The organism is Arthrobacter sp. C9C5 (genome assembly GCF_013359735.1).
Taxonomy (GTDB): domain Bacteria; phylum Actinomycetota; class Actinomycetes; order Actinomycetales; family Micrococcaceae; genus Arthrobacter.
On record NZ_JABFMX010000008.1, the window covers coordinates 113,678 to 166,258 of the forward strand.

56 protein-coding genes and 1 pseudogene (1 of these 57 running past the window's edge) are annotated in these 52,581 nt (G+C 67.1%); 26 read left to right on the top strand and 31 right to left on the bottom strand.

All coding sequences use genetic code 11. From position 1 onward, the window contains the following. Positions 1-601: the 3' portion of an ABC transporter permease gene (locus tag HNO80_RS08280; protein WP_175322366.1), read on the top strand. Its footprint begins 326 nt before the window's first position; the window shows 601 of its 927 coding nt (coding positions 327-927); the start codon falls outside the window, past its left edge; the stop codon is at positions 599-601. A gap of 24 nt (positions 602-625) precedes the next feature. Continuing rightward, entirely contained in the window at positions 626-1,453 is an 828-nt protein-coding gene (locus HNO80_RS08285; protein ID WP_175322367.1) for an ABC transporter permease, read from the top strand. Here HNO80_RS08285 and HNO80_RS08290 read toward each other — a convergent pair. After that, positions 1,450-2,061, bottom strand: a complete 612-nt coding sequence (locus tag HNO80_RS08290) for a HutD/Ves family protein (protein WP_175322368.1) — start codon at positions 2,059-2,061, stop codon at positions 1,450-1,452. The two genes, HNO80_RS08285 and HNO80_RS08290, sit on opposite strands and share 4 nt — an antisense overlap. A gap of 131 nt (positions 2,062-2,192) precedes the next feature. On the opposite strand from HNO80_RS08290, the gene HNO80_RS08295 reads away from it, so the two are divergent. The 4 genes from HNO80_RS08295 (at position 2,193) to HNO80_RS08310 (ending at position 4,500) form a co-directional block, all read left to right on the top strand. Next, positions 2,193-2,792 carry a phosphoribosylanthranilate isomerase gene (locus HNO80_RS08295; RefSeq protein WP_175322369.1) on the top strand — a complete coding sequence of 200 codons (600 nt, stop codon included), beginning with the start codon at positions 2,193-2,195 and terminating at the stop codon, positions 2,790-2,792. 144 nt (positions 2,793-2,936) lie between these two features. Continuing rightward, positions 2,937-3,488, top strand: a complete 552-nt coding sequence (locus HNO80_RS08300; RefSeq protein WP_175322370.1) for a YceI family protein — start codon at positions 2,937-2,939, stop codon at positions 3,486-3,488. 76 nt (positions 3,489-3,564) lie between these two features. Beyond that, positions 3,565-3,966, top strand: a complete 402-nt coding sequence (locus HNO80_RS08305) for a YccF domain-containing protein (RefSeq protein WP_175322371.1) — start codon at positions 3,565-3,567, stop codon at positions 3,964-3,966. A gap of 45 nt (positions 3,967-4,011) precedes the next feature. Further along, positions 4,012-4,500: an SRPBCC family protein gene (locus HNO80_RS08310; RefSeq protein WP_175322372.1), complete on the top strand. Its 489-nt coding sequence runs from the start codon at positions 4,012-4,014 to the stop codon at positions 4,498-4,500. 27 nt (positions 4,501-4,527) lie between these two features. Here the strand turns inward: HNO80_RS08310 and HNO80_RS08315 are convergent, their stop codons facing one another. Continuing rightward, entirely contained in the window at positions 4,528-5,397 is an 870-nt protein-coding gene (locus HNO80_RS08315) for a DUF4031 domain-containing protein (RefSeq protein ID WP_175322373.1), read from the bottom strand. Between the two features lie 9 nt (positions 5,398-5,406). After that, entirely contained in the window at positions 5,407-6,741 is a 1,335-nt protein-coding gene (locus HNO80_RS08320) for an FAD-binding oxidoreductase (RefSeq protein WP_175322374.1), read from the bottom strand. A 161-nt stretch (positions 6,742-6,902) separates the two neighbouring features. Here HNO80_RS08320 and HNO80_RS08325 point away from each other — a divergent pair, with 161 nt between their 5' ends. From HNO80_RS08325 to HNO80_RS08345, 5 genes are all read left to right on the top strand, one after another. Next, complete coding sequence (locus tag HNO80_RS08325; RefSeq protein WP_175322375.1) at positions 6,903-7,313, top strand: TOBE domain-containing protein; 411 nt, start codon at positions 6,903-6,905, stop codon at positions 7,311-7,313. Continuing rightward, entirely contained in the window at positions 7,310-8,080 is a 771-nt protein-coding gene (gene modA, locus HNO80_RS08330) for a molybdate ABC transporter substrate-binding protein (protein WP_175322376.1), read from the top strand. The genes HNO80_RS08325 and modA overlap by 4 nt, the downstream gene beginning before the upstream one ends. Then, entirely contained in the window at positions 8,077-8,910 is an 834-nt protein-coding gene (locus tag HNO80_RS08335) for an ABC transporter permease (RefSeq protein ID WP_175322377.1), read from the top strand. The genes modA and HNO80_RS08335 overlap by 4 nt, the downstream gene beginning before the upstream one ends. After that, positions 8,907-9,956, top strand: coding sequence for a sulfate/molybdate ABC transporter ATP-binding protein (locus HNO80_RS08340; protein WP_175322378.1), 1,050 nt, complete (start codon positions 8,907-8,909; stop codon positions 9,954-9,956). Before HNO80_RS08335 ends, HNO80_RS08340 begins: the two co-directional genes overlap by 4 nt. A 108-nt stretch (positions 9,957-10,064) precedes the next feature. Then, positions 10,065-11,147, top strand: a complete 1,083-nt coding sequence (locus HNO80_RS08345) for an SDR family oxidoreductase (protein WP_175322379.1) — start codon at positions 10,065-10,067, stop codon at positions 11,145-11,147. A gap of 69 nt (positions 11,148-11,216) precedes the next feature. On the opposite strand, the gene HNO80_RS08350 is transcribed toward HNO80_RS08345, so the two are convergent. The 6 genes from HNO80_RS08350 to HNO80_RS08375 all read right to left on the bottom strand — a co-directional run bounded on the left by HNO80_RS08350 (position 11,217) and on the right by HNO80_RS08375 (position 17,446). Then, positions 11,217-11,735, bottom strand: coding sequence for a carboxymuconolactone decarboxylase family protein (locus HNO80_RS08350; RefSeq protein WP_175322380.1), 519 nt, complete (start codon positions 11,733-11,735; stop codon positions 11,217-11,219). Between the two features lie 398 nt (positions 11,736-12,133). Continuing rightward, the gene (locus HNO80_RS08355; RefSeq protein ID WP_175322381.1) at positions 12,134-13,123 is read right to left on the bottom strand and encodes a glycerate kinase; all 990 of its coding nucleotides are present in this window, start codon (positions 13,121-13,123) and stop codon (positions 12,134-12,136) included. 4 nt (positions 13,124-13,127) lie between these two features. Beyond that, positions 13,128-14,060 carry a 3,5-dioxohexanoate:acetyl-CoA acetone transferase gene (kce, locus tag HNO80_RS08360; protein WP_175322382.1) on the bottom strand — a complete coding sequence of 311 codons (933 nt, stop codon included), beginning with the start codon at positions 14,058-14,060 and terminating at the stop codon, positions 13,128-13,130. 20 nt (positions 14,061-14,080) lie between these two features. Beyond that, positions 14,081-14,845, bottom strand: a complete 765-nt coding sequence (locus HNO80_RS08365) for an SDR family oxidoreductase (RefSeq protein ID WP_175322383.1) — start codon at positions 14,843-14,845, stop codon at positions 14,081-14,083. 104 nt (positions 14,846-14,949) lie between these two features. Next, on the bottom strand, positions 14,950-16,269 hold the full coding sequence (locus tag HNO80_RS08370) for an MFS transporter (RefSeq protein ID WP_249777223.1): 1,320 nt from the start codon (positions 16,267-16,269) through the stop codon (positions 14,950-14,952). A gap of 118 nt (positions 16,270-16,387) precedes the next feature. Beyond that, the gene (locus HNO80_RS08375; RefSeq protein WP_175322384.1) at positions 16,388-17,446 is read right to left on the bottom strand and encodes a LacI family DNA-binding transcriptional regulator; all 1,059 of its coding nucleotides are present in this window, start codon (positions 17,444-17,446) and stop codon (positions 16,388-16,390) included. Between the two features lie 446 nt (positions 17,447-17,892). On the opposite strand from HNO80_RS08375, the gene clpB reads away from it, so the two are divergent. Further along, positions 17,893-20,550 (top strand): ATP-dependent chaperone ClpB, encoded by a 2,658-nt coding sequence (gene clpB / locus HNO80_RS08380; RefSeq protein ID WP_175322385.1) that lies wholly within the window; start codon positions 17,893-17,895, stop codon positions 20,548-20,550. A 75-nt stretch (positions 20,551-20,625) separates the two neighbouring features. On the opposite strand, the gene HNO80_RS08385 is transcribed toward clpB, so the two are convergent. From HNO80_RS08385 to HNO80_RS18145, 4 genes are read right to left on the bottom strand one after another with little or no spacing between them, the layout of a single operon-like run. Next, complete coding sequence (locus HNO80_RS08385; protein ID WP_175322386.1) at positions 20,626-21,438, bottom strand: class I SAM-dependent methyltransferase; 813 nt, start codon at positions 21,436-21,438, stop codon at positions 20,626-20,628. Between the two features lie 9 nt (positions 21,439-21,447). Next, entirely contained in the window at positions 21,448-23,064 is a 1,617-nt protein-coding gene (locus HNO80_RS08390) for a putative bifunctional diguanylate cyclase/phosphodiesterase (RefSeq protein ID WP_349627282.1), read from the bottom strand. Next, positions 23,051-23,503 (bottom strand): DUF7793 family protein, encoded by a 453-nt coding sequence (locus tag HNO80_RS08395; RefSeq protein WP_502707831.1) that lies wholly within the window; start codon positions 23,501-23,503, stop codon positions 23,051-23,053. The genes HNO80_RS08390 and HNO80_RS08395 overlap by 14 nt, the downstream gene beginning before the upstream one ends. 42 nt (positions 23,504-23,545) lie before the next feature. After that, positions 23,546-24,607 (bottom strand): septum formation family protein, encoded by a 1,062-nt coding sequence (locus tag HNO80_RS18145; RefSeq protein ID WP_175322387.1) that lies wholly within the window; start codon positions 24,605-24,607, stop codon positions 23,546-23,548. A gap of 328 nt (positions 24,608-24,935) precedes the next feature. Here HNO80_RS18145 and HNO80_RS08405 point away from each other — a divergent pair, with 328 nt between their 5' ends. After that, entirely contained in the window at positions 24,936-25,169 is a 234-nt protein-coding gene (locus tag HNO80_RS08405) for a DUF3073 domain-containing protein (RefSeq protein WP_082492711.1), read from the top strand. Positions 25,170-25,476: 307 nt separating this feature from the next. After that, the gene (locus tag HNO80_RS08410; protein WP_175322388.1) at positions 25,477-26,253 is read left to right on the top strand and encodes a VOC family protein; all 777 of its coding nucleotides are present in this window, start codon (positions 25,477-25,479) and stop codon (positions 26,251-26,253) included. A 62-nt stretch (positions 26,254-26,315) separates the two neighbouring features. Here HNO80_RS08410 and purM read toward each other — a convergent pair whose 3' ends face one another. The 3 genes from purM to HNO80_RS08425 form a co-directional block, all read right to left on the bottom strand. Next, on the bottom strand, positions 26,316-27,485 hold the full coding sequence (purM, locus tag HNO80_RS08415) for a phosphoribosylformylglycinamidine cyclo-ligase (RefSeq protein ID WP_175322389.1): 1,170 nt from the start codon (positions 27,483-27,485) through the stop codon (positions 26,316-26,318). Then, positions 27,482-29,200, bottom strand: coding sequence for an amidophosphoribosyltransferase (gene purF, locus HNO80_RS08420; protein WP_175322390.1), 1,719 nt, complete (start codon positions 29,198-29,200; stop codon positions 27,482-27,484). The genes purM and purF overlap by 4 nt, the downstream gene beginning before the upstream one ends. A 78-nt stretch (positions 29,201-29,278) precedes the next feature. Continuing rightward, the gene (locus tag HNO80_RS08425; RefSeq protein ID WP_175322391.1) at positions 29,279-29,605 is read right to left on the bottom strand and encodes a hypothetical protein; all 327 of its coding nucleotides are present in this window, start codon (positions 29,603-29,605) and stop codon (positions 29,279-29,281) included. 196 nt (positions 29,606-29,801) lie between these two features. Here HNO80_RS08425 and HNO80_RS08430 point away from each other — a divergent pair, with 196 nt between their 5' ends. Beyond that, on the top strand, positions 29,802-30,650 hold the full coding sequence (locus tag HNO80_RS08430) for a class I SAM-dependent methyltransferase (RefSeq protein ID WP_175322392.1): 849 nt from the start codon (positions 29,802-29,804) through the stop codon (positions 30,648-30,650). Between the two features lie 102 nt (positions 30,651-30,752). Here HNO80_RS08430 and HNO80_RS08435 read toward each other — a convergent pair whose 3' ends face one another. The 4 genes from HNO80_RS08435 to HNO80_RS08450 all read right to left on the bottom strand — a co-directional run bounded on the left by HNO80_RS08435 (position 30,753) and on the right by HNO80_RS08450 (position 33,486). Next, on the bottom strand, positions 30,753-31,700 hold the full coding sequence (locus tag HNO80_RS08435) for a type IV toxin-antitoxin system AbiEi family antitoxin domain-containing protein (protein WP_175322393.1): 948 nt from the start codon (positions 31,698-31,700) through the stop codon (positions 30,753-30,755). 168 nt (positions 31,701-31,868) lie between these two features. Further along, entirely contained in the window at positions 31,869-32,348 is a 480-nt protein-coding gene (gene bcp / locus HNO80_RS08440; protein WP_175322394.1) for a thioredoxin-dependent thiol peroxidase, read from the bottom strand. A gap of 129 nt (positions 32,349-32,477) precedes the next feature. Next, positions 32,478-33,278: a hydroxypyruvate isomerase family protein gene (locus HNO80_RS08445; protein ID WP_175322395.1), complete on the bottom strand. Its 801-nt coding sequence runs from the start codon at positions 33,276-33,278 to the stop codon at positions 32,478-32,480. Between the two features lie 43 nt (positions 33,279-33,321). Next, positions 33,322-33,486 carry a glycine zipper domain-containing protein gene (locus tag HNO80_RS08450; RefSeq protein WP_175322280.1) on the bottom strand — a complete coding sequence of 55 codons (165 nt, stop codon included), beginning with the start codon at positions 33,484-33,486 and terminating at the stop codon, positions 33,322-33,324. A gap of 38 nt (positions 33,487-33,524) precedes the next feature. Between HNO80_RS08450 and HNO80_RS08455 the strand changes: the two genes are divergently transcribed. Then, a complete protein-coding gene (locus HNO80_RS08455; protein ID WP_175322396.1) occupies positions 33,525-34,508 on the top strand; it encodes an aldo/keto reductase in 984 nt (327 codons plus the stop codon). Between the two features lie 27 nt (positions 34,509-34,535). Here HNO80_RS08455 and HNO80_RS08460 read toward each other — a convergent pair whose 3' ends face one another. After that, the gene (locus HNO80_RS08460; protein ID WP_175322397.1) at positions 34,536-35,051 is read right to left on the bottom strand and encodes a DUF488 domain-containing protein; all 516 of its coding nucleotides are present in this window, start codon (positions 35,049-35,051) and stop codon (positions 34,536-34,538) included. Between the two features lie 95 nt (positions 35,052-35,146). Here HNO80_RS08460 and HNO80_RS08465 point away from each other — a divergent pair, with 95 nt between their 5' ends. Continuing rightward, complete coding sequence (locus tag HNO80_RS08465) at positions 35,147-35,797, top strand: uracil-DNA glycosylase (RefSeq protein WP_175322398.1); 651 nt, start codon at positions 35,147-35,149, stop codon at positions 35,795-35,797. A 50-nt stretch (positions 35,798-35,847) separates the two neighbouring features. Beyond that, entirely contained in the window at positions 35,848-36,123 is a 276-nt protein-coding gene (locus HNO80_RS08470; RefSeq protein WP_175322399.1) for a hypothetical protein, read from the top strand. 77 nt (positions 36,124-36,200) lie between these two features. Here the strand turns inward: HNO80_RS08470 and HNO80_RS08475 are convergent, their stop codons facing one another. Both HNO80_RS08475 and HNO80_RS08480 read right to left on the bottom strand, forming a co-directional pair. Beyond that, positions 36,201-36,674, bottom strand: a complete 474-nt coding sequence (locus HNO80_RS08475; protein ID WP_175322400.1) for a hypothetical protein — start codon at positions 36,672-36,674, stop codon at positions 36,201-36,203. A 305-nt stretch (positions 36,675-36,979) separates the two neighbouring features. Continuing rightward, positions 36,980-37,816: an alpha/beta fold hydrolase gene (locus HNO80_RS08480; RefSeq protein WP_175322401.1), complete on the bottom strand. Its 837-nt coding sequence runs from the start codon at positions 37,814-37,816 to the stop codon at positions 36,980-36,982. Positions 37,817-37,985: 169 nt separating this feature from the next. Here HNO80_RS08480 and HNO80_RS08485 point away from each other — a divergent pair, with 169 nt between their 5' ends. After that, on the top strand, positions 37,986-38,147 hold the full coding sequence (locus HNO80_RS08485) for a DUF8730 family Cys-rich protein (protein ID WP_175322402.1): 162 nt from the start codon (positions 37,986-37,988) through the stop codon (positions 38,145-38,147). Between the two features lie 122 nt (positions 38,148-38,269). Here the strand turns inward: HNO80_RS08485 and HNO80_RS08490 are convergent, their stop codons facing one another. Genes HNO80_RS08490 through HNO80_RS08500 form a run of 3 tightly spaced genes read right to left on the bottom strand, consistent with a single transcriptional unit; the run spans position 38,270 to position 41,592 of the window. Further along, on the bottom strand, positions 38,270-39,214 hold the full coding sequence (locus HNO80_RS08490; protein ID WP_175322403.1) for an acetamidase/formamidase family protein: 945 nt from the start codon (positions 39,212-39,214) through the stop codon (positions 38,270-38,272). After that, a complete protein-coding gene (locus HNO80_RS08495; protein WP_175322404.1) occupies positions 39,211-40,644 on the bottom strand; it encodes an APC family permease in 1,434 nt (477 codons plus the stop codon). Before HNO80_RS08495 ends, HNO80_RS08490 begins: the two co-directional genes overlap by 4 nt. Positions 40,645-40,680: 36 nt before the next feature. Next, positions 40,681-41,592: a proline iminopeptidase-family hydrolase gene (locus tag HNO80_RS08500; RefSeq protein ID WP_175322405.1), complete on the bottom strand. Its 912-nt coding sequence runs from the start codon at positions 41,590-41,592 to the stop codon at positions 40,681-40,683. 89 nt (positions 41,593-41,681) lie between these two features. Between HNO80_RS08500 and HNO80_RS08505 the strand changes: the two genes are divergently transcribed. Further along, on the top strand, positions 41,682-42,443 hold the full coding sequence (locus HNO80_RS08505; RefSeq protein WP_249777224.1) for a FadR/GntR family transcriptional regulator: 762 nt from the start codon (positions 41,682-41,684) through the stop codon (positions 42,441-42,443). 112 nt (positions 42,444-42,555) lie between these two features. After that, positions 42,556-43,476, top strand: coding sequence for a 2-hydroxyacid dehydrogenase (locus HNO80_RS08510; RefSeq protein WP_175322406.1), 921 nt, complete (start codon positions 42,556-42,558; stop codon positions 43,474-43,476). Positions 43,477-43,491: 15 nt separating this feature from the next. On the opposite strand, the gene HNO80_RS08515 is transcribed toward HNO80_RS08510, so the two are convergent. The 5 genes from HNO80_RS08515 to HNO80_RS08535 form a co-directional block, all read right to left on the bottom strand. Further along, on the bottom strand, positions 43,492-44,313 hold the full coding sequence (locus HNO80_RS08515) for an MBL fold metallo-hydrolase (RefSeq protein WP_175322407.1): 822 nt from the start codon (positions 44,311-44,313) through the stop codon (positions 43,492-43,494). Between the two features lie 311 nt (positions 44,314-44,624). Next, the gene (locus tag HNO80_RS08520) at positions 44,625-45,365 is read right to left on the bottom strand and encodes a hypothetical protein (RefSeq protein WP_175322408.1); all 741 of its coding nucleotides are present in this window, start codon (positions 45,363-45,365) and stop codon (positions 44,625-44,627) included. A 51-nt stretch (positions 45,366-45,416) separates the two neighbouring features. After that, positions 45,417-45,668: a DUF1272 domain-containing protein gene (locus tag HNO80_RS08525; protein ID WP_175322409.1), complete on the bottom strand. Its 252-nt coding sequence runs from the start codon at positions 45,666-45,668 to the stop codon at positions 45,417-45,419. A 91-nt stretch (positions 45,669-45,759) separates the two neighbouring features. Next, positions 45,760-46,197, bottom strand: coding sequence for a VOC family protein (locus HNO80_RS08530; RefSeq protein WP_175322410.1), 438 nt, complete (start codon positions 46,195-46,197; stop codon positions 45,760-45,762). 90 nt (positions 46,198-46,287) lie between these two features. Beyond that, positions 46,288-46,989 (bottom strand): GntR family transcriptional regulator, encoded by a 702-nt coding sequence (locus HNO80_RS08535; protein ID WP_175322411.1) that lies wholly within the window; start codon positions 46,987-46,989, stop codon positions 46,288-46,290. Positions 46,990-47,222: 233 nt separating this feature from the next. On the opposite strand from HNO80_RS08535, the gene HNO80_RS08540 reads away from it, so the two are divergent. From HNO80_RS08540 to HNO80_RS08560, 5 genes and pseudogenes are all read left to right on the top strand, one after another. Beyond that, positions 47,223-48,389 carry a mandelate racemase/muconate lactonizing enzyme family protein gene (locus HNO80_RS08540; RefSeq protein ID WP_175322412.1) on the top strand — a complete coding sequence of 389 codons (1,167 nt, stop codon included), beginning with the start codon at positions 47,223-47,225 and terminating at the stop codon, positions 48,387-48,389. Positions 48,390-48,481: 92 nt separating this feature from the next. Then, entirely contained in the window at positions 48,482-49,855 is a 1,374-nt protein-coding gene (locus HNO80_RS08545; RefSeq protein ID WP_217500710.1) for a cation:dicarboxylate symporter family transporter, read from the top strand. 116 nt (positions 49,856-49,971) lie between these two features. After that, a complete protein-coding gene (locus tag HNO80_RS08550; protein WP_175322413.1) occupies positions 49,972-50,919 on the top strand; it encodes a phosphoglycerate dehydrogenase in 948 nt (315 codons plus the stop codon). Between the two features lie 34 nt (positions 50,920-50,953). Next, a complete protein-coding gene (locus HNO80_RS08555; protein WP_175322414.1) occupies positions 50,954-52,033 on the top strand; it encodes a tartrate dehydrogenase in 1,080 nt (359 codons plus the stop codon). 325 nt (positions 52,034-52,358) lie between these two features. Next, positions 52,359-52,581, top strand: a pseudogene (locus tag HNO80_RS08560) (hypothetical protein); the annotation flags it as partial.

Consider the following 52,581-nt stretch of genomic DNA (forward strand, 5'->3'; position numbering starts at 1 on the left):
GATCGACATGGTCATCGCGCTGCCGATGGCGTTCTTCATCGCCAAGGTGGCCAGTGCCCGCTGGCAGAAGCTGCTGGTAATCGCGGTGCTGATGCCGTTGTGGGCCAGTTACCTGGTCAAGGCCTACGCCTGGCGCAATGTCCTGGCCGAGGGCGGCCTGCTCGAGTGGATGGGAGCTCCGGTCGGCCTGGCGTCGCCCGGCTACAGCGAGACCGCCGTCATTCTGACCCTGTCCTACATCTGGCTGCCGTACATGATTCTGCCCATTTACGCTGGCTTCGACCGTGTCCCGGACTCGCTCCTGGAGGCATCCGGCGACCTTGGCGCGAAACCTTTGGCGACCATGCGGCTGGTCATGCTGCCACTGCTGGTGCCCTCCATCATCGCCGGGACGATCTTCACGTTTTCGCTCTCGCTGGGCGACTACATCACGGCCCAGATTGTCGGCGGGACCACGCAGATGCTGGGCACCGTGGTGTACGCCAACGTCGGCGCCGCGAACAACCTGCCGCTGGCCGCGGCGGTGTCGCTTGTTCCGATCGTCATCATCATGGCTTACCTGTTCATCGTCCGCCGCTCGGGCGCCCTCAACAACCTTTAACGACCGCCGGAAACAAGGAGCACCGTGAGACTTTCCCGAAGCGCCAAGGCCATCCTCGGCGTCGTCACCGCACTGGTGCTGCTCTTCATTTACCTGCCGCTGCTGCTGGTGGTGGTGAACTCCTTCAACTCGGACCGGACGTTCGGCTGGCCGCCCAAGGGTTTCACCCTGGAGTGGTGGGGCCGGGCCCTTGATTCCACCGGCGTGCGGGAGGCTCTGCTGTCCTCGGTTTGGGTGGCGGTGGTGTCCACTGTCATTTCGCTGGTGCTGGGGACCCTCCTGGCGATCGCCCTGCAACGCTACAAGTTCTTCGGCCGGGACGTCATCAGCCTGCTGGTGATCCTGCCGATCGCCCTGCCCGGAATTGTCACCGGCATTGCCTTGAACAACATGTTCACCACCATCCTCGGCGTATCGCTGAGCCTTTGGACAGTGGTGATAGCGCATGCCACGTTCTGCATGGTCACCGTGTTCAACAACGTCATCGCCCGGCTTCGCCGGATGCATGGCGGCCTGGAGGAGGCCTCCGCTGACCTGGGCGCCGGGGTGTTCACCACCTTCCGGCTGGTGACTTTCCCGCAACTCCGCTCGGCGCTGCTGGCCGGTGGCCTGCTCGCCTTTGCCCTGAGCTTCGACGAGATCATCGTGACCACGTTCACCATCGGCGCCGGGGATACGACGCTGCCGATCTGGATCCTGCAGAACCTCTTCCGGCCTAACCAGGCCCCGGTGGTCAACGTCGTGGCCGTTGTGCTGATCGTTGTTTCAATCGTCCCGATCTGGCTGGCGCAGCGGCTCTCGGCCGAGTCCGTGGGGGTCGGTGCGGCCCGCGTGAAGTCAGCCGCCCGCTAACCGGCGGTGCCCTCCCCGACCGGATCGATGGACACGACGGCGAGGAAGCCGCGGCCTAGGATTTCCGGGGTGTCGCTATCGGAGCCGACGACGGCGTCGTACCGGCCGAGCGCTTGCGGCGCCGGATCCCCCGTGTCACCGACGCCGGCGGTGGCCTGGCCCTGCAGGAGGATGCCGAACTGGCCGTCAAAGACCGGGTGGGCGCGCTTCTTGGAGAGTTCGATGATGGACGTGTAGCCCTTGAAGGCACCCGTGCGCGTGATCACGTTCAGGTCGCGGATGTCGCCGGTGGGCAGGGCGCCGGCAGCGTCGGCGTCGCCGGAAAACCGGTACGGCCGGTACTTCTCGAGCGGATGCTCGGCGCCGTCCACGGTCAGGACCAGCAACTCGCCCTCGACCACCGTGAGGACCCGCTCCATCCCGGCAAAGCGGGAGAAAGCCCCGGCCCGCGCCACCTCGGCGATGCTCACGCGCCAGTCCCAGCTTCCGTCGTCCGCCGCGGGAGCCCGACCGGCGCCTGATTCCGGGAACCTGGCCACTTCGCGGGTCACCCCGCCGCCGTTGCTCCAGGGGCGGGGCTTGAGCTCGGCATACCGGATGATCTCCATCGACCCAGCCTAGCCGCCGGCCGCAGGCCCCCGGAGACTCTTCGGGCGCTGGGCCCAAGATACGTAACGTCCGCACGGCCGGGGCGGTCTTGCTAACGTCAAAGCAGCGAAGAACTGCGTAGGGAGCCGGAATGTTCGTCAAAGTGTGCGGCCTCAGTACCGCTGAATCGGTGCGGGCCGCGGTCGACGCCGGGGCCGATGCCCTCGGCTTCGTGCTGACCCGCAGCCCGCGCGAGGTGGCTCCGGACCGGGTGCGTGAGCTGCTCTCCGCGGTGCCGGCCGGGCTTCCCGCAGTGGGTGTCTTCCGGCATGAGGCTGCGGCCGTCGCCGTCGCCGTGGCCCGCGGGGCCGGGCTGGAATGGGTGCAACTGCACGGCGACCGCACCGCCGAGGACGTCGGCATGGTGCACGACGCCGGACTCAAAATCATCCGCGCCGTCACCATGTCCGCGGCTCCGGACGCGTTCGCGGACTGGGGCGAGGAACTGCTGCTCATCGATGCGGCGGTGCCCGGTTCCGGGGAGGCCTGGGACTACGCGTCGGTCCGCGGCCTGGGGCTGGAGGGCCGGGAATGGCTGCTGGCCGGCGGCCTGGATCCGGAAAACGTGGCCGGGGCGGCCGCGGCGGCCGGCGCCTGGGGAGTGGACGTCTCCTCCGGCGTCGAGCAATCCCGGGGCGTCAAGGACCTGGCGAAGATCCGCGCTTTCGTGGCGGCGGCCAAGGGGTTCTAGCGACGGCCGGGTGGCCCGGCGGCGCAAGCCTCGACCGGCCGGCGGGCGCACCTATCGCCGCGGGGGCTTCCTCGTTAGCATGCTTCTTGGGGACTTCCGAATCCCGGCGGGCCCGCCCGCCACCTATGCGAAGGAGAAACGGCGATGACCCTGCCCGCAGGATTGACCCCCGGCGTCTGGACGCTGGACATGTCCCACAGTGAGATCGGCTTCAGCGTTCGGCATGCCGGGATCAGCAAAGTCCGGGGCCGTTTCAACGAGGCCGCGGCGGAGGCGCGGGTCCGGGATTCCCTGGCCGATGCCAGCCTGCACGCCACGATCAAGACCGCCAGCTTCGATTCCGGCGACGCCAACCGCGACGGCCACGTGCGCGGTCCCGACTTTTTCGACGTCGAGAACTTCCCCGAGATGACCTTCCGCGCGACGTCCGTCCGGGGCGACGGCGAGGACTACGTGCTCACCGGCGACCTCACCATCCGCGGCGTCACCAAGCCGGTGGACCTGGAAGTCGAGTTCACCGGCGTCGCGGTGGATCCCTTCGGCGCGACCAGGGCCGGCTTCAGCGCCGAGGCGGACATCAGCCGCAAGGAGTTCGGCCTGACCTGGAATGCCGCCCTCGAGGCAGGCGGACTGCTGGTCAGCGACAAGGTCAAGATCAACGTCGAAGCGGCCATGGTCAAGCAGGCCGATGCCTAGGAACGGTCAGAAAATCAGGGGCTGACCAGGGTCAATCCCTGATCCGGATCCGCGCCTGGCGGGAGACAATGGAGCCATGAAGACACTGCTCAACATCATCTGGCTGCTTTTCGGCGGCCTCTGGCTGGCGCTCGGGTATTTCTTTGCCGGCATCGTCTGCTGCCTGCTGGTCATCACCATCCCGTGGGGGCTGGCCTCATTCCGTATCGCGTCCTACACCTTGTGGCCGTTCGGCCGCATGGTGGTGGACAAGCCCGGCGGAAACGGTGTGTTTACCCTGCTCGGGAACGTCATCTGGCTGCTGGTGGCAGGCATCTGGATCGCGATCGGGCACGTTGTCACGGCCTTCGCCATGGCCATCACGATCGTCGGCATCCCGCTGGCCATCGCCAACCTCAAGCTCATTCCGGTATCCCTGATGCCGCTGGGCAAGCAGATCGTGCCCACAGACCGGCCGTTTGCCGTTAGCTACCGCTAGGGCGCAAGCGGGGCGGACCACCCACAGGAAGCCGAGGGAAAAGCAATGCCAGAGTCAACAATCCCGGAGGCAGAGACCAGCAGCGATGAACTGATGCTGGTCATCACCCGCGAGTTCCAGGTCCCGATTTCGGCGGTATGGTCCGCCCTGACCGACCCGGAGCAGGCGCCCGCGTGGTGGGGGCCGCGCGGCTTCCATACCCCGCGGGAGAGCATCGATGCGGACTTGGAAATCGGCGGCCTGTACCGCGCCTGCATGATCCAGGACGCCACTGGTCAGCAGTACTGGTGGAGCGGAGTCCACACGGACATCGAACCGCCGAACTTGTTCGTATTCACCCATGCCTGGGACAAGACCGACGGCACGCGCGGCTTTGAGACCGAGGTGACCTTCCGGCTGGAGGAGGTCGACGGCGGCACCCGGATGACGTTCACGCAGGGGCCCTTTGACACGGCGGAGAACCGGGACGCCAACGGCACCGGCTGGCGGGAGTCCTTCGACCGTCTCGCCGAGCACCTCCGCGGGGTGGCCTGAGGACGGCTGAGTCGCCTGGCGACCGCCTCAGGTGAGTTCGCCCTGCAGGTTGCGCCGGGCCGTGTCCTGCCACAGTTCGCGGCCGCGCGCGGTATGGAAGAGCGGATCCAGCTCAAGGAGCTGGCGGACGACGGCGGCGCGTCCGGCGGCGAAATCCGCGTCGCCGATGTGGGCGAAGTCTTCGCGCACGGCCGCAAGATAGCGGGCGTAGGCGCCCGCTTCGCCGCCCAGGACGGAGAGGTCGGCATCGCTGAGCAGGGCGGCGGCCTCGTCGTCGGGATCCGGCCGATGATCCGCCGTCATCCTCACCAGCCGCGCGACCTCGTCCACCTCGTCGGCGGGAAGCCCCGCGCGCTCCAGCCGCTCCTCGGCCAGCCGGGCAGACTCCTCCTCGTCTTCGCCGGCGATGCCGCGGTAGACGGCGTCGTGGAACCAGGCCGCGAGCAGTACGGTCCGGGGCGGCCGTGCCGGCGCCGTCAGCCGGTCCAGGGCCTCCAGGACGGCGAGCAGGTGGGTGCGGCCGTGGTACTTCCGGTGCTCCTCGCCCCAGCGGTCCAGCAGGTCGAGGAAGAGCGCGTCGTGGCCGGGGAGGGCCTCGTTCCAGCGGGTCAGCAGCGGCAGTTTCAGCGATCCGTTGCGCCGCCGCGCAGGAATCCGCAGGCCGCTTTCGATCAGTTTGCGGACCAGGACCCGGCCCTCGACGGGGACTGCGCCGGCCGCGACGAGGGCGTCGTAGCGGGCCTCGGCCACGTCGTAGTGGTCGCCGTCGAACGCCCGCTCCGGGATGCCCGCGGCCCGTGCGAAAGCGTGCAGCTCATCCAGTGAGCTGTCCGAGATGAGGTGCGAGAAGTGCGTTCCGTGGGCGGGCCAGAGCGGTGGATCAAGATAGACGGCCATGCAGGAAGTCTACGAGGCGGCAGGCAGGATGTTCTGGTTGCCGCGGAAGACGTTGCCGGGATCGAACTCGCGCTTCACCTGCGCCAGCCGGGCATAATTCTCCTCTCCGAAGGCGGCCCGGACGCGGTCCGTGCCCTCGTCCCCGACGAAGTTCAGCCAGACGCCGCCGTTGGCGTAGGGGGCGATGTCCTGGCGGAACCGCTTCACCCACGCCTTGGCCTCCCGGCCGCCCTGCGGTGTTTCCTCGATGCCGAAGGGGTGCGTGACCCACTTGGCGCCGCGGTTCTGCAACGGCGTCTTGGCTGCGGCGGGCCCGGCCACGGCGCCGCCCCAGCGGGCCACCAGTTGCTGTGAATGCGGACCGGGAAGGTGCCGCGCCGAGTCCACGATCACGTCCAGCGCGTCGTCCGGCAACTCGTCGTGATAGTCAGCGCTCCAGTAGTTGTAGAGGTTGGGCGGGTCGTCGATCATGCACTGGAAATCGGCGTAGCTCATGTCGCCGACGAGGTCCACGGCCGGGCCCAGTTCGCGGAACGGCACGGCGTGCTCCGCGCCGGCGGCCGGCTCGCCCGCGTAGAGATAGGCGAGGCCCACCGCCTGCTTGCCCTTCATTTCTTCCGGCACAAAGGGCTCGGGCGGTGCGGTCAGGTAGACCAGCGCCGTGCCGACGGCGTCCGGCGCGGCCAGGGACAGGTCACGGTAGGCGCGGGCGAGGTCCGCGGAGGCCTCTCCGGGCCAGAGCATGAGGCCGGCCTGGACCGTGGGCCCTAGCTCGTGCAGTCGGAAAGTGAAGCCTGTTGCGACGCCGAAGTTGCCGCCGCCGCCGTGCAGCGCCCAGAACAGTGCAGGGTTTTCCTGCGCGCTCGCGGTGACGCGGTCGCCGGCCGCCGTCACAAGGTCCACCGAGAGCAGGTTGTCGCAGGCGAATCCGAATGAGCGCTCCAGCCACCCCGAGCCGCCGCCGAGGGTGAACCCGGCCACCCCGGTGGTGGAGGCGCGGCCGCCGGTGCTGGCCAGGCCGTGGACCTGGGTGGCGCGGTCGAATTCGCCCCACGTGACGCCGGCCCCCACGGTCACGGTCCGGTTGTCCGGGTCCACTTTGATGGACTTCATCGGACGGACGTCCACCACCAGCCCGTCGTCGTTGGTGGACATGCCGGCCACGGAATGCCCGCCGGCCCGGACCGCGACGTCGAGGTTGTTGGCCCCGGCGTAAGCCAAGGCGTCGGCGACGTCGGCCGCGTCCGCGCATTGCGCAATCACGGCCGGGCGCCGGTCGATCATGGCGTTGAAGAGTTTCCGAGTTTCGTCATATTCCGTGCTGTCCGGAGTGACCCATTTCATGGCAGTGCTCCCTAGCCGACCGTGGCTCCACCCCACCCCAAAATCGTACGGCTGATGTGCCGGCAGGGCCACAGTGCGCGGCCCCGCGTCGCTGGAAAGATACCCCGAAAATGAGGAGCTCAAGGCGCTGAATCTCCGCAAATGCGGGTTAGGGTGTCCATATGCCTAGTTTTCGCGTCTCAGAAGCCGCCCGGTTCCTCGGCGTCAGCGACGACACCGTCCGCCGCTGGACCGAGAACGGAAGCCTCACGCCGCTCAGGGATGAATCGGGCCGGCTCGCCGTGGACGGGCTTGAGCTCGCCACCCTGGCCCGGGAGCAGGCGAAACTGCCCGAGGATCCTGCCCGCGCCGGAAGTTCTGCCCGGAACCGCTTCGTGGGACTGGTCACCGCCATCACCGCGGACACCGTCATGGCTCAGGTGGAGCTGCAGTGCGGGCCGTTCCGGGTGGTGTCGCTGATGAGCAGCGAGGCGGTCCGCGAGCTCGGCCTGGAGCTTGGCTCCGTGGCCACCGCCGTCGTGAAAGCCACCACCGTGATCATCGAAAGCCCGCACGGAAAGGCCCTCATATGAGCCGGCTCCGGAAGGCCGCCGCCCTCCTGCTGGCGGGAGCCCTGGCAGCGGGGACCGCCGCCTGTGCCGCACCGGCCGGCGGGGGAGGGACGGACAAGAACCTGACGGTGTTCGCGGCGGCCTCGCTCAAGGCGCCCTTCACCGCCCTGGCGGGGGAGTTTGAGGCCAGCCACCCCGGGACCAGGGTCGTGCTCAGCTTCGCCGGGTCCGCCGACCTCGCCACCCAGCTCAGCCAAGGCGCGCCCGCGGACGTGTTCGCCTCCGCGGACCTGAAGAACATGGCCAAGGTCGCCGACGCGGGTTTGGTGTCGGGCACACCCCGTGACTTCGCCAGCAACGTCCTGGCCATCGCCGTGCCTCCGGCCAACCCCGCGGGCATCGAATCCTTCGCCGATCTGGCGAAACCCGGGGTCAAAGTGGTGGTGTGCGCGGCCCAGGTCCCGTGCGGAGCGGCGGCGAAGTCTGTCCAGGGGAAGACCGGCGTGGCCCTGAAGCCCGTCAGCGAGGAATCCTCCGTGACCGACGTGCTGGGCAAGGTCACCTCGGGAGAAGCCGACGCCGGACTCGTCTATGTCACCGACGTCAGGGCCGCCGGGAGCAAGGTCAGGGGGATCCCGTTCCCCGAGGCGGCCGCCGCCGTCAACCACTATCCGATCGCCGCGCTGAAGACCAGCAGGAACCAGGAGCTCTCGGACGCCTTCATTTCGCTGGTCACCGGAGCCGGAGGCCGGAAGGTCCTCGCCGACGCGGGCTTCGGCAGCCCGTGACGCGGCACGGCTACAGCGGCATTCCGCGCTGGGTGCTGGCCATCGCCGCGGCCGCGGCGCTGTTCGTCCTGCTGCCGCTCGCCGCCATGGTCGCCAGGGTCAACTGGCCGCAGTTCATCCCGCTCCTGACCTCGGAAGCCTCGCTCACGGCACTGGGGCTCAGCCTGCGCACGGCGGCGGCGAGCACCGTACTCTGTGTGCTGCTCGGCGTCCCGCTGGCCCTGGTGCTGGCCCGGGGCGATTTCCCGGGCCAGCGGCTGCTGCGCTCGTTCGTGCTGCTGCCGCTGGTGCTGCCGCCGGTGGTGGGCGGCATCGCGCTGCTCTACACCTTCGGCCGGCAAGGCCTGCTGGGCCGGAGCCTCGAGGTGGCCGGTATCCAGATCGCGTTCTCGACGACGGCGGTGGTACTCGCCCAGACCTTCGTCGCGCTGCCCTTCCTCGTGGTGAGCCTCGAAGGCGCGCTGCGCTCCGCCGGAAGCCGTTACGAGGCGGTGGCGGCAACCCTCGGCGCCCGTCCCACCACGGTGCTGCGCCGCGTCACCGTACCGCTGGTCCTGCCGGGCCTCGCCTCCGGGGCCGTGCTCTCCTTCGCCCGCAGCCTCGGCGAATTCGGCGCCACCCTCACCTTCGCCGGCAGCCTCCAGGGCGTCACCCGCACCCTGCCGCTGGAAATCTACCTGCAGCGCGAGACCGACGCCGACGCCGCCGTCGCGCTGTCGCTGCTGCTCGTCGCGGTGGCGGTCATCGTCGTCGGGCTCAGCTACCGGGGACCGGCAGCCGCCGGGCGCCGTGCGGGCAGCTCCGCGGGGTCCGGGCAGGTGCGGGGATGACGTTCACGCTCGACGCCGCCGTCGCTGCCCGGGGTTTTGACGTCTCGCTGAGCCTGGCTGAGGGCGAGACGGTGGCCGTGCTCGGGCCGAACGGGGCCGGGAAGTCCACCCTGCTCTCCATCGTCGCCGGCCTGCTCCGCCCCGATGCCGGACGTGCGCAGGTGGACGGCCGGATCCTCTTCGAGCTGGGGCCCGGGCTGAACGCCTGGACCGCGCCGCACCGCCGCGGCTCAGCCCTGCTGGCCCAGGAGCCGCTGCTGTTCCCGCATCTGACCGCGCTCGAAAACGTTGCCTTCGGCCCCCGGAGCGCCGGAGCCGCCAGGGCCCAGGCCAGGCAGACCGCCCGGCACTGGCTGGCGGAGGTGGATGCGGCGGACCTCGCCGGACGGCGGCCGGCGGAACTCTCCGGCGGGCAGGCCCAGCGGGTCGCGGTAGCCCGGGCACTGGCCGCCGACCCGGAACTGTTGCTGCTGGACGAGCCGATGGCCGCCCTGGACGTTCACGCGGCCCCGCTGCTGCGACGACTGCTGAAACGGGTCCTGGCCGGGCGCCGCGCCATCATCGTCACGCACGATGTCCTGGACGCCTACATGCTCGCTGACCGCGTGATCGTGCTGGAACAGGGCCGGATCACCGAGGATGGGCCCACCCGGGACGTGCTCCAGCGGCCCCGCAGCCGCTTCGCCGCCGGGCTGGCCGGGCTGAACCTCGTGGCCGGCACCGTCACCGGGACAGGGCTCCGGACGGCCGCTGGCCAGGAATTCGCCGGCCGGCATGAAGAACCGCCGGTTCCCGGCCAAAGCGGCGTGGCGGCCTTCCCGCCGTCGGCCGTCTCCGTCTTCCTTTCCGAAGCACACGGCAGCCCGCGCAACTCCTTCCCGGTCACGGTCACCGACCTGGAACCGCACGGCGACCAGATCCGGGTCCGGGCCGGGGAACTGTCCGCGGATGTCACCCCCGCTGCTTCCGCGGACCTTGGCCTGGCGCCCGGAGTGGGAGTCTATTTTGTGGTCAAGGCGGCGGCGGTGTCGATTTACCCGGCGTAGGTCTATTGAGGTGCCGGCCGGATAGTCGGCGGGCGGCCCCGGTGGCCCCGGGCAGGGCTGCACGGCCTAGGGTGGAGAGAGGCCCGCCCCGCAACCAGGAGGAATCTCGTGCACAACAGCCCAGCCCCAGCCCATGGACGCACCGCCCTGGTGGTCGGAGCCAGCGGCATTGCCGGGTCCGCCCTGGTCACCCTCCTTGCGGAAAGAGGCTGGGATGTCTTGGCCCTGTCCCGCGGCGGCGTTGCCCGTCCCGGGGTGCGGCCCATCAGTGCGGACCTCAGCTCACCGGAGAGCCTTACGGCCGCGCTGGCCGGCGAAAGCCCGACCCACGTGTTCTTCACCGCCTGGTCGCGGCAGGACACGGAGCGGGAAAACATCGAAGTCAACGCCGCGCTGCTGCGGAACCTGCTTAACGCCCTGCGCGACAGCCCGGTGGAACACGTCGCCCTGATGACCGGGCTGAAGCACTATCTGGGCCCCTTTGAGGCCTACGCCGCGGGGGAAATGCCGGACACGCCCTTCCATGAGGAGGAACCGCGGCTGCCCGTGCCCAACTTCTACTACGCCCAGGAGGACGAACTGGGGGCCGCGGCCGAACGCCAGGGGTTCAACTGGTCGGTTCACCGCGCCCACACGGTCATCGGCCACGCGGTGGGCAACGCCATGAACATGGGGATCACCCTCGCGGTGCAGGCGTCGCTCTGCAAGGAACTGAACCGGCCGTTCATCTTCCCCGGCTCGGAGACGCAGTGGAACAGCCTCACCGATATGACCGACAGCGGACTGCTGGCAGAACACATGCTCTGGGCAGCCACGGCGGAGACGGCGGGCAACCAGGCCTACAACATCGTCGACGGCGATGTCTTCCGCTGGCGCTGGATGTGGCCGCGCCTTGCCGCCTATTTCGGCGTCGAAGCCGTTGGTTTCGAAAACGAACCCAGGCCGCTGGAAGAACAGATGCGGGGCATGGAAACGGCGTGGGCGGACCTGGCCGCCCGGCACGGACTCGCCGAACCGGACCTGGGGCGGGTCTCCTCGTGGTGGCACACCGACGGCGACCTGGGACGCAACATCGAGGTGCTGGCCGACATGAGCAAGAGCCGCCTCGCGGGCTTCACCGGGTACCGCCGGACCCTGGACTCGTTCACGGGGCTGTTTGACCGGCTCCGGGCGGACCGCCTGATCCCGTAGCTGCCGGGCTGGCCGCCGGGCATCGCCGGCCGGTTCCTGCCGGCTGCGCCCGCCGGCCGCGGCGGCCGGTTACTCGGGCTTGGTTTCCTGGTCCTTGCTGCCCTGGGCCTTGTTCCGCACCGGGTGCTGGCTGACGATCGAGACGCGGTTGAAGGCGTTCATCGTGATCGCCAGCCAGCTGACCGCGGAGAACTCGACGTCGGTAAGGTGCTTGCGCGCCCGGCCTCCTTCACGCTCGCGGGCCTCGGCGTCGGAGATGTTGGTAATCGCCTCGGCCAGGGTCAGGGCGGCACGTTCCTTCTCGTTGAAAAGGGTGGTGTCGCGCCAGGCCGGGAGCACCGCCAGGCGCTGGGCTGATTCACCGTTCTTGATGGCATCGCTTACATGCAGGTCCAGGCAGAAGGCGCAGCCGTTGATCTGCGAGATGCGGACGTTTAGCAGCTCGATCAGCGTCTGGTCCAGCCCTGCGTCCTCCGCGGCCTCCTTGGCCTTCAGCCCCAGGCCGTTGAGGGCGCGCCACGCGGCAGGGTGCGACTTGTCCAGGAAAACGCTGCGGGTGCTGTGCTCGGGTGCCGAAGTCTCATCCATGAGTCCCAGATTACAGAGGTCCGCCAAGCCCTGCCCGCGCGTCATGTGACAAAGTTGTCAAACGTGTGACAAGCTTTACTCGTAGCCATTATTCGATCCGGTGGTCGGTTCCTTGGGGGAGCCGACCGCCGGATCGCTTCTTTTTGCGGGACATGCCCACTGCTGGACCCGGGAAGGACATGCCCAGTCCTGCGCTCGAGGAGTGGGCATATGCGGAATATGTCCATCGGCCACGGGCAGGGACGGGCATGTCCATTGCGCAGCGTGGGGACCGTGGGCGGACATGCCCAGTCCTGCATTCGAGGAGTGGGCATATGCGGATTATGTCCATCGGCCGGGGCCGGGGACGGACATGTCCAGCCGCGGCGATCGAAGACGGACATGTCCGACGGGCGGGGTCAGCCCAGGGCATGTCCCGTGATGCGGGCCAGCCGCGACCCCGCCGCCACCAGGGCTTCCACATCGCTCGCCACGATCACGCCGGCAAAGTTGTCTGCATAGTCGCCCAGGTCCTCATGGACGGAGCCGACGACGGCGTACACCGGCGTCGTGCCGCTCCGGGCCAGGATGGCGGCGATGATCTTGCCCTGGCTGGTCTGGGAGTCCAGCCGGCCCTCGCCGACCACCACCGCGGTGCTGGCCGCCGCGTGGGCATCGAAGCCGAGCAGGTCCAGGACGTGGTCCGCGCCGGACACCAGCCTGGCCCCGAACTTCGCCCACATGCCGCCGGAGAAGCCGCCGGCAGCCCCGGTGCGCGCCACCGGCCGGGGGTCCCGGCCCAGTTCGCGGGCAAACCTGTCCGCCAGCTCGTTGAGCCGCCTTGTGAGTACCTCCACCGTGGCCGGGCCGGCGCCCTTCTGCGGGCCGAAGACCCGGGCTGCGTCGGCGAAGCGGGTGGTCACGTCGCTGAGGACCACCACCTCGGCGCCGTTCAGGCCGCCCCGCTCCTCGATGGCGGCGATGGCGCCGGCCCCGCCGTCGGTTGTCGCGGAGCCGCCGGCCGCCACCAGCACCCGCCGGGCACCGAGCCGGACGGCCTCCGCCATCATCACCCCGGTGCCGTAGGTGCTGGCGCGGACAGGGTCCCGGTCACCGGTGCTGGGCAGGTTCAAGCCGCTGGCAAACGCAAGTTCGATGACGGCGGTGCCGTCCGGCGCCAGCGCGACGACCGACTCGACGTCGTCGCCCCAGGGTCCCACCGCGCGGACCCGGACCGGCCGGGCGTCGAGTCCCCGGACCAACACGTCGAAGGTTCCCTCGCCGCCGTCGGCCACTGGCAGTTCGACGGCGGCCGCCCCGGCAGCGCGGATGCCGGCGGCGATGTGGGCGCAGACGTCCGCGGCCGGGAAAGTTCCCTTGAAGCTGTCCGGGGCAACGAGGATGCTCACCGGCCTAGAATCCCACCTTGTCGCGGCCCTTGAGCTGCAGCATCTCGCGGGCCTCGTCCGGGGTGGCGATCTCGAAGTTGAGGGCCTCCAGGATGGTGCGGATCCGGGTGACCTGCTCGGCGTTGGACGTGGCGAGCTGGCCGGGGCCGATCCAGAGCGAGTCCTCCAGGCCGACGCGGACGTGTGAGCCCATGGCCGCACCGATCGTGGCGAGCGGCATCTGGTTCTTGCCGGCGCCCAGGATGGACCACTCGTAATCATCGCCCAACAGCCGGTCCGCGGTGCGGCGCATGTGCATGAGGTCTTCCGGGTGGGCGCCGATCCCGCCAAGCAGGCCAAAGACGGACTGGACGAACAGCGGGCCGCGGGCCAGGCCGCGGGCGTGGAAGTGCGCCAGGTTGTTCAGGTGGGAGATGTCGTAGCACTCGAACTCGAACCGGGTGCCGTTCTCGTTGCCGATGCCGAGGATGGTTTCAATGTCCTGGAAGGTGTTTTTGAAGACCAGGTCGCGGCTCTTTTCGAGTCCTTCGCGCTCCCACTCGTGGCCGAAGTCCGTGAAACGGTCCAGCATCGGGTACAGGCCGAAGTTCATCGACCCCATGTTCAGCGAGGCCAGTTCGGGCTTGAACAGCGCGGCTGGCTGCATGCGCTCCTCCACGGTCATGTGGGGGGAGCCGCCGGTGGTGATGTTGATGACGGCGTCGGTGTTGCGCTTGAGCTTGTCCAGGATCGGGGCGAAGTGCTCCGGGTCCTGCGAGGGCCGGCCGTCCTTCGGGTCGCGGGCATGCATGTGGACGATCGCGGCGCCGGCTTCGGCGGCACCGATCGCGGCGTCGGCGATTTCGTCCGGGGACACCGGCAGGTGCGGGGACATGGACGGGGTGTGGATGGCGCCGGTGACGGCGCTGGTGATGATGACTTTGCGTGCAGCAGCCATGGGGGTCGCTCCTTCGGGGCTCAGTAAAGCTTTTCGGTGTTGCCGTCGACGGCGAGGGCCTGGCCGTTGACGTTGCGGGCTAGGTCGCTCGCGGCGAAGGCGGCCATGTTCGCGATGTCCTCGGCCTCGATCAGCCGGCCGAGGGAGGACTGGTTGTGGTAGAGCTCGGAGACCTGGTCCGCCGGGAGGTCCAGCATCTGCGCCTTGGCGGCGATGACGGCGTCGATCCGGGGCCCGTTGACGGCGCCGGGGCAGATCGCGTTGACCCGGATCCGGTCCGGTCCCAGTTCGATTGCGAGCGTTTTGGTCAGCCCGACGACGGCCCACTTGGAGGCGGAGTAGGCGCTGCGCCCGGCCATGCCGAGCCGGCCGGCCGCGGAGGAGAGGTTCACGATCGAGGCGCCGCTGCCCTTCCGGAGCAGTGGCAGCGCGTGTTTGATGCAGTAGAACTGGCCGTGGATGTTGACGTCGAAGGTGGCCTTCCAGGCGGCGGCGTCGAGGGTTTCGAGCGGGCCGGTGGGCCCGGCGATGCCGGCATTGTTGACCAGCACGTCCAGGCCGCCCAGCTCCTCGGCCACCGTGGCCATGAGATCGCGCACCTGGGCCTCGTCGGAGACGTCGCTGACCGCGGCGGCGAGGCCGTTGACGCGGGCCTTCTCGACGGCGTCGGGGTCAATGTCGGTGACGAAGACGGCGGCGCCGAGCGCCTGGAACTTGCTTGCGATGGCCAGGCCGATGCCGTTGGCGCCGGCGGTGACCAGGACGCGTTTTGCGGTGAAATCCATGGGTATTCCTTGCGGTGGTGGTTCGGTGAGCGGCTCCGCCGGCGCGCAGGGGCGCCGGCGGAGCGTTGGCAGTGGAGCGTTCGGTGGCGGCCGGCGTCGGGCGCTTAGTGGGCGGCTGGGACGACGTCGGGCTTCTCGGTGCCGCGCTTGAGCATCAGGGACAGCAGTGCACCGATGATGCACATGCCCACGATGAACCACAGGCCGGAGAGCTTGGAGCCGGTGGCGTCCTGCATGAAGCCCATGACGTACGGGCCGAGGAAGCCGCCGAGCAGGCCGATGGTGTTGACGAAGGCGATGCCGCCGGCGAGGGCGGCGCCGCTGAGGCGGGTGGCCGGGTAGGTGAAGAGGATCGGCTGCAGGGCGAAGAAGTTGAAGGCCGCGAGGCAGAAGCCGATCATGCCGAGCAGCGGGCCGCCGACGGCGCCGAGCGCGAAGCCGGCGATGATGCCGATCATGGTGCCGGTGACCAGGAGGCGGGAGCGCTTGCCGTCGGTGGCGAAGCGGGGGACCAGCAGGGCGCCGGCGGCGGAGAAGATCCACGGGATGGCGGTCAGCAGGCCGATCTGGAGCGGGTTGAGCTTGCCGTAGGTGCCGATGATGGAGGGCAGGAAGTAGGAGAGGGCGTAGACGGCGATCTGGTGGGTGAAGTAGACGCCCACGACCAGGAGGATCTGCTTGTCCTTGAGTGCGTCGCGGAGGCGGTGGTTGCCGGAGGCTTCGGCGCCGGCCTGCTCTTCGGCGGCGATCCGGGCCTCGAGATCGGCGGCTTCCTCGGTGCTGAGGAACTTGGCCTGGCTGGGCCGGTCCGGGAGCTTCTTCCAGACGACGTAGGCCAGGACGCACGCCGGCAGGCCTTCGACCAGGAACATCCACTGCCAGCCGTGCAGGCCGCCGAGGCCGTCCAGGGTCAGCAACAGGCCGCCGAGCGGGGCGCCGACGATGTTGGCGATCGAGACGCCCAGCAGGAACATGCCGTTGGCCTTGGCGCGGTCCTTGACCACGAACCACTGGGTCAGGAAGTACATGACGCCGGGGAAGAGTCCGGCCTCGGCGACGCCGAGCAGCATCCGCATGATGTAGAAGGACCACTCGCCCTGCACAAAGGCCATGCCGGCGGAGATGATGCCCCAGGTGATCATGATCCGCATGATCCAAAAGCGTGCGCCCACCTTGTGCATGATCAGGTTCGAGGGGATCTCGGAGAGGGCGTAGGTCAGGAAGAACAGGCCGGCGCCGATGCCGTAGGCGGTGGCGGAGATGCCGAGGTCAATCTCCAGGCGGTCCTTGGCCATACCGATGTTGGTGCGGTCCAGGAACGCCATGATGTAGGCGCCGATCAGCAGCGGCATGACTCGGCGGAGGATCACGCCGTTAATTTCCTGCGGTGTGCGCATCTTCGTTGGTGCGGATACAACTGACATGGGTCTTCGTCCTTGAATTGGGGTCAGGATTGTTGGTCGGGGTGGACAGCGGGCAGCGTTCAAGCAGCAGTCGGCGCTGCCAGGTGGTGCGTTTGGGGAGCTTCGGTTGATGTGGTGATTAGGGGAGTGCGGGGGTGCAGCCGCAGGTGCGGCCGATGTGGAGGCGGTGCCGGCACACCAGCGAGGTGTAGCTGCGGGACGGGGCTTCAATGCGTTTGAGCAGCATGGCGAAGGCCTCGTGGGCCATTTCCTGCTGCGGCTGGACAATGCTGGTCAGGTTGATCAGTCCGGAGCGGCTGTGCGGCAGCCCGTCGCAGCCGGCCACGGCCACGTCCTCCGGGATCCGCAGGCCCCGGGCCAGGGCATATTCCATGACGCCGATGGCGAGCTCGTCGCTGCCGCAGACCACTGCCTGCGGCGGCGTTCCGGAGGCGAAGAGGCGTTCCGCGGCCAGCCGGCCGCCCTCGTTGTTCACCCGGGTGCTGATCTTGCGGTCTCCGCTGATGACGACGCCGGCGGCGGCCGCCGTCCGCACGAAGGCCTGTTCCCGGGCCAGTGAGGCGGTGGAAAAGCGGGGGCCGATCACGGTGGCGATCTCGGTGTAGCCGTGGGCGAGCATGTGCTGCATCAGCAGGGTCGCCGCGGCGTCGTCGTCGATCCCGACAAAGTCGGAGTCCAGGAAGTCCGCCCGGCGGGACAGGCAGACGTAGGGGATCCGGGCGGACCTCAGGGTGCGGAGGGCACGCGCGTCGTCCCGGAGCGAGGCGGCGAGGATGACGCCGTCCACGTTGCGGTTCGCGAGCGTGGACGTGACCTGGGCGAGGACCTCCGGATCGTCCTGGGTGGTGGCGACAAAGACCTCGTAGCCGGAATCGGCTGCCGCGGAAATGACGCCCTGGGCCCAGCGGGGGAACATCGGGTTGATGATGTTGGGCAGGATGAGGCCGATCACGCGGGTGCGCTGCAGATCAGTGGACTGGGAGGACTTACGGGGCCTGAAGCCCAACTCGTTCGCCACGTGGATGATGTGGCGCCGGGTCTCCGGCGAGACGCCGCCCTTGCCGTTGAGGACGTATGACACCGCGGCGGAGGAGACGCCAGCCGCGCGGGCCACGGCAGCCGCGGAAACCGGTGCAACGGGGCCATCGGCGGCAACGGTGGCGGCTTGCTCCTGCATTCTGACCCTCCTTCGCATCGGTTTGCGTCCCTGTGACCTCAGTTACAGTAATTAGCCCGCGCAACGTTAAGCAACGTTAAGTGATGCGGCTTGGGCGGACCGGTTTTTGCAGCCCCTCGGATGGGCATGCCCATCCTTCGACGCCTGGTCGCAGGGGACATGTCCGGCCCAAGCTTCGAGCGATGAGCATATTCGGATTATGTCCAGTGGCCCGCGCCCGGGATGGGCATGTCCGGAAGGGCGGACCGTGGCCACGGGACATGCCCACTTGGCAGCGCGAAGGATGGGCATGTCCGTCGGTCCAGGAGCGCCTCGGTGCCCGCGGGGGACTCCGGCCCTAGACAGCAGTTTCGCCGTGGGCAAACATGGAGCCAAAGGAGCCAATTCCAAAGTTGAGCGGGCTAGACTCAACTTTGACGACAGTTTGATCCCGGAAGGAGCTCTCTTTGGACGCGAAATTCACCACCAAGAGCCAGGAGGCTCTTTCGGCAGCAGCCATGAACGCCTCGACGGCCGGAAACCCGCAGCTGGAACCGGCCCACCTGCTTAAGGCGCTCATGGACCAGCGCGAGGGGGTCGCCGTCGCGCTCCTCCGCGCCACCGGGACCGATCCGGATGCGGTCAGCGTCCAGGCCAGCTCCGCCATCAAGGCCCTCCCGTCGACGTCGGGCAGCTCGGTGCAGCAGGCCCAGCTTTCCCGCACCGCGATGCAGGCCATCAAGAACGCCCAGAACGAGGCGGAACGGCTCGGGGACACCTTCGTCTCCACCGAACACCTGCTGCTCGGCCTCGCCTCCGGCAGCGACGACGTCGGGCGGCTGCTCCGCGATGCCGGCGCCTCCCACGAGGCGCTGCTCGCGGCCCTGCCCGGGGTCCGCGGGGACCGCAAAGTGGACAACGCCGACCCCGAAAACACCTTCCAGGCGCTGGAGAAGTTCGGCACCGACCTGACCGCGATCGCGCGCTCGGGCAAGCTGGACCCGGTGATCGGGCGCGACGCCGAGATCCGCCGCATCATCCAGGTGCTCAGCCGCCGCACCAAGAACAACCCGGTGATCATCGGTGAGCCCGGCGTCGGCAAGACCGCCGTCGTCGAAGGCCTGGCCCAGCGGATCGTGGCCGGCGACGTGCCGGAGAGCCTGCGCGGCAAGACCCTGGTCGCCCTGGACCTGGCCTCGATGGTGGCGGGCGCCAAGTACCGCGGCGAATTCGAGGAGCGGCTCAAGGCGGTGCTGGAGGAGATCAAGAGCTCCGAGGGCCAGATCGTCACCTTCATCGACGAGCTCCACACCGTGGTCGGCGCGGGCGCCTCCGGGGACAGCTCGATGGACGCCGGCAACATGCTCAAGCCCATGCTCGCCCGCGGCGAACTCCGGCTGATCGGCGCCACCACGCTGGACGAATACCGCGAGAACATCGAAAAGGACCCGGCCCTGGAACGCCGCTTCCAGCAGGTCTTCGTCGGCGAACCGAGCGTGGATGACACGATCGGCATCCTGCGCGGACTCAAGGAACGCTACGAGGCGCACCACAAGGTCTCCATCTCCGACTCCGCCCTGGTGGCCGCGGCGACGCTGTCCAACCGGTACATCTCCGGCCGGCAGCTGCCGGACAAGGCGATCGACCTCGTGGACGAGGCCGCGTCCCGGCTGCGGATGGAAATCGACTCCGCCCCGGAAGAGATCGACCAGTTGCGCCGCCAGGTGGACCGGCTGACCATGGAGGAACTGGCCCTGGCCGGCGAAACCGATCCGGCCTCGGTGGAACGCCTTGCCGCCCTGCGCGCGGACATGGCGGACAAGAAGGAGGAGCTCGCGGCCCTGAACGCCCGCTGGGAAACCGAGAAAGCGGGCCTGAACCGTGCCGGCGACCTGCGCGCCAAGCTGGACGAACTGCGGTCAGCGGAGGAAAAGGCTGAGCGCGAAGGCGACTTCGAGACCGCGTCCCGGATCCTCTACGGCGAGATCCCGGCCCTGGAGCGTGAACTCAAGGCCGCGGCCGAGGCCGAAGCCGCCGTGACCGACAAGTCCGGGCAGATGGTGGCCGACGAGGTCACCGCGGACGACATCGCCGAGGTGATCTCCGCGTGGACCGGCATCCCGGCCGGGCGCATGCTGCAGGGCGAGAGCCAGAAGCTGCTGGAGATGGAGCACGTCCTGGGCGAGCGGCTGATCGGCCAGACCAAGGCCGTCACCGCCGTCTCGGACGCCGTGCGCCGGGCCCGCGCCGGCATCAGCGACCCCAACCGGCCCACCGGATCCTTCCTCTTCCTGGGCCCCACCGGCGTCGGAAAGACCGAGCTGGCCAAGTCGCTCGCGGACTTCCTCTTCGACGACGAGCGGGCCATGGTGCGGATCGACATGTCCGAGTACTCGGAGAAGCACTCCGTGGCCCGGCTCGTCGGGGCGCCTCCGGGCTACGTGGGCTACGAGGAAGGCGGCCAGCTGACCGAGGCCGTCCGCCGTCGTCCGTACTCCGTGCTGCTGCTGGACGAGGTGGAGAAGGCCCACCCGGAGGTCTTCGACATCCTCCTGCAGGTGCTCGATGACGGCCGCCTCACCGACGGACAGGGCCGCACCGTGGACTTCCGCAACGTGATCCTGGTCCTGACCTCCAACCTGGGCAGCCAGTTCCTCGTGGACCCGAACCTGGACGCCGCCGCCAAGCGGGACGCGGTCATGGCCACGGTGCACGCCTCCTTCAAACCCGAATTCCTGAACCGGCTCGACGAGGTGGTGCTCTTCGACCCGCTGAGCGTCGAGGAACTCGCCCAGATCGTGGAGCTGCAGGTCAAGGAACTGGGCGAACGGCTCAAGGGCCGCCGCCTCACCCTGGAAGTATCGGAGGGCGCGCGGGCCTGGCTGGCCGTCACCGGCTTCGACCCCGCTTACGGCGCCCGGCCGCTGCGCCGCCTGGTGCAGCGGGAGATCGGCGACCGGCTGGCCAAGTCCATTCTGGCCGGCGAGATCGCCGACGGCGACACGGTCCTGGTGGACACCGCCCCGGATCTGATGGAGCTCACCATGGGCGGCCCGGACGTGTCCGCGCGGCCCGACGGCGGCGCCTCCACCGGCAGCGGGCTCTCGGTCCGCCGCAAGGAGTAACGCAAGGAGTAACGCCGCCAACGGCAAAGGGCCGCCCGCCGGATTGCAACCGGCGCGCGGCCCTTTCGTTGAATGTCAGTTCTTTTGGTGAGGGGCCTTGCCGGTTCCCGCCATGAGGGCGAAATATCCCGGAACGCTCTGGCGGGCATTCTCGGACCTCATTGGGACCACTTCGATGCTGATCGGGCCGTCCTCGATGAGCTGCCAGTCCGCGTCCGGGAACAAGGCGTGGCGTTCGCGGGCACCGAAGCGGCCCGGCCTTGGCAGGTTTTCCAGCGCCCGCCGCAGCGGGCGCGGTACGTTCTCCCGGGTGGCCCCGAGTTCCGCCAAATAGTCGAGGCTGTTTCCGGGGAAATTGGTTTCCGCTAAGAAGACCCGGCCCTTGTCACCGGCGACCGTGCGCAGGTTTTCCGCCACGGCGGCTTGCTTGTCCGGTTTCAGGACGTGAAAGACTCCGCGGACGAAGACGTTGGCTGGGCCCAGCCGCTCCAAGAGAAGTCCTCCCGCGCCTGTATCCGCAGCATCCAGAACCATAAAGTCAGCGTTGGGGATATCCTTTGATTCCGCAGCCGCTCGGTCGATGGCCCCGGCGGACACATCGATTCCGAGCACCCGTGGAAAAAGCCCGGCCAGCCACCGGGTGTACGTTCCATTGCCGCAGCCCACGTCAACGACCGGAAGGGCCGGATCAAAGTGGGCGCGGATCAGATCCGCGTACTGCCCGCGCTCTGCAGCGGAGTCGGCGTCCCAGAGAACGTCTCCGGCCCTGCCCGTCGTGTGGATACCCTTCCAGTACTTGTCCCAAGCGGCATGCGGATCCCTCGGTGCCCGGGACGCGAGACGAACCACTGTTGGGATAAGCCGTATGCGGTCCCAGAGCTTTGCCATGCCGTCACTTTACCTTTGCTGTCCGGCAGTGCGGAGCCGTTTAAGTACCTCTACAGCGGGCTCGGGACGTCCGAAGTAGTAGCCCTGCCCGTAGAGGCAACCCATAGCCTGGAGTTGGGCGGCCTGCCCGGCCGTTTCGATGCCCTCCACGATCGCCTCGAGCTCGGCCGCTGAGATCAGCTGGAGGATGGCAGAAACGAATTTCTGCTGCCGGGGGTCGGACTCGAGGTCCTTGATGAGGGAGTGGTCCACCTTGACTGTGTCTGCGGGAAGAGTCCGGAGGTAGCTGATGGACGAGTACCCGGTGCCGAAGTCGTCAATCTGCAATCCCACACCCATTGCGCGGAGTGCTCTCAGCACCTGTTCCTCTCCCGCTCCGGGGGACATCAGGACGGTTTCGGTGATCTCCAGCACCAACCGGCCCGGTTCCACGTCGTTCGTGGCCAACGTGTCCCGGATGTCCTGCAACAGGTCGCCCCTGAGGAGCTCGGCGGCCGAGAGATTGATGTGCAGGCGGAAGTCGGTGAGACCGGGTGCCTCTCGTTTCCACCGACTCAGCTGAGAGATTCCTTCGTGCAGGATCCATCGCCCCAGCTCAAGGATGAGGCCGGTTTCTTCCGCAATGCCGATGAAGTTGTCCGGCATGATGGTTCCGTGGACGGGGTGGTGCCACCGGACGAGGGCCTCTACGCCGGCGACTCTCCCGGAGGCGAGTTCAATGACCGGCTGGTAAAGAAGTGCCAGCTGTCCGTCGGAGGCCGCCGTGCGCAACTCGGCTGTTATCCGCGACCGCTCCCTGACGGCGTCGAGCATATCCGGGTGGAAGCGCTCGATTCTGTTCCGTCCTTGGGCTTTGGCCTGATACATGGCGATGTCGGCGTCGCGCATGAGTTCCTCTGAGCTATGTCCGGGGTTGCGAAGGCAGATCCCGATGCTGGCCGTGGTCCAGACCGTTTCGGATCCCACGTGCATGCACTCCTGCAGGGCTTCCCGCGCTCGGTGCGCTATGTGGACGACCTCCTCCTCGGTCGCCCCGGCGATGAGGACGGCAAATTCATCCCCGCCAAGACGCGCCACGGTGTCCGATGCCCGGACCACGGAGCGGAGACGGCTGGAGACCTCCACGAGTACGGCATCACCGGCGCTGTGTCCCATGGTGTCGTTAATGGCTTTGAAGGAATCCAGATCCAGCACCAGAACCGCCGCGGCGCTGCCGCCCTGTGCGCTGGCGCCAATCGCGTCCTGGATTCGCTCGCTGAGCAAGGTCCGATTGGCCAGGCCCGTCAAAGCATCGGTTTTCGCCATCTGCTCCAGCTCAACCTGGGTGCGCCGCAACATGGCGGTTCGGGCAGCCACCCGTTCTTCCAGGTCCGAATGGATATAGCCGAGCTCTTCGGCGAGGAGATTGACGCCGGTAATGACGGCATCGATCTCATCGCGTTGGTCCGAGGGTTCGATCCGCGCACTCAGCTCGCCGGCAGCAAGCCGGACAATGCCGTCGACCAGCAGCTGCAGGCGGCCGTCTGCAGCCCCCTCGGCCGGAGCCGCGCAGGGAAAAGTCTCAGGAACGTCGACAGTTGCGATGCGGTCTTGTCGTTGCCGCTCCCCACTTTCACCCGTCGGCACTGAGCCATTCCATGGCGTCGGTGCGGGACGTGAAAAACCGCGTTGGGCAAGGCGGTATGTGCACGCCCAGGAAGAAGTTCGCCAAGACCCGGTCCACGGGCGAACGTCCCAGCAGGGCGATGCGGGAGGCGCTGCACGGTATGGACCAGATACTTCTGGCTTCACGGCTGACGGAAGCCACCGCCGCCATGTCGACAAGCATCGGATGCGGGACGCCCTGGCAGACCTCGTTCACTTTCGACATTGCCGCCCGGGCATCCGCGACCTCAATGCTGATCCCCGGTAGCCACTGCAGGTGGATGTAGCCGTCAGCGAGAAGTTTGACGCTCCCCTTTCCACCGTCGACAGAATCCGGTGCCACGACCATGTCTCCTCCTGAATGGGCAGCCGAGAGATTCAGCAACACCTCAAAGGTACCGTTGGTTCCGCTGGTGTCCATGAAAAACCCGCCGCCGGGCGTGAAGAATGCGCTGACGGAGCCCTAGAGCCGCGGAATCAGGGATTCTTTGACGACGTTCCCGCCGTCGGCCACAAAGTAGCAGTCCACCCGCCGGTCGCCATTGCCCCAGCTGGAGGAGCTGGGGTAGGCGAGCTTGTAGCTGAAGTCGTAGTTGCCGGACTTGTCCGTGAGCGGTGCCGCCTTGCAGGTATCGAGCGCCTTTTGCTTCAGCGGATCGCGGCCGGGGTAGGCGGCGTCGACCGCGTAGTGATCGACCGCCACCAGCTGTGCCGAGTGCCCCGTGTTGCAGGCCACCACCGTGGACGTGGCCGCATTCGCGTCGAAGTCCTTGAAACAGTCGCCCAGCTGGAAGTCCATCGGGTTCACGCCCTCCAGCGGCAGCGGGCCGCGGGCCGCGGGGGAGGAGGCGCCGGCAGGAGCGGAAGAGCCGCCGGCTGCCGGCTGCTGCGCGCCGGAGCCCATGGAGGACAGCCACGAGATCAGCACCCCGAGGACGACGACGGCGGCCAGGGCGGCGCCGACCTTCGCTAGGCCCAGCCGTTGGGCGGCGGCCCAGAGGGTTCGGCCCACCCGTCGGGCGCTCGTGCCCAGCCTGCCGCCCAGCTGCCGGGCGCGGGGTCCCAGGTCTGAGGCCCTGAGTTGCGCCGCCTGGGCGGAGAGCATCTTGCCCAGTTGGGAGGCGCCGGAGGCGGTCTTCCGGTTCCCGGTCTTTGGCTTCGGGGCCTCGACGCCGGCGCGTCCGCCGCCTGCGGCCGGCGGCGTGGCCCGGGTTTCGGACCGGGCGGCGGCCCGCCTGGAGGACGGCACCGCCGGCGCAGCGGTGTCCGGGGCCGCGGGCGCCGGGGCAGCGGTGTCCGGCGCCGTGCTGCTTAGGGGAGTGCTGCTTGAGGCGGTGCTGCGCGGGACGAACGGGACGGCGGACGTCGGCGGCGCGGAAGGCCGGGGCGGGATACGGACGGGAGAGGGCGTGCGTGCCGGCGGTGCCGGGAGCGGCCGCTCTCCGGCATTGTCCGCAGGGGGAACGTCAGAAATTCCGGCATCGCCGCGCCTGGCGTTCTCGTCGCTCACAGGCTTTTCGGTCACTCGGGAATTCACCTCTTCCGTGCGTCTTTGCCGGGGCTGGATGCCCGGCTCCGGGCCGCGTTTCCGGGAGCCCATCAAGAGACTCTATCGAAGAAGGCTGCCGGGCCGCATGCGCCCGGCGCATACGGCAATGCGCCGGGCCCGGTGGCAGGCGTAAGCCGTGAGCGTGCGAGGGGACCGGCAACACTGCCCACAGCTGCCCGGCCGGCGAGCAGTCCCAGCCGAAAGCATGTAATCTAGGTGTACGACAAATTGACCAAACATTCCGGGGCCTCACCGAACGCCAATGGTGACCACCTCCGGTCCGAGTACAAAAGGGGGTCACGCCATGGGGCGCGGCCGTCAAAAGGCAAAAGCTACCAAGCAGGCTCGGGATATTAAGTACTATTCCCCGAACACTGACTACTCTGCGCTTCAGCGTGAGCTCAAGAGCTCAGAGGGTCGTGCGCCGAGTCGCTTCTCGAGTGAGCCCGTTGAGCCGGATTATTCGGCTTATGTGGATAAGTACGCGGACGATGTGGAAGAGGACGACGACGAGGTAGATTCCCGTCGGATAGGTTAGTCGACACTTCTTCCGGTAATCCCTTGCCAAGCGAGGGCACCGACCAAGTTTTACAGGCCCGCCGGCCACGCCCTCTTCGGGGCGTGCCCGGCGGGTTTTTTGCGTCCGGCAATCACACGACCCTGCCGCCCCGCCCCCGGCCCGCCCGCCATTTCGACGGTTCCGCGCCCACTCGACGTATGCGCAGGGTGCCGTCGAATCGGCGCTCGGGAATCGGCGCGTGCGCACCGGGGCCGGTTGCTGGGTGCCGCGCCCCGGGCTAGTTTGGACTTGCCGGACTGTCCGGCATTCTCTGGGAAGGACTTCCATGGCGATTCGTTCGGGGTTTGCCGAAGGCGAGGTCTGCTGGGCCGACCTCCAGACTTCCGATGTGGCTGCGGCCAAGGAGTTTTACGCGGCCATCTTCGGCTGGCGGTACGAGGATAAGCCCACCCCGGACGGCCGCAGCTTCGCCCAGGCGTTCCTGGGGCAGGAACTGGTGACCGTCATCGCGCCGCAGAACCCGCAGCAGCAGCAGGCGGCGGCCCCGGGGCAGTGGAATGTCTACTTCGCCGTGGACGACGCCGCCGGGCTCGCCGCCGAATTGCCCCACACCGGCGGAACGCTGGAATTCGGCCCCGAGTCCGTGGCCGGAACCGGCGTGATGGTCTTCTTCGCCCCGCCCGGCGGAGGGACTACCGGCGCATGGCAGGCTGGCACGCACTTTGGCGCGGCACGGAGCGAGGAAGCGGGCACCTTGGCCTGGGTCGAGTTGCTCACGCCCGAGCCGCAGTCCGCCGTCGGGTTCTTTCAGCAACTCTTCCGCCACGAGGTGACCGAGTACCCGCAGGACGACGGCGGAACGTACACCACCCTGATGGTGGACGGCACAGAGGTGGCCGGGATCGCCACGGTGCCCGCGGCTGAGCGCAACCTTGAGCCGGGTTGGCAGGTGTATTTCGGGGTTCCAAGCGTCGCCCAAGCCGTAGCGACGGCGCGCGCTGCGGGCGGCGTCGTCCTCGTTGAACCGGAGGACGAGGAGGCTGGCGCCATTGCGACGCTCCGGGACCCGCAGGGAGGCGTGTTCAGCGTGCTGGAGGTTTAAACCGATCGAGTGCTCCTCCCCACCGGCGAGGGTGCCGGCGGGGTGGAGCACTCGATGAGGGTTTAAGCGTAGGCGTTGACCATCCGGACGGCGCCGCCGTCGACGCCCTTGGCGCCCTGGACGTAGTCCGGGCCGGTCTTGACCACTGAGTCGGAGTTTTCCCCGACGGTGCCCATGATCCACGAGGGCAGGCCGCGGGCGTTGAGGTGGTTCACCGCGGCGTCGGCGGCCTCCGGGGACACGATCGCCACCATGCCCACGCCCACGTTGAGGGTGCGCTCGAGGTCGGCCAGCGGGACGTTGCCCAGCTGGGAGACCAGCTTGAAGATGGCAGGCAGTTCCCAGGTGGAGCGGTCGACGGTGGCCAGCAGGCCCTGCGGCAGGACACGGGCCAGGTTGGCGGCCAGTCCGCCGCCGGTGACGTGGCTGAAGCCGTGGACGGCGCGGCCGGCAGCGGAGCCGTCCACCGGGAAGGTGCGGGCCAGGTCCAGGCAGTCGGCGGCGTACACGCGGGTGGGCTCCAGGAGCTCCTCGCCCAAGGTGCGCTCGAATTCGGAGACGTGCCGGTCCAGGGCCCAGCCGGCGTGGTTGACGACGCGGCGGACCAAGGAGTAGCCGTTGGAGTGCAGGCCGGACGAGGCCATGCCGATCACCACGTCGCCGGCGCGGACGCGCTCCGGACCCAGCAGCGACTCGGCCTCGACCACGCCGGTGGCGGCGCCGGCGACGTCGTACTCGTGCTCACCCAGCAGGCCCGGGTGCTCGGCGGTCTCGCCGCCCACCAGTGCGGTGCCGGCGACCGAGCAGGCGGCTGCGATGCCGCGGACGATGTCGGCGATTCGCTCCGGGACCACCTTGCCGCAGGCGATGTAGTCGGTCATGTAGAGCGGCTCGGCGCCCACCACCACGATGTCGTCCACCACCATGCCCACCAGGTCGAAACCGATGGTGTCGTGGATGTCCATGGCCTGGGCGATGGCCACCTTGGTGCCGACGCCGTCGGTGGAGGTGGCCAGCAACGGCCGCTTGTAGGTGAGCAGCTTCGAAACGTCGTAGAGTCCGGCAAAGCCGCCGACGCCGCCGATCACCGAGGAGTTGTGGGTCGCCTTGACGGCGTCCTTCATGAGTTCGACGGCGCGGTCGCCCGCTTCGACGTCGACGCCGGCGGAGGCGTAGGTAATGCCGGTGTTCCGGGCGTCGTTCATGTCAGCGGCCGGGGAGGCGGAAGTCATACTGGCTCTTTCTTGTCGGCATCATGCTTGTCGGCGGGTACGCGGTCGGCGTCGGTGAGCAGTTCTTCGAATTCGGCGTCGGGCCCCGGATCGCAACCCGTGGCGCCGGCCTTTTCGGCCGGATCCTCGTTGGCCGGAATGGCGGCGTCGGACGCGGCGTTGGCGGCGGCGTCGGCCTCGGGGGTCCCTGCGGCCGGGCTCCCGGCGGCGGGGCGCGGCGTGCCGGGCAGGCCGACAAGCTGTCCGACAGAGTCGGGGCGTTCCAGCAGGTTCTTGCCGAGATTGTCGGCGCCGGGCAGCTCGATCGGGTACTGGCCGGTGAAGCAGGCCGTGCACAGGCGTTCGCGCGGCTGCCGGGTGGCGCCGATCATGCCGTCCTCGGAGATGTACGCGAGCGAGTCCGCGCCGATGGCCTGGGAGATCTCTTCGATCGTCGCGCCGTTGGCGATCAGCTCCGCACGGGAGGCGAAGTCGATGCCGTAGAAGCAGGGCCACTTCACCGGCGGGGAGGAGATCTTCACGTGCACGGCGGCGGCGCCGGCTTCGCGCAGCATCCGTACGATGGCGCGCTGGGTGTTGCCCCGGACGATCGAGTCATCCACCACCACCACGCGTTTGCCGCGGATTACGGACTCCAGGGCGTTGAGCTTGAGCCGGATGCCGAGCTGGCGCAGCGTCTGCGAGGGCTGGATGAAGGTGCGGCCCACATAGGCGTTCTTGACGAAGCCGTGCGCGAACGGGATGCCGGATTCCTCGGCGTAGCCGACGGCGGCCGGGGTGCCCGATTCCGGCACGGGGATGACGATGTCCGCTTCCTGGGTGTTCTCGCGGGCCAGCTGGCGGCCCATCTCCACGCGGGACTCGTAGACGGAGCGGCCTGCGATCGCGGCGTCCGGGCGGGCGAGGTACACGTACTCGAAGACGCAGCCGGCCGGCGTCGGCTCGGCGAAGCGCTGGGAGCGTACGCCCTGTTCGTCGATGGCGATGAATTCGCCGGGTTCGATCTCGCGGATGAAGCTTGCGCCGACGGTGGCGAGGGCGGACTGTTCGGAGGCCACCACCCAGCCGCGCTCCAGCCGGCCCAGGACCAGCGGGCGGATGCCGTAGGTGTCGCGGGCGGCGTAGAGGGTGCCTTCATCCATGAAGACGAAGCAGAAACCGCCCTTGATCTTGGGCAGCAGTTCCAGGGCGGTCTGTTCGAGGGACTTGCCCTCCTCGCCCTCCAGCAGGGCCGTGACCAGGGCGGTGTCCGACGTGTTGCCCTGCTTCATTTCGCCGGTGAGCTGGCCGCCGTTGCGGTCCATGATCATGGCTTTGAGCTCGGCGGTGTTGGTGAGGTTGCCGTTGTGCGCCAGGGCGACGGTGCCGGTGGCGGTGGCCCCGAGGGTGGGCTGGGCGTTGGCCCAGTGGCTCGCCCCGGTGGTGGAGTAGCGGCAGTGGCCGACGGCCAGGTGCCCGGTCAGGGTGTTCAGCGTGGTCTCGTCGAAGACCTGGGATACGAGGCCCATGTCCTTGTAGACGTTGATGCGCTTGCCGTCGCTGGTGGCAATACCAGCCGACTCCTGACCGCGGTGCTGCAGCGCGTACAGCCCGTAATAGGTGAGTTTTGCTACCTCTTCGCCGGGAGCCCAGACCCCGAAGACGCCACATGCGTCCTGCGGGCCTTTTTCGCCAGAGAGAAGGTCATGAGAAAGTTTTCCATCGCCGCGTGCCACTGGTCGATTATCTCACGTTGTGCGCTAGGACTTTTCCGGGGGCCGGTTTATGACCTGCCGGCCTGACGGCCTGACCGCTTAGGCGCGGTCCTCGCCGTCGGTGTCAGGCACCGAGTCCGGGACGGACTCGACGACGGCGCGCTCGGCGCGGCGGACGCTCAGCCGGTCCAGCACCAGTGCGACGGCGGCACCGAGGATGGCACCGCCGGCGATGCAGAAGGTCAGGAAGAAGCCGAAGACGGAGTTGGCATCATAGCCCTCGTCGCCGGGCAGGCCGTAGGCGATGACGGCCGCCACCACGACGCCCAGCAGCCCGCCCAGGATCAGGAACGGGACGTACTTCGGAGCGCGGCGGACGGTGACGGAGCGGCGTTCGGGCGCAACGGGGGTGTCTTCAGGAGCCATGCCGTTAAGCCTACTGCCCCCGCGGGCGCTGCTTTTTCGCCGGCGTTTTCGCGCCGGTTCCGGACCGCCGCTACGCGGATCCGCGGCGCGTTTGTCCGGATCCGTGGCGGAACTCCGGGACCCTAGCGGGAACCCGGGCGGCGGGGCACACTAAGGGGTGGGGGAGGGTGCGGTCCGGACTTTTTAAGGACGCACCATGTCAGTTGCAGCGGACAGTATCCGGGACCGGCAGCGCATCATCTGGGACCAGTTCGCGGCGGGCTGGAAAAAGTGGGACGCGGAACTGCTCGGCTGGCAGGCTCCCTTTGGCGACGCCGTCATCCAGGACGCCAGGCTCCAGCCGGACTCCATAGTGCTCGATGTCGCCTCAGGCACAGGCGAGCCCGGGCTCACCGCGGCGACCCTGGTGCCAGACGGTGAAGTGGTCCTGACCGACATCTCGGCCGGAATGTTGCGCGTGGCCGAGGAGAAAGCGTCCGCACGGGGCCTGGCCAACGTGAGCTTCAGTGTCTGCGACGCCGCGGAGCTGCCCTTCGACGACGGCACGTTCGACGCCGTCCTGTGCTGTTTCGGCGTCACGTTCTTTCCCGACATGAAAGCCGCCCTGCGGGAGATGGTGCGGACGGCCAAGCCCGGGGCGAGGATCAGCGCCGCCGTCTGGGGCCGGCCCGCGGAAAATCCGTGGGCGAGCCTCATCCTCGGCACCCTCGCCCATCACACGGAACTGCCTTCCCCGCCCGCGGACATGCCCGGACTGTTCCGTTGCTCCCCGCCGGGCTTCATGCCACGGATGTTCAGGGACGCCGGCCTGGTGGAGGTGGCGGAGCGCAAGGTCAGCACGGACCTGGTGCATGACTCCCCGGAAAGCTACTGGGAGTTCATCACTGATATCGCGACCACGGTGGCCACGGGCCTGGCCATGGCGGACAAGGAAGCACGGTTGCTGATCCGCTCCGACGTGTTCCAGATGCTGGGCCGCTATGAGCACCAGGGCGCGCTCAGGCTCCGGTCGACGGCGACGATCGTGGCGGGCACCCGGGCGTAGCCCTTGTCCGCGGCGGATTCCGCGCCGGTTTCGGACCGATGCACCCCGGATCCGGGCCGCGGCTGTCCGGAACCGGCGCGGATTTCCGGAAGCAGCGCGGCATCACCGGCGGCAGGCCGGCCTGACCAGCCGAGGGACCCTGTGGGCAGTGAGGAGCGCCGCGAATTTCGCCGGCCCGGAGATCTCGGCCCAGGTCCAACGGATGACCCGCCGCCCGGTGGCGCGGATCCGGTCCTCGCGGGCCTTCTCGTCGATGACGACTTCGGAGGCGGTCCGTCCCTGGAGGTATTCGGCCTTCTGGTACTTGACCAGGCCGTCGAATTCCCCGCACAGCCGCTCCTCCGGCCACTCAAAATCCGTGTAGGCGGCCAGTCCGCGGGCATCGCGGATGGGTGTCTGCAACCGAGGGGGCTCGAAGCCCAGCCGATGCATCAGCGCGCGGCTCACCGATTCCCCGGGAGATCCTGACGCAGGGTCTGCGAAGTCGATCGCAGCCCGGATTCTGCGCGCCGCTGCCGCGCTGTAGTTGGTTCCGATGCCGTCATCGAGCTCCTCCTTGCTCAGTGCAGGCAGCCCAGGCTGCGGACGCAGCACGTGGTCAAGCACCGCGACGGCCTGTTCAAATGACTCGAACGCCGCCAGATCCAGGACGGTCCGGAGCCGCCCCGTGACCAGCAGCCCCCGGCGCTCTTCGACCTGCAGGGACGTCTGATCGGCGTAATGCCGACGGACACCCGCCCGCGAGCGGCCACCGCCGTCGTCGGAGGTGCAGGCATGCACCAGCGTGGGGCGGCCCAGCACCGGGAGGTCCCACAGTGCGGCCGAGGACTTCCGGCAGAACACGGTGCGGCTTTGCAGCGTCGAGGCGGCCGCCTGGATCAGGAGCGGATACCGGTCCCAGCTCGACAGCGCGTCCCAGGCCGCCGACTGAACGTAGACGCCCCGCCTGATGCGGCGCAGCTCGCCCGCCGCGGCCCGGCGGCACAGTTCGCGCGCGTCCCGGCCGAGCCGTGCCGAGTCGCTGCTGAGAATGAGCCCGGGAAGTTCCATGCCCCGATGCTGTCCTGCCGCCCGGTCGTCGGCAACGGGCTCGACGGCGGATGTGGACAACTCGTGCTGTGGCTGCGGATTTCCGCTGCGCTTTCGGACGGAGGCAGGCCGGATCGGGTGCGCCCCGGTCCGGAACCGGCGCGGATTTCCGGAACCGGCGCTGAATCCCTAGACGCCGAGTTCGTCCTTCAGCGCGGCGACGTGGCCCTCGGCCTTGACCTGGTACTGCGCTAGCTTGACCTTGCCCTCGGGATCGAGGACCACGGTGGAGCGGACAATGCCCTCGGTGATCTCGCCGCGGACCAGTTTCTCGCCCCAGGCGCCGTAGGCGAGGGCCACGGCGTGATCCTCGTCGGCCAGCAACGGGAAGGTCAGTGCGAAGTCGCCGGTGAAGTGCGCCAGCGCCTCGGGGGCGTCCGGGGAGATGCCCAGGACTTCATAGCCGGAGCCCTGCAGGGAGGCCAGGCTGTCGCGGAAGTCGCAGGCTTCGGTGGTGCAGCCCGGAGTGGCGGCCTGCGGGTAGAAGTACACAATGACGTTCTTGCCGCGGTAGTCGGCGAGGGACACCGGCTTGCCCTCGGCGTCGGGCAGCGTGAAATCGGGGGCCGGGGTTCCGGGCTGAAGCTTGACGGTGAGGTTCTGGCTCATGGGAGTCCTTCGCTTAATGGCGGCTGGAAATTGATCTGTGGTGCACAACACGCCGGGCGGATCCGGTATTCCGGCGGCCCGCGGACCCGGACGGGGCAAGAGTTCGACGACGGCGCCCCCGGCGGCCGGTCAGCGGCTCGCGGGCTGGCGGCGGGCCCAGTCGAAGGCCGTCGCGGCCGTCGCCTGGTACTCGAGGCCAATGCGGCCCGCGTAGCCTAGTTCGCGGCTGCGGGCGATCCACTGCTCCAGCGGCAGCTCGCCGGTTCCGGGAGCCCCGCGGCCGGGGGAGTCCGCGATCTGGATGTGGCCGAAGTCTTGGGCGTGCTCTTCGATGACGGCGTCGACGTCGTCGCCGTTGACCGAGAGGTGATAGAAGTCGGCGAGCAGCTTGATGTTCGCCGCACCGGTTTCCTCCTTGACCCGGGAGATGACGCGGAGGGCGTCGTCGGCGGTGCGGAGCGGGTAGTCCGGGGCGCCGCTGACCGGTTCGAGCAGCACGGTGCCCCCGATGCGGGCCACGGCGGCATCGGCGGCTGTGAGGTTCTGGACGGCCAGCTCGTCCTGGGCTTCGGGGGTGTGACCGGCCTGCCGGTTGCCGTAGAGGGCGTTGAAGGAGGTGCAGCCGAGCCGCCCGCCGATGCCGGCCACCACATCGACGTTGTCCTTGAACTCGGAGGAGCGGCCGATCCAGGACACGAGGCCGCGGTCGCCGGCGGGCATGTCACCGGCGTTGAAGTTCAGGCCAACCAGCTGGACCCCCGCGTCCGTAATCGCGCGCTCAAAGCGGCTGAGCTCGGCGTCGCCGGGGACGGAACTGTCGAAGGGCCACCAGAACTCGACGGCGTCAAAACCGGCCGCCTTCACCGCCGCCGGGCGCTCCAGGAGCGGCAGCTCGGCAAGCATGATGGAGCAATTCACGGAGAAGTTCATGACGGTTCTTTCTGCAGGTCTTTCTGGCGCGAACGGGGCGGACCTACCGCCGTTTCCGGGGATCCTTCCGGGCCGCCAGGCCCACCAGCGCCCCAATCGCCAGGCCGATCAACAGGCCGGTGAAAGGCTTGTCCACGGTGGCCACGCCGACGGCAAAGCCGATGGCCGCGCCAACGAGCATTCCGATCCACAAGGACTCGTACTTCACAGCCTCAGGCTAGCAAGCCAACACCCTATAGTCGGAGCATGGAACAGCGAATCTTGGGCAAGACCGGACGGAACGTCTCCATTGTTGGGCTGGGCACCTGGCAGCTCGGAGGGGACTGGGGCAACGTGGATCCCGCGCAGGCACAGGCCATCCTGGCCGCCTCCGTGGAAGCCGGCGTCACGTTCTTCGACACCGCCGACGTCTACGGCGACGGCCGCAGCGAGCAGGCGATCGGCGCCTTCCTCGCGGACAACCCGGGCCTGGGCATCACGGTGGCCACCAAGATGGGCCGCCGGCTGGAGCAGCGGCCGGAAAACTACAACCTCGCCAACTTCCGCGAATGGACGGACCGGTCCCGGCGCAACCTCGGCGTCGAACAGCTCGACCTGGTCCAGCTGCACTGCCCTCCCACCGATGTCTACAGCAACGCCGAGGTGTACGACGCGCTGGACACCCTGGTGGCCGAGGGTGCCATCCGGAACTACGGCGTCAGCGTGGAGCGGACCGACGAAGCCCTCGAGGCCATGCGCCACGAAGGCACGGCCACCGTGCAGATCATCCTCAACGCCTTCCGGCTCAAGCCGCTGGACGAGGTGCTGCCCGCGGCGGTGGCCGCCGGCGTCGGCATCATCGCCCGCGTGCCGCTCGCCTCGGGGCTGCTGTCCGGCAAGTACACACCGGACACGTCCTTCGCGGCGGACGACCACCGGAACTACAACCGCGCCGGCGCGGCGTTCGACGTCGGGGAGACCTTCTCCGGCGTGGACTTCGGGGAGGGCCTCAAGGCGGTGGCCGCGTTCCAGGAACTGGTACCCGACGGCGTCAGCACCGCCCAGGCGGCCCTCGCTTGGATCACGGCGCAGGAAGGCGTCAGCACGGTGATCCCGGGGGCGCGGAACGTCGAGCAGGCCCGCGCCAACGCCGAAGCGGCGTCGGTCAGTGGCATTGACGCAACGTTCGACGTCGGCGTCCACGAAATCTACGACCGCTACTTCCGCGCATCGATCCACCCGCGCTGGTAGGGGGCGGTCCGGTTGGCGGCCCGGCCGTCACTCCGCCGGGTACCACACCCGGTGGCCGTCGACGCGGGCGAACGAGGTCAGAGTGTGTGGTTTGGCGGACTTTTCGCTCATGATGTCCAGCACCTCGACACCGCGGGCCAGGAGCGCGTCACCGATCAGCGAACGGTGGCAGCGCCACGGGACGGCTTCCGCGCACATGATCGCCGCATCGTTGCTCCGCCCGCGTTCCAGCAACTGGGCGACGGCGGCGGAGAACTCGTCGGTCTGCATGTAGTCCGCGTAGCCCCGGAACGATGCGTTGCGCCAGGCGCCATTGGCACTGTCTTTGGTGGTGTGCCGCAGACCGCCGAGGGATTCCATCCGCCGGTACGTGATGCCGTTGGCCCGCACGCTCGCCGCGAGTGCCTCCGCGTTGAACTGCGGGTTGTGCCGCGACTTCGGGATGGTGCGCACGTCGATCAGCTTCTTGATGCCGTGCGCCTTGAGCATGCCGATGAATTCGTCGATGGGATGAGTGGAGTGTCCCACCGTATAGATGGTCATGTCCCCATGCTAGGGCGGGACCAGGGCCCGTGCCCGTGCGGAAGCTCCGCGGATAGTCTGGGTGAGCTACGAGCCGCCAAGGGAACAGGTCCGGAATGATTGCACCCTCCATCGAGAACTTTGTTGACCAGCTCGCGGCCGTGGAAACCGGGCCGGGGTGCGCCAACTTCTTCGACCACACCCAGCCCGCGAATGCGCAGCGCCGGCGGAACCTGGCGCTCTACCTGCAGGAAATGCGGGACCGTTCGCCCAAGGTGCTGCTGGTGGGGGAAGCCCCGGGCTTCAGGGGCATGCGGATCACCGGGGTACCGTTCACCAACCGCACCATCCTGGAGGGGCCCGCCAACGCCTTTGGCCTGTTCGGCCCGGGCAAGGGCTACGTGCTGCCCCCGGACGCTGCGGGCATTGCGGCGGAGCCGACCGCCACGGTGATGTGGGAGGTGCTGGCGGAGCTGGAGTTCCTTCCGCTGCTCTGGAGCGCCTGCCCGTGGCACACCCACGTGCCCGGACGGCCCCTGTCCAACCGCACCCCCACGGCGTCCGAAGCCGCGCTCGGAACCCCCTTTTGGCAGGCGCTGAAGCAGGAGTTTGCGATCGAGGCGGTGGTGGCTGTGGGCAACGTGGCGCACCGCAGCCTGCAGCACAGCGGCCTGGACGTGCCGAAAATCAGGCATCCCGCGCACGGCGGCCGGGCCGGATTCAAACGCGGGCTGGAAGAACTGATCGCGTCCGGCGCCGGCCGGTAGAGCTCCAAGTTAGTGTGGGAGAAGTCCATCCGCGGATGAAAGGCAGTGCAATGAGTGATCCGAATGAGCCAAGCAACGATCCCGCCGGCCTGCGTGGGCCGGGCGACACCGACGCAGCGAAAGAGCGCCAGCAGCAGAACGACTCCGACGACGTCGAGGCCCGCCAGCCGCACGCCGAACCGGGCCGCGCCGGAAATATCCGCGAGGAACAGCAAACCCAGGCCGCCGGAACTGTGCCCGCGGCCTACATCGGGTCAGGCGACCCGACGTCGGACGACAAGCCGGAAGACGCCGTCGGCGCCGGGGGATGGGACGACGAAGTCTAGCGCCGCTCGCGAGCTCCGGGCGCAGGAAAACCAAGGGATGTCCCTTGGCTTTCCGGTGAAGAGACAGCTCCCGGGGGTCAGTGACGGAGGGTTGCCACGTCACTCATGTCCCAGCGGGTCCAGTCGGACCAGTGGTTGCCGACGCGCACCCGGAACGACACGAGCTGGTAGACCTTCTCGTCGCCGCGGCGGTTCGGTACCCAGTCATAGCTGTGGATGGTGACGTCGTCGTGCCGGTAGAAGTACTTCCAGAACGTCGACCTGCCGAGGAAGTCATCGTTCCGGCGGCCGTGGTCGTCCTCGTAGCGCAACTGGCGGATCTGCACTGTCCGGTGGTCCCGGCAGTCGACCTCGATGCGGAAATCGACCCAGTGGCTGCGTTCGGTCGGCTTGAGCGGGTCCACGGTACAGCCGTAGAGGAACCGGGAAGCCTCGGCCGGTGCGGCCAAGGCGACGGGGCCGCCGATGAGGCCCAGGGTGACGGCCGAGATCAGGGCGAACCTGGCTGCCCGAGGGCGGGCCTTTGCTGGTGATGGGGTGGTGATGGTCATGTCTTTGGTGCTCCTACTGGAGGATGCGGTTCAAGCGGGTTGGACGGCGCGTGCGGGTCACGATCACAATCAGAGGCGCCGCAAACACGGCGGTGCTGATGTCCAGTTTCGATTGGCTCGCCCGTGCTAAATGCGGGCTATGTCCGGGGCCTGCAGCAGGGATGCCCGGTAATTCAATCGTGCGCCTGTCGCCACCCATGCGCCAGAGTCGGCGGCACTTTTTAAAACCGCTACGGAAACGGACGGGCGCACCCCGGACCCGAGGTGCGCCCGTCCGAAACCGGCGCGGAAACCGCCGCTACGGCCTACTTCGCCAGGAACCCCAGCAGCGCCTCGTTGACCTCCGCGGCATGGGTCCAGAGCATCCCGTGCGGGGCGCCGTCGATCTCTACGTACTCCGCCTCCGGAAGGGCCTTGGCGAAGCGGCGGCCGGTGACATCGATCGGCAGGATCTGGTCCGCGGTGCCGTGGACGATCAGGGACGGGACGTCGATCTTGGGGATGTCGCCGCGGAAATCGGTGAGCCAGGTGGGCTGCGCGGCTGCGGACGCCGTCGGGCCGCCGGCGGTGGCGAGGTTCCAGCCGGCCCGCATGACTTCCTCGCTGAGCCGCGGCGTGCCCAGGAAGGTGTCGCTGTTGTAGAAGTTCTTGAAGAAGTCGGTGAAGAAGGCGTAGCGGTCGGCCGTGACCGCCTCCATCAGGCCGTCGAACACGGACTGCGGGACGCCGTCGGGGTTGTCCTCGGTCTGCAGCACGTACGGCTCCAGCGAGCCGAGGAAGACTGCCTTCGCTACGCGCGCCGAGCCGTAGCTGCCCAGGTAGCGGCCCACTTCGCCGGTGCCCATCGAGAAGCCCACCAATACGGCGTCGTTGAGGTCCAGGCTGGTCATCAGGGTGTTGAGGTCCGCGGCGAAAGTGTCGTAGTCGTAGCCGTCGGTAGGCTTGCTGGACTTGCCGAAACCGCGCCGGTCGTAGGTGATCACACGGTAGCCGGCGGCCAGGAGCGCGGCGGTCTGCTTCTCCCAGGACGAGCCGTCCAGCGGGTAGCCGTGGATCAGGACCACCGGCTGCCCGGCCCCGTGGTCTTCGTAGTAGAGCTCGACGTCGGTGCTGTTCTCGGTTCCAACCTTGATGTATGCCATGAAGCGATCCTCTCGGTACGGTCTGAAGTCAGTGCGTGCGTCCCGTCGACGGGTCCCACTGTAGGGAACTAACGCCCCTGGGCGGCAGGGTGTTCCATGAACTTGCGCAACATACCCCCAGGGGTATAGTTGATTAAGGATTCAAGGACCTAGCCAAGGGAGACACCAGATGTGCCGACAGGTTGCATGCAAGAAGTGCGGTAAGACCACGTGGGCCGGCTGCGGCCAACACGTTGACCAGGTCATGCGCGGCGTCAAGAGCGCGGACCGCTGCAAGGGCCATGCAGACGAGCCCAAGACCGGCTTCTTCGCCAAGCTCTTCGGCCGCTAGGCACTACGGGGCCCGGACGACGACGGCGGCCGTCACCTTCCGCCGTCGTCCTAGCCGCCCTTTGACTAAGAGGCTGAGCCCGCCGCGGTATCGCGACGGGCTCAGCCTCTCGGGGTTTGGACTCAGGAATGTGCCTTCAGCACACTCTTGGGCAGACGGTGGACGGTGACTGCTCCCACCGGGGTGAAAGGATGGAGCGGATCCGGTGTTGAGGACCCGGTCGGACCGCCTAGCCGGGAGTCCCCGACGGCGCTCAGAACGGCGTAAGCGTCTTCCCGTTGCCAGCCATGGTCTTGGACGAGGAAGTGGAACATATCCTCGTAGCCGCGGGTGATGCTTTCCTGTACAGGGTCCCCTAAGCCAACGAAGATCCAGTGCTCGCCGGTTTCAATTCTGGGCGCCCGAAGATTCATCGCCTTGGCGAGTTCGATGCTCACGACGGCTGTTCCCTCAGCCTCAATTGCCACGAAGGAAGACTCCCCCTCCGCCATTAGGGCATGAATATCTCCGATAGAGAGATAAGCGCCCTCCACCATGACGGGAAGGTAGACCTTCGAGCCCGGACGGCAGCCAGTCAGGTCCATATTGCCGCCCCCCGCGAAGCTCGGCATGACAGTCGAATTCTCCCCCTCGGCCGGTGCCGTGCCGATACAGCCGATCATGGGCTGGGCATCGAAGACGTGCCGGTCTGTCACGTGCACGCCGTCTGCATCTATAGGGATCCGGCGGGTGAACATCTCCTCGCCCATTACGTGGCGCAGCGCTCCCGTTCCCGGCAGGCTGACGGACCAGCCGGAGTCTTTGAGCAGGATCTCGTGAATCGTGACGACCAGGGCATCGCCAGGCTCGGCTCCGTCCACGAAGACCGGTCCCGTGACCGGGTTGATGCCCACGGAAAGTTGGTCCAGGTCGTGATGCTCGTGCAATTCCGCGTACACGGCGTCGCTCGTCTCGAAGGCGATCCGCTCCCCGGTCCCGGGAGCGATCCGAAGCGCGGGCTCCTCGTGTGCGGAGAAAGAGAATTTCCCGTTGGATTTGTCGAGGAAATGATCAGCGGTTACGGTCACGGCTGGGATTCCTTTCCGCTCATGACCAGCTCTGGATCATCGCTGCTGCCGTCCGACAAGTCCGGCGTCCGGCCGGTGAATTTGTAGTAGGCGAAGACAGCAGCGCCCACCACCAGCCAGATAGCGCCGCCGATTTTGGCCTCGGGAGCCGCGTTGAGCAGGACATAGCCAATGATCAGGAAGCCCAGGATGGGCACCGCAAGATGCAGAAGGTAGTTCTTCGACTTTTTGCGCACGACGTAGTGAACGATGACCGAGACGTGCAGAAGCAGGAACCCAAACAATGCCCCGAAGTTTACAAGAGCGGAAATGACGTCGATCTGTCCTACGAAGAACAGGACTAGGATCGCCGAGATGGCGGACACCATAATGATGGCGTTCCGGGGTACCTGGCGGGCATCGATCCGGGACAGGAACTTGGGCAGCTGACGGTCTCGGCTCATTGAGTAGAGAAGCCGCGAGGTGGCGGCCTGCGCCGCCATGGCGTTTGCGACGCCGATCGCGAGCACGTTGACTACAAAGAAGGCCGTCATCCAGCCGCTGTTGGAGGCAGCCTCAACGATGGTGAAGAAGGCGTTGCCCACCTCGTCGTCGTTGAATGAGGGGCGGCCTGCCGCCAGAGCGCTGGCCAGCCAAGTCTGCACGATGAACAGGAATGCCACGAGGAACAGTGCCAGAATCATTGCGCGGCCAGCCGCATTACGGCCGCCGGTAGCCTCCTCCGACATGGTCGAGATGCCGTCAAATCCAAGGAAGCTCAACACTGCGATAGACAGTGCCGAGGCGATCAGCGGGCCCGTGACCTTACTCGCGTCCCAGATCGGGTTCATTGTCAGCTCGGCCCCGGGGACGGTGTGTCCGGCCAGGGCATTGACCGCGATGACGATGAAGATCACGACAAAGATGAGTTCGATCGCAAGGAAGACGCGGTTCATCCGCTTGATGGAGCTGATGCCGAGCAGGTTGACTACGGTGTTGACCGCGACAAAGATCAACGCCCACAGCCAGCGAGGCGAATCGGGGAAGATCCCCACCATCGACTCGGCGGCGAATACGTACAGCAGCGTCGGGACCAGAAGATAGTCCAGCAGGATTGCCCAGCCGGCGAAGAACCCGGCCGTGGGATGGATTCCGCGTCCCACGTAGGAGAATACAGAGCCGGCGAGTGGGATGGACTTTGCCATCTGCTGGTACGCGAGGGCGGTAAAGATCATAGCGACAAGGCCGATCACGTATACGAGCGGGACCATCCCTCCCGCCGCGTTGTAGACGACGCCGAAGATCGCCCACGGAGCGATCGGCACCATGAAGACCAGTCCGTAGACCAGCAGATCCGTGGTGGAAACCGATCGTTTGAGTTCCTGTTTGTAGCCGAAGGCTTCGAGCTGCTGTTGGGCGCTGAGTTCAGGGGGGCTTGCTGGGTTTGCCATCGAATTCTTTCTGGGAGTGAGGTGGTTGTGGTGGTCCTAGACAAGGGTGTGGTGGTCGTGGCGGGCCAAGTGGGCTGCGATGACGGCCCGGAAAGCCTCAGGTTGTTCGAGGTGTGAGCAGTGGCTTGCCCCGGCGAAGACGTGGCTGGTGACCTCTGGAATATTGGCGATGAAAGGTGCCCAGGTAGCAGGGGTTGCTTCGTCATGTTCACCGGCTACCACCAGCGTCGGGGCGGTCACCCGCTCCAACCGGTCGACGATGCTCCAGTTGCGCAGTGTTCCGATGACGTGGAACTCGTTGGGGCCGTTCATTGTGTGGTAAACCGTCGGTTCGGCCTCCATCTGAGCCACGCTCTCCTCGAAATCTGCTGGGAAAGGCGTGGTGCGGCAAACATGGCGCTCGTAGAAGGCCATGGTGGCAGCAGCGTACGCAGGGGAAGTCACCGTGCCCGCTTTCTCGTGGAACGTCAGCGCATCTTGGACATCTCGGGGCAGCCGCTCCCTGAGATCTGCGGCGGCGTCCGCCCACAGCCCCATTGAAGCGGGGGAGTTGCAGATGGATAGGCTCGCCAGGCCCGACGGCTGTCGCACGGCGATTTCCGCGCCCAGCATGCCACCCCAGGACTGCCCGAGAAGATGGAAGTCTCCGATCTGGAAGTGCGCAAGGAGGCTGAGGAACTCATCGACAAACAGCTGCGGAACCCAGAAATCCGCCGGGGCATCGGGCAGATGCGAGCTGTTTCCACAGCCCAGCTGGTCGTAAAGGATGACAGTGCGGCCGGTTTCCGTCAGGGCCGCCAGGTTCTTCAGGTAGTTATGAGCCATGCCCGGTCCGCCGTGAAGCACGATTAGGGGGAGCGCTCCAGCTACGGGGAGATCCGGGGTGAAGAGCGCCACCCAGGTCTCCCATTGGCGGAAGGGGACTCTATGTGTTGTGAGGGTTGTCACGCAAAATCCTTTGGTCGGGCGTGAGCATCATCCTTGCGCACTAATGGTCCAATTCCAAGACCTTTTACAAATATGTATAAGTTGGTGCCATGGGCAAGAGCAAAGATGACGGGCCCGAAGGGTCGCTGGACATGCCTCTGGCCGCGATGTCCCGGGCCGATGAAATCACCGACCGGCTAATCACGGCGATTGCGGTAGGCGAATACTTGCCGGGCGCGCGCTTGCCGTCGGAACGCGATCTGGCAAAGTCCTTGCATGTGGGACGGATGACGGTCCGAGCCGCCATTGGCCGTCTAGTCGACCAAGGCTTGCTATCGACACAGCGGGGCCGTGCGGGTGGCTCGTTCGTCCGGGAACAATGGACAGCGGCGTCCAACGCGTCAGTGCAAAGGACTCTCTCGTCCCGCTGGGAATCGTTGCGCGACACCTGCGAGGCCATGGTCCACCTTCACGGCACGATCGCCCGGGCCGCGGCAGAGAACCGGACCGACGCTGACGCTGTTGTGCTCAAGGAGCGGCTGGAAGCCTACCGTGAGGCCGAATCGGGCACCGCCTCCCAAAAGGCCGACGCGAGGCTCCACACGGCTATCGCGGAAGCGTCGCATAACCTGACTCTCAAACGCATTCTCCTAGAGCTCGAAGCGCAGATCGGGCTCGCGGCGCCAGCCCATCTCTGGGGTTTCCCTGAGGGCATGCGCGAAATGGAGCTCCGCGCGTTAGCCGATCATGAGCGGCTCGTTGAGGCTATTTGCGCGAAGCGCCACGCCGAGGCGGCAGCCATAGGGTTAGCGCATGCCCGGATCGACATCGAGTTGCTTGAAGCGGCGTTGAACAGAGCTGGCTCGAACTAGGCGCTGTCCACACTCAGCGCCCGAATCTCACCACTGTCGTTGGCGACGACGGCGGCCGTCACCTTCCGCCGTCGTCCGCCACTGGCCGCGCCGGCCTACTAGGCTGGCAACTATGCCGAAGAAAATTACTGTCAGCCTGCCGGACGCAACCCTGCGTGAATACCTCCAGCCCCACCCGGATGTCACCGTCCTCGAGTGGGACCTGTCCGGCGAAGCGCCGCAGCCGAGCATCGACATCGTCGTTCCGCCCTACATGGGCGGCTGGGCCGCGCTGCGCGGGCTGGAAGGCGTGGAGACCGGGCTGGTACAGAGCCAGTCGATCGGCTACGACGGCGTCGAGGAGTTCCTCCCGTCCGGCCGGGTCATGGCGAATGCCGCGGGCGTCCACGAGGCGTCCACCGCGGAACTGACCCTGGCCCTGATCCTGGCCAGCCAGCGCGAATTCCCCCGGATGCTGAAAAACCAGCAGGAGGGCCGCTGGGAGAGCCGTCCCACCGCCAGCCTCGCGGACCGGCGCGTGATGATCGTCGGCTACGGCGGCGTCGGCAAGGCGATCGAGGACCGGTTGCTGGCCTTCGAAACCACCGTGACCCGGGTGGCCAGCAAGGCCCGCTCCGACGCGCGCGGCCAGATCCACGGCATCGACGAGCTGCACAGCCTGCTGCCGGAGCACGACATTGTGGTCGTGGTGGTCCCGCTCAGCGATTCCACCCGACACCTGATCGACGACGCCTTCCTCGCGGCCATGCCCGACGGCGCGCTGCTGGTCAACGTCGCCCGCGGACCGGTCGCGGACACCGAAGCCCTGGTGAAGCACACCGCCTCCGGCCGGATCCGCGCCGCCCTGGATGTCACCGACCCCGAACCGCTGCCGCAGGACCACGCGCTTTGGGGCACGCCCGGCGTCATCATCAGCCCGCACATCGGCGGCGCGACCTCTGCCATGCGACCGCGGATGGGCAAACTCCTGCAGCGGCAGATCGAGCTGATGCTGGCGGACGAACCGCCGGCGAACGTTGTGATCGGCGGGTAGCTCAGCGCGGGGCCGCTATCCGGGTCTCTCGTTCTGCCCCCTTTGGGCGAGCTGCTCTACCTGCCCTCGATGCACGCCGGCCAGCCATTCCAGCGGGGCCGAGGGGCCTAGCCGCGGGTCGTCGGGCTCAGCGCCGTCCCGCACGGCCTCCACATACGCGCGATCTAGCTTGATGCGCGCTCGCAACTGCTCGGCTCCGCCGACTGACCCGTGACCGGGGACGACGGCGACAGCGCCGTCGGCCGCACTCTCGAGCAGCAGCAGGGCGGCGAGGTAGTCGTCGATCGGGTCCGCGGCCTTCAGATCGAGGAACGGCATCAGGATGTCGGAAAGCATGTCGCCGGCGACGAGGACGCCGCGGTCCTCGATCAGGAGCGCCGCGTGGCCCGCGGCATGGGCCTGGTGCTCGATGATCCGGACCCTGGGGCCATCCCAGGGAATCTGCGTGGTTCCTGCGGGCAGACCGGTGATAAGGCCCAAGAGTTCCATCGGGATCTCCCCGGCGAACTCCGGCGGCAGCACTCCGGCCACGCGGGCCTTCCAGTCCGGCTGCGCCAGCAGGTCCTGGATCGGTGCCGCGCAGCGGGCCGTGGCGTAACGGGGCACGTGGCCGAAGTCCGGGTGCCAGAGCACGTGGTCCCAATGCGGATGCGTCGAAAAGCCTGCCACGACGGGCTGGCCCAAGTCGCGAAGGTCGTTCGCGAGTGCGGCCATTTCGCCGTCCGTGATGCCGGGGTCGATGAGCAGCACACCGGCCCGGCCCTGAACGATCACGCAGTTGCTCTGCAGGAACTCGCTCTCGTGGGCCAGAACGCCCTCAGCGACTTGCTTCAGCACGACGTGCCTTCCCCTGTGTTTGGTAATGCCTGCCGAGACGGTATTCCTGGGCGGGAGCGGAGCGCAAGGACTACGGCGTCGTTTTTTCACGCAGGGGAAATTCAGGTCCCGGCGCGGGGCTTCCAATTACCAGCACCTTCTCGCTGGGTTCTGGATCGAAGGGGAGACAGTGAGTTGCGGCGAGACGTGGCGGCGTCCCAGCGGAGGGCCAGCAGGCGGTAATGCCCGCGAATCTCTTCGGGGGCAACGGTCATGGCCAGGCGTGTTCCTCATTCGATCGTGGCGAATCTCCGTCCCCGATGAACGACAGCCTAGGAGCTGAGGCGCAGGTCGAACGCTGCTTCGCCGGTGCTCCACTCCGGGCCCAGAGCCTCAGCCCCGGGGTTCCTCAGGAAGTCTTCCAGTGCCGCCTCGACAGGTCCCAGGGGGTGGACGAACCGCGAGGGAATGAAGCCCTTCATCGAACCCATCGGAACTTCCACCGAAGCATCGGCGGGCTGTTCCGGTCGCGACAGGATGGACCACGAATCTTCCCGCTCTGCGTTGGAGTTCCGGTGACAAACCAACGTCGACATCGCAGATCCGGCCGCCTCAAAGCGGGCCGCTCCGTGCTCGACGACGACGCGCTCCTGATTGTCCCCGTCCAAAGCATGTAAGGCGTCCCGGGCGGAGCTGCGCGCTTCGGCTGAGGTATTGACCCCTTGTCCGTTAACCACCCACGGGGACTTCACCATGTCCTTGGTGACGGCAAGCCTCCAGGCTGCGCCAAGATTGGATCCCGACACGTATCCACCCATCCAGAAGAGCCCGGGTGGCCCCAACAAGAGACCGGCGACGAGGAACGATGCAAGAAGCAGAAGGGTGAGCCACTTCCAACGCACACCGAAACGCCAAGAGAAGGTACTCACCGCCAGCCCAGCCAGCAGGGGTCCCAGATCCTGCGATGGCTCAGTGTTCGCACCGAACATCATCAGTCCGACCGTGGCGCCGAGTATCACCGTGCCGACGACCAAGTAGAGCCTGATCTCATTCCTGGTTTTGTTCCCCGCCATGATTAATTCTTCCTGGGTTGAGCGCAGGCCGTTCTGACTCTGTCTGTGCCGCTAACTGACGTTGAGTTTTTCCTGGCAACTCGGGGATACCACCCTCAACGCGCTCGGCGGATTAGACGCCAACGCCGCCGCGGGTCGAACAGGGCGTCGCTGAAGGTCGCCACCGCAGTTCGGGCAAGCCCGATTCTTGAAGCGGTCCACGCAGTTTGGGCACCAAGTGCATTCAAACGTGCAGATGTAAGCCTCGTCAGAGGGAGCGATGTCGCGGTCGCAACATTCGCAATTTGGGCGAATCTCAAGCATGCGACCACCCTATCCCAGGGTTCCTTGACGGCACGGAGTGCTTCGATCAGCCCGGTAAGCCCTGCAACAGGGGCAATTCGGGGCCGAGCCCTCAGTTTTTCTTCAATTCCTCGGCGATCATCACGAGGATGCCGCTGGGACCGCGGAGGTACGTGAGCTTGTAGATGTCCTTATAGGTCGCCACGCCGCGCAGCGGATAACAGCCGTGCCGCGCGGCTATTTCCAGGGCTTGGTCGATGTCAGGGACTGAGAAGGCGACCCGGTGCATACCGATCTCGTTGGGACGGGTTGGCGCCGTCTCGATCGCCTCGGGGTGGATGTATTCAAAGAGCTCGAGGCGGCCGTGACCGTCCGGCGTTTCGAGCATGGCAATTTTGGCGTGATTGCCGTCAAGCCCGACGGCGGTGTCGGTCCAATCGCCGCTGACGGTGTCCCGGCCGACGACCGCCAGGCCGAGGTCGGTGAAGAACGCGATCGCCTCCTCGAGGTCGCGCACGGCGATGCCGACGTTCTCAAGTCTGATGTTCATGCTCTTCACGCTACCGAGCCGGCCCGGTTCAAATCCAGCAGCGCCTTCAGTCTGTGCCGAAACCTTTAGCCTGCGGAAATTTCGCAGAACTTAGGCGGTTTTTTCCAGTGTGCCCGACTGCCCGTTCTCGCGTTCCTCCAGGGCTCCGGTTACCGATGCAGTGAGGCTGTTGGCGATGTGGGTGCGGGCGAGCTCGGCCGCACCGGCGCCGTCGCCGGCGATGACCAGGTCGAGGATCTGGTGGTGCTGATTCAGGTCGATCGTGCGGGGCTCATCCCCGGACGGCAGCTCGAGGCCGATGCGGCGGTAGCGGTCGGATTTGTCCCACAGGTCGTCCAGAAGCTTAATCATGAAGTCGTTGTGCGAGGCGGCGTAGACGGCCCGGTGGAATTCGCGGTGCACCGTGATCGCGTCCTCGCCCCACACCCGCGTGACAGGCAGGAGCTTGTCGGCTGCTGAGCGCATGGCGTCGATGTCAGCCTTGGTCCTGCGCGAGGCTGCCAACGCCGTTGCCGATGGCTCGAGGGAAAGGCGAACCTCCAGTAGCTCGCGGGCCTCCGAGGCGCTCATGTCAGCCACGCGGGAGTCCCGGTGGGTGTCCATGGTGATCAGGCCTTCACTTGAGAGCCTGCGGATCGCTTCCCGTAGCGGGGTGATGCTCATTTGCATGCTCTCCGCCAGTTCGTACTGGGAGATGCGCGAGCCCGGGGCAAGGCCGCCAGAGAGGATCAGTTGGCGCAGCTCGCTGTACGCCAGGCTGCCCTTGCTGGAAAAGACGTTCGTCGTGCTCATCTGCCGCTCCGAATCTCTCACCGAGGTGTGGCCCCGTTGCTCACAGTGTAGGTTCTGGAGACATCTTATAAGAAATTTGGCTCCGAGGCTTGTGCTCCGCGTCACCCCGGGCTAGCCTTTGACGCAAGTCTTATAAGATATTCGCTCGTGAGGCTGCCGCCCGAATGATTAAGCGGTCCAGCCTGAGGTGAAGTCTTATAAGAAATAAGATATTCAATAGGAGAGACCAAAGAATGAAAATCGTTTCCGCCCACGTAGGCACCATCCCCATCAGCTCCTCGATCCGGAACGCGTTCATTGACTTCACCAAGATGGACTGCACCATCATTGCGCTCGTCAGCGACGTGTTCGTCGACGGAAAGCCCCTGGTTGGCTATGGATTCAACTCCAACGGCCGCTATAACGCCACGGGCATCCTGCAAGACCGCATCCTGCCGCGCCTCATGGATGCCCCGTCCGAAGATCTCCTCGATGAGGACGGCCAGCTTTCTCCGGAGAAGGCCTGGGACCTGATGATGTCCAACGAGAAGCCCGGTGGCCACGGTGAACGCTCGGTCGCCGTCGGCGTCGCCGACATGGCCCTGCACGACCTCGCAGCCAAGATCGCCGGAGTGCCGCTGTACCGGTGGATCTCAGACCACTACGGCGACGGCAACCCGGACAAGGACGTCTTCGTCTATGCAGCCGGCGGCTACTACGCGCCGGGCAAGAGCCTGGAGGACCTGCAGAACGAGATGCGCGGCTTCCTGGCCAAGGGCTACAACGTCGTAAAGATGAAGATCGGCGGCGCCGACCTCGCCGAAGACCTCCGCCGCATCGAGGCGGTGATCGAGGTGCTCGACGGCGACGCTTCCCGCCTGATGGTGGACGTCAACGGCAAGTTCGACCTGGAGACGGCACTGGAATACGGCAAAGCCATCGACCAGTACGGGCTGTTCTGGTACGAGGAAGTCGGCGACCCGCTGGACTACGCCCTGAACGCCACCCTGTCCGAGCACTACAGGAACCCGATCGCGACCGGAGAGAACCTGTTCTCCCTGCAGGATGCCCGCAACCTGGTCCGCTACGGCGGGATGCGCCCGGACCGCGACTTCATCCAGGTCGACCCGGCCCTGAGCTACGGCCTCACCGAATACCGCCGGATCCAGGACATGCTGGCCCAGCACGGCTGGTCCTCGCGCCGGTGCATCCCGCACGGCGGACACCAGTTCTCCCTGCACATCGCGGCGGCCCTCAAACTTGGCGGCAACGAGTCCTACCCGGGCGAGTTCCAGCCCACCGGCGGTTTCACCGACGACGCCGTCATCCTCAACAGCCGCGTGGCCCCGGGCGATCTGCCGGGCATCGGGCTCGAAGGCAAGGCCGAGTTCTATAAGGTCCTGCGCGCACTGCACAACTAAGCAATCCGGTAGTGCCCCGGTCCCGGGCAGCAGGACTGCCCGGGACCGCACCCCTCGCTGTCCTCAATCTGACGTGCAAAGGAGCACCCAAGATGTCGTCCCACACCCTGCAGAATCCGCAACATTCCGCCGCGTCCAAGCAACGATCCCGGTTTGGCCGGCTGATGCGCGAACTCTGGTTCCAAGTCGTCCTGGGCGCCGTCCTAGGCATCGCCGTCGGGTTCCTCCTGCCGTCCGTCGGCAAACAGCTCACGCCCCTGAGCGATTGGTTCATCGCCCTGGTGAAGATGATCGTGATCCCGGTGGTGTTTTGCGTGGTGTCGCTCGGCATCGCCTCGATGGACAGCCTGCGCAAAGCCGGGCGCATCGGCGTCAAGGCGCTGGGCTACTTCATCGCACTGTCACTGGTGTCGATGCTGATCGGCCTGGTCGTCGCCAACGTCTTCCATCCCGGCACGGGCATGAACATCGATCCCTCCAAGCTGGACGCCAGCAAGGTGCCGGCAGCCGCTAACAAGAGCTTCGACGGCCTCGAGTTCATCAGCAATATCATTCCCGAATCGCTGTTCGGGGCCCTGACCGGCCACACCATCATCGCCGCGCTCATGGTCTCCATCGTGTTCGGGGCCGCCCTGAACGTCTCCGGAGAGTCCGGCGCGTTCCTCACCAAAGGCATTCAGGCCCTCTCCACGGTCATCTTCAAGATCGTCAGCTGGGTCATGCGCCTGGCTCCGATCGGCACCTTCGGTGCACTCGCCGCCGTCGTGGCCAACTACGGCACGCAAAGCCTGCAGCAGCTTGGCTACCTTGTCCTGCTGTTCACCGGAACCTGCGTCGTCTACGTCCTGGTAGTCCTGGGCGCGATCGCCCGGGCCTGCGGACTGAACATCTTCGCGGTCATGCGCTACCTCAAGGCAGAACTGCTGATCGCCTTGAGCACCTGCTCCAGCGAAGCCGTCCTTCCGCAGCTGATCAAGAAGCTCGAAAACATGGGCGTCGGCAAGTCCACCGTGGGCATCGTCATCCCCTCCGGATTCTCCTTCAACCTCGACGGATCTGCCGTCTACCTGACCATGGCCTCGGTATTCCTGGCCCAGGCCGTCGGCATGGACCTGTCCTGGGAGCAGCAGCTGGTCATGGTCGGCGTCATGATGCTCACCAGCAAAGGCACCGCGGGCATCGCCGGCGGCGCCTTCATCGTCCTGGCCAGCACCCTGAGCTCTGTGGGCGGCATCCCGCTGGCGGCACTCGCCCTCATCGTCGGCATCGACCGGCTCCTGAACGAAGGCCGCGTGTTCATCAACGTTCTTGGCAACGCGATGGCAGCAGTCGTCGTGGGCAAGTGGGAGAAAGACTTCGACCCGGACCAAGCACGCAAGGCCCTGCATGCCGCAGGCCGGAAGAAGAACGTCCTCGCGCCCAAAACCCTGGAAACGGTAGAAGGCGAGAAGGTCGACGTCCACTAAGGCCGCACCCGGTCAGGACCGCCGCGCAAACCGCGGCGGTCCTGACCGCGTAGACCCACAGGCCCCCGCCGACGGCAACCCACGCCGGCCCCAACAAAAAGGAACCCACCATCACCATGGCCGCCCGCATCCTGATCACCACCGACTACCTCCAACCCGGAGACACCGTTGACCAGCTCCTGCGCGAACGCGGCCTGGAACCGGTCTACTCGCCATTCCGGGGGCCGCGGACCCTTGAGGAACGCCGCTCGTTGTTCGACGGCATCTCCGGCGCGATCCTCGCCAGCGAGCCAGTCACCGCCGACATGCTCACCGGCGCCGCCTCCCTGCGGGTCATCGCGCGCAGCGGAGTGGGGTACGACTCCATCGACGTCCAGGCCGCCGTCGAACAAGGAATCAGGGTCTGCAACGCACCCGGAACAAACCACCACTCGGTCGCCGAACTGACCATCGGACTGATCATCATGGCCGCACGCCGCCTCGCCGAGGTCACCAGCGCAGTCCGCCAAGGCCGCTGGCCCCGGGAAGCCGGCCACGAACTGCGCGGTTCCACCCTCGGCATCATCGGTTTCGGCCCAAGCGGGCGGGCCACGGCGAGCCTCGGTATCGCCCTTGGCATGACCGTCCTGGTCAGCACCGCCCACCCCGATCACGAATCCGGCGCGGTCCACTTCACCGACCTCGATACCGTCATTCGCCAGGCCGATTATCTGTCGCTGCACACCCGCGGCGGCCAGGGCGCAGGCACACTGATCGACGCGTCCCGGATGCAGGCGATGAAACCCTCCGCCGTCCTCATCAACACGGCCCGCGGCTCACTCGTGGATGAGGCGGCCCTGGCCACAGCACTTTCCGACGGCACCATTGCCGGCGCCGCGCTGGACGTGCTCGAGAGCGAACCCCTGCCCGGCGGCAGCCCCCTTCGGGGCCTGGGCAACGCCCTCATCACCTCCCACCTCGCCGGCCAGACAGTCGAAGCCCGGGCACGGGCCGGCCTGGCCGCTGCGCACGCCGTCATCGACGTCCTCGAGAACCGCGAACCGGCACACCCGGTCGACCGCTAGCCCGAACACCCAACACCGACAACGAAGGATCGTCATGTCGAACCCCCACCGCATCGCAGTCATCCCCGGCGACGGAATCGGCACCGAAGTCGTGCCCGAAGGGCTGCGCGTCCTGGACGCCGCAGCCTCAGCCTTCGACCTGAACCTCATCTACGAACACTTCGACTACGCCTCGGCTGACTACTACACCCGGCACGGAAAGATGCTCCCCGACGGATGGTTCAAGGAACTGAACCAGTTCGATTCCATCTTCTTCGGCGCCGTCGGATGGCCCGACGTCGTCCCCGACCACGTTTCGCTGTGGGGCAGCCTCCTGCAGTTCCGCCGCCACTTCGACCAGTACGTCAGCCTCCGCCCGGTCAAACTCCTGCCCGGCGTGCCCAGCCCCCTGGCAGGCAGGGTGCCGGGCGACGTCGACTTCTACGTCGTGCGCGAAAACACCGAAGGCGAATACTCCAGCATCGGCGGGAAGATCTTCGAAGGCACCGACCGCGAAACGGTTGTCCAGGAAACAGTCATGACCCGCACCGGCGTGGACCGGATCCTCAAATATGCCTTCGACCTGGCCCAAAGCCGGCCCAAGAAGCACCTCACCTCCGCCACCAAGAGCAACGGCATCTCCATCACCATGCCCTACTGGGACGAACGCGTGCAGGAGATGGCGGCCGCATATCCCGAAGTCAGCATGGACAAGTTCCACATCGACATCCTCGCCGCGAACTTCGTCATGCACCCCGACTGGTTCGACGTCGTCGTCGCCAGCAACCTCTTCGGCGACATCCTCTCCGACCTGGGCCCGGCCTGTACCGGAACCATTGGCATCGCACCCAGCGGAAACATCAACCCCGAACGCAAGTTCCCCAGCCTCTTCGAACCGGTCCACGGGTCCGCCCCGGACATCGCCGGCAAGGGCATCGCCAACCCCGTCGGCCAGATCTGGTGTGCCGCGATGATGCTCGAACACCTCGGAGAGCTAGAAGCCGCAGCCGCGATCACCACCGCCATGGAAACCGTCCTAGCCCGCGGAACCCATGCACTCACCCCGGACATGGGCGGCAACGCCACTACCGAAGAACTGGGCAACGCCGTGGCCTTGGCCCTGACCGGACCATGACCGCATCAACTAGCAGCCACAGCCGGCCCTTGCCCGACTACGGAGAACCAATCGTGCTCCGCCAGTACATCCATTGGCGCCGACTTATCGGAGAGCGGGTCCAGATCCGCCAGCACGGCCAAATCATCCGCATTGGAACCGTCGATGAGGCCATGGCAGATTCCACAGCACTATGGATCGCAGGCGACGCCGTCCAACCACGCACCATGTACGAAGCCGCACTCGGGATCGAGGTCTGGACAGATATCCCCGAACTATCGGACAGGGTCGACTACCGCATGGCCTCACCGAAGTCCTCTCCGGACTGGTTTAGAAAGGAATCCCAATGACGTTCCCTACATCCACGTCCCTGGCGACAGACAATGCCAACTCGGCACCGTCACCGCTGAGCCGCACCGTTCAAAACCTCATCCCTGAGCGCAACGTTCCGGCCGAAATCGCCCGCTCCTGGCTGCTGGTCAACGCCATGAAGCCGGAACTCTTCGGACCGTCCGCGGAGTCCCGCGCGGACGCCATCATCCTGGACATCGAAGACGCGGTGGATCCCT

Excerpts from the sequence above, each read along its gene's own strand:
- HNO80_RS08305 (WP_175322371.1), top strand. The coding sequence starts at position 3,565 with ATGAAGACACTGCTCAACATCATCTGGCTGCTTTTCGGCGGCCTCTGG.
- HNO80_RS08535 (WP_175322411.1), bottom strand. The coding sequence starts at position 46,989 with ATGAGCACGACGAACGTCTTTTCCAGCAAGGGCAGCCTGGCGTACAGC.
- kce (WP_175322382.1), bottom strand. The coding sequence starts at position 14,060 with ATGGCTGCTGCACGCAAAGTCATCATCACCAGCGCCGTCACCGGCGCC.
- HNO80_RS08480 (WP_175322401.1), bottom strand. The coding sequence starts at position 37,816 with ATGGCATACATCAAGGTTGGAACCGAGAACAGCACCGACGTCGAGCTC.
- HNO80_RS08425 (WP_175322391.1), bottom strand. The coding sequence starts at position 29,605 with ATGGCTCCTGAAGACACCCCCGTTGCGCCCGAACGCCGCTCCGTCACC.
- HNO80_RS08340 (WP_175322378.1), top strand. The coding sequence starts at position 8,907 with ATGACGTTCACGCTCGACGCCGCCGTCGCTGCCCGGGGTTTTGACGTC.
- HNO80_RS08540 (WP_175322412.1), top strand. The coding sequence starts at position 47,223 with ATGAAAATCGTTTCCGCCCACGTAGGCACCATCCCCATCAGCTCCTCG.
- HNO80_RS08455 (WP_175322396.1), top strand. The coding sequence starts at position 33,525 with ATGGAACAGCGAATCTTGGGCAAGACCGGACGGAACGTCTCCATTGTT.
- HNO80_RS08310 (WP_175322372.1), top strand. The coding sequence starts at position 4,012 with ATGCCAGAGTCAACAATCCCGGAGGCAGAGACCAGCAGCGATGAACTG.
- HNO80_RS08405 (WP_082492711.1), top strand. The coding sequence starts at position 24,936 with ATGGGGCGCGGCCGTCAAAAGGCAAAAGCTACCAAGCAGGCTCGGGAT.
- HNO80_RS08290 (WP_175322368.1), bottom strand. The coding sequence starts at position 2,061 with ATGGAGATCATCCGGTATGCCGAGCTCAAGCCCCGCCCCTGGAGCAAC.
- HNO80_RS08325 (WP_175322375.1), top strand. The coding sequence starts at position 6,903 with ATGCCTAGTTTTCGCGTCTCAGAAGCCGCCCGGTTCCTCGGCGTCAGC.
- HNO80_RS08385 (WP_175322386.1), bottom strand. The coding sequence starts at position 21,438 with ATGGCAAAGCTCTGGGACCGCATACGGCTTATCCCAACAGTGGTTCGT.
- HNO80_RS08445 (WP_175322395.1), bottom strand. The coding sequence starts at position 33,278 with ATGAACTTCTCCGTGAATTGCTCCATCATGCTTGCCGAGCTGCCGCTC.
- HNO80_RS08520 (WP_175322408.1), bottom strand. The coding sequence starts at position 45,365 with ATGGCGGGGAACAAAACCAGGAATGAGATCAGGCTCTACTTGGTCGTC.
- HNO80_RS08350 (WP_175322380.1), bottom strand. The coding sequence starts at position 11,735 with ATGGATGAGACTTCGGCACCCGAGCACAGCACCCGCAGCGTTTTCCTG.
- HNO80_RS08525 (WP_175322409.1), bottom strand. The coding sequence starts at position 45,668 with ATGCTTGAGATTCGCCCAAATTGCGAATGTTGCGACCGCGACATCGCT.
- HNO80_RS08510 (WP_175322406.1), top strand. The coding sequence starts at position 42,556 with ATGCCGAAGAAAATTACTGTCAGCCTGCCGGACGCAACCCTGCGTGAA.
- HNO80_RS08375 (WP_175322384.1), bottom strand. The coding sequence starts at position 17,446 with ATGCAGGAGCAAGCCGCCACCGTTGCCGCCGATGGCCCCGTTGCACCG.
- HNO80_RS08550 (WP_175322413.1), top strand. The coding sequence starts at position 49,972 with ATGGCCGCCCGCATCCTGATCACCACCGACTACCTCCAACCCGGAGAC.
- HNO80_RS08470 (WP_175322399.1), top strand. The coding sequence starts at position 35,848 with ATGAGTGATCCGAATGAGCCAAGCAACGATCCCGCCGGCCTGCGTGGG.
- HNO80_RS08370 (WP_249777223.1), bottom strand. The coding sequence starts at position 16,269 with ATGTCAGTTGTATCCGCACCAACGAAGATGCGCACACCGCAGGAAATT.
- modA (WP_175322376.1), top strand. The coding sequence starts at position 7,310 with ATGAGCCGGCTCCGGAAGGCCGCCGCCCTCCTGCTGGCGGGAGCCCTG.
- HNO80_RS08460 (WP_175322397.1), bottom strand. The coding sequence starts at position 35,051 with ATGACCATCTATACGGTGGGACACTCCACTCATCCCATCGACGAATTC.
- HNO80_RS08465 (WP_175322398.1), top strand. The coding sequence starts at position 35,147 with ATGATTGCACCCTCCATCGAGAACTTTGTTGACCAGCTCGCGGCCGTG.
- HNO80_RS08530 (WP_175322410.1), bottom strand. The coding sequence starts at position 46,197 with ATGAACATCAGACTTGAGAACGTCGGCATCGCCGTGCGCGACCTCGAG.
- HNO80_RS08320 (WP_175322374.1), bottom strand. The coding sequence starts at position 6,741 with ATGAAATGGGTCACTCCGGACAGCACGGAATATGACGAAACTCGGAAA.
- HNO80_RS08295 (WP_175322369.1), top strand. The coding sequence starts at position 2,193 with ATGTTCGTCAAAGTGTGCGGCCTCAGTACCGCTGAATCGGTGCGGGCC.
- HNO80_RS08365 (WP_175322383.1), bottom strand. The coding sequence starts at position 14,845 with ATGGATTTCACCGCAAAACGCGTCCTGGTCACCGCCGGCGCCAACGGC.
- HNO80_RS08485 (WP_175322402.1), top strand. The coding sequence starts at position 37,986 with ATGTGCCGACAGGTTGCATGCAAGAAGTGCGGTAAGACCACGTGGGCC.
- HNO80_RS08475 (WP_175322400.1), bottom strand. The coding sequence starts at position 36,674 with ATGACCATCACCACCCCATCACCAGCAAAGGCCCGCCCTCGGGCAGCC.
- HNO80_RS08545 (WP_217500710.1), top strand. The coding sequence starts at position 48,482 with ATGTCGTCCCACACCCTGCAGAATCCGCAACATTCCGCCGCGTCCAAG.
- HNO80_RS08395 (WP_502707831.1), bottom strand. The coding sequence starts at position 23,503 with ATGGACACCAGCGGAACCAACGGTACCTTTGAGGTGTTGCTGAATCTC.
- HNO80_RS08410 (WP_175322388.1), top strand. The coding sequence starts at position 25,477 with ATGGCGATTCGTTCGGGGTTTGCCGAAGGCGAGGTCTGCTGGGCCGAC.
- purM (WP_175322389.1), bottom strand. The coding sequence starts at position 27,485 with ATGACTTCCGCCTCCCCGGCCGCTGACATGAACGACGCCCGGAACACC.
- HNO80_RS08435 (WP_175322393.1), bottom strand. The coding sequence starts at position 31,700 with ATGGAACTTCCCGGGCTCATTCTCAGCAGCGACTCGGCACGGCTCGGC.
- HNO80_RS08315 (WP_175322373.1), bottom strand. The coding sequence starts at position 5,397 with ATGGCCGTCTATCTTGATCCACCGCTCTGGCCCGCCCACGGAACGCAC.
- HNO80_RS08555 (WP_175322414.1), top strand. The coding sequence starts at position 50,954 with ATGTCGAACCCCCACCGCATCGCAGTCATCCCCGGCGACGGAATCGGC.
- HNO80_RS08430 (WP_175322392.1), top strand. The coding sequence starts at position 29,802 with ATGTCAGTTGCAGCGGACAGTATCCGGGACCGGCAGCGCATCATCTGG.
- bcp (WP_175322394.1), bottom strand. The coding sequence starts at position 32,348 with ATGAGCCAGAACCTCACCGTCAAGCTTCAGCCCGGAACCCCGGCCCCC.
- HNO80_RS08300 (WP_175322370.1), top strand. The coding sequence starts at position 2,937 with ATGACCCTGCCCGCAGGATTGACCCCCGGCGTCTGGACGCTGGACATG.
- HNO80_RS08495 (WP_175322404.1), bottom strand. The coding sequence starts at position 40,644 with ATGGCAAACCCAGCAAGCCCCCCTGAACTCAGCGCCCAACAGCAGCTC.
- HNO80_RS08505 (WP_249777224.1), top strand. The coding sequence starts at position 41,682 with ATGGGCAAGAGCAAAGATGACGGGCCCGAAGGGTCGCTGGACATGCCT.